This is a genomic window from Motilimonas pumila, from assembly GCF_003596335.1.
Lineage (GTDB): Bacteria > Pseudomonadota > Gammaproteobacteria > Enterobacterales > CBDFNC01 > Motilimonas > Motilimonas pumila.
On sequence record NZ_QZCH01000025.1, the window covers coordinates 1 to 57671 of the forward strand.

A 57671-nucleotide genomic window follows, 5' to 3' on the forward strand; every position below is an offset into this window, starting at 1 on the left:
ATGGACTCGTTGCGGTACAAGCGAAGTGGCATTTTGACTTTCAAGCCAACACAATAAAACATCGCAGAGTGCTTTCCCTACCCCGCTTAGGAAGGGAAGTTCGGAGCCATAGGCGGTATCAAATTTACGAGTCCCAATATCAATGGGCAATACTGGAATATCAACGGCTCACGCACAACGCTGGACTAGGGAAATTATGAGGGGATCCGTCAGATTGGCACTAACTCGGTTGCCAAAGACTATGAGTCGTTACGTGTCCATTTAGGTGAAGAAAGCATCAGTTTATTAGGCTACTCATACGGTACGCGTTTAGCTGCCGTTTACGCCAGTTTTTACCCTGAGCGAGTGAGAGCAATGGTTCTGGATTCTCCAATGCCACCTACTCTGGGAAGCGTTGCTCAGATTAATCTTTCTGAAGCGCCATCTTACGAGGATATCGGTGCATTTAGGCTAGGCTCGCCTCAGCGCTTACAGTCGCTACAGAATATAATTCAACAAATTGGTACAACTGGCAGCTATCTCGCAGCTGATGGCTTTGAGGTTAGTCAAGATGAGCTTACTAAAATACTTGATATTCTATTAAGATTAAGTCCTTCTATAGAATGGGAAATGACACAAGCAGGGCTGAATGAATTACTGGATTCTGATGAAGCTCATACTTTTAAAGTTGAGCTTGCGAAATTCCGAGAGTCACCTTTAACGTCCTTGGAAGACCTTAGGTTCCAACTAATGTTGCAAGCTGTAAACTGTGTTGATGAATCCCAACCTATTGATTTCAATGAGGTTGAGGCGCTTTATCCAGAGTTTTTAGAGGCCACTCCGACTTTTGCTAACTTGGTTTTCCCTCATTCACACTTGTGTAGCCAGTGGACGGGTGAGCGAGATCCTGTGCCGGCTATTGAAAATATGGAGCAAAAATTATCAGGGCAATCAGTTTTACTGGTTGCGGGTAAGCTCGATCCGAGAACGGCTTATTCTTGGGGACAAGACATGCAAGCCAGTTTCGGTGAAAGAGCAGCCTTGGTTACGGTAACTGAAGTTATTGATCATGGTTTCTCATTCAGTGGTTACTCTTGCGTGGACGATGTTGCTGTGTCATACCTTATTGACCCGACGTTAGACGTTTCTGACAAAGTATGCCAAGGCAATATTCAAGGTAGAAAATACAACCCGAATGCTGAGGTGCACCCGGTGAAACGTTTAAACGACGTACAGCCCCATTATATTAATAATAGGGGACAGTAAGCTTCTCTTTGGTTAAAGCAAGCCCTATTTTTAGGGCTTTTTATTGACTTTGAGGATTGTAAGATGGGCTTTAGTGCAAAAATTATGCGCTATTTCTCCTGATATTGAGATAAAGCCTGTTTGGTTTTTTGATGTAAGTTAAATGCAAATAAAGCTAACCAGCTTAGAGAAAAAGCCATCATGCTGTCAGTGGTGATTGGGCGTTCCGTAATCACTAACCAAATAATGGTTTCTACAATGATTAATATGGTTGCAAAAGTAATTGCCTGCAACAGTGTTTTCATGGAACCCCCTAAAAGAACTTTCATGTTAATGAGAAGGCGTATTGTGCAAAAAGTATGCTGAATAGGGGCTTAATCATTGGCGGTTATTCTATTTTTCTTGTTAGCGTCATCATTCCCAGCTCGTTTATTGCAAGCCTATCCACATTTGATTAGCATGCGAGGCAACTTCTGTTTTTGAGAGCCATATTATGCAAGTGTTAGTCATAGGTTACGTCTGGCCAGAGCCTAATTCATCTGCTGCCGGCAGTCATATGATGTCATTATTGCGTTTGTTTAAAGCGCAGCAATGGTCTGTCACTTTTGCCAGTCCGGCTCAGACTACCGAGCATATGCAGGATCTCAATGCAGAAGGCATTGAAGTGGTCAACATTGCGCTAAATTGCAGTTCATTCGATGACTTTATTGCCGAGTTACAACCTGAGCTGGTGATGTTTGATCGCTTTATGATGGAAGAGCAGTTTGCTTGGCGTGTGGAAAAAGTTTGCCCCGATGCGATGCGGTTACTCGACACCGAAGACCTGCAGTGCTTGCGCCAAGGACGACATCAAGCGCTCAAACAGCAGCGCCCGTTTGAGCCATTACAAGATTTAAGTTCTGACATCGCCAAACGAGAGATTGCGGCGATTTATCGTAGCGATTTGTCTCTGATTATCTCCGATTATGAAATGCAACTATTGCAACGTCATTTCGCCATGCCAGCGACGCTATTGCATCATTTACCCTTTATGCTTGATGCTTCAAGTCTGCAAGGAAATTCTTTAAGTTTCGATGAGCGCCAACACTTTGTCACCATTGGCAACTTTCGTCATGCCCCTAACTGGGACTGTGTATTATGGTTAAGCCAATTATGGCCGGCCATTAGAAAGCAGTTACCTCACGCTGAAATGCACATTTATGGCTCCTATCCTCCGCCCAAAGCTACCGCATTAAGTAACCCTAAAACGGGCTTTTTGGTAAAAGGGTGGGCGGATGATGCTCAGCAAGTGTTGGCGAGTGCCAAAATTTGCTTAGCCCCGCTGCGTTTTGGTGCAGGTATTAAAGGGAAGTTGATTGATGCAATGCAAACGCAAACGCCGAGTATTACCACCTCTATTGGCAGTGAAGGCATGATGGCACAAGATAACTGGCCAGGACTTATCGCTGCAAATGAACACGAAATAGTGACAGCGGCAGTGGCGCTGTACCAAGATGCGGACTTATGGCAAAAAAAACAGCTGCGATGTCACGAGCTTATCAAACAAGCCTATCACGGTGAGTGGCTTGGCGCTGCTTTGATAGAGCGTATTAAGCGCTTAAGATCACAGCTAGCAACGCATCGTCAGCAAAACTTCACTGGCGCCATGCTAAGGCATCATAGTATGAAGAGCACTCAATATATGTCGCAATGGATAGAGTTAAAGAATAAATAGTTCTAATCAGTGACCCAGCTCCACTATCGCTACAAATTATGAATAACTTGATTTGAATTACTGAGCATTTACGGCGAATCTTAATCAAGGACATTGAGTTAGAGGTGAAAAGTGGTTTTACCAGATGACAAGAAGTTAATTGTGATTTGCCGGGTTGAGCCTGGTTGTCTGGGGCCGCAAGGCGTGGACTACATTGAAGACTTTTGTTTATACGCAGAGCAGTCTCTGCTGAGTGTCGACTCGGCATATATTCGCTGGCGTATCATTCCTCGTTACGACAAATCTTTACCAGAAACACAATATATGGTGGCTGATCGTAAATTGTCTCCAGAGCAAGGACATAAATACATGAGCATGTTTGACAAAAATCTAGAAGATTTTGAAGAGCATTTACATGAAAAACTCAGTGAGTTGATTGACCAACATTTAGGGCGCTGATGTGCGCCCTGTTTATCTCAACAATATACTTTGTTAGTGGTTGCAGCGTTGACAGCCGCAACCCCCTCTCTTTTAACTGTCCGTGTTGGCTTTTTGCATGCTATTTTCACTTTTAGCCAGCGCCGAGTTGGCGTTTGGCTGACAGAAAAATAACACGCGTTTGCGATTGCTGGCACGAGCTTGGCAGTCTAATCCATCTGACTCTGTTAACGCTTGCTGCTGATGCTTGCGGATCACGACAAATGCTTGCTCGTCAATGGCGTCGATATCGGTGATTTTTTGCGCTTTTCCAGAGGAATAAAATTGCCCTGAAAAGGGTTTTTTACCAAAATACAGCAGTTCACTTTGGCCTGCTTCGGTTTGTGCCGTCCAGCTCGCCATCAAATCTTTGTCGGCGGTTTTACCCGAAAAACCAAGGCCAATATACAGAGCCGCTACCAATGCGATGACGGGAGTAATAAGCCCCACTTTAAGCCAATGGCTTGAGTATGGGTTTTGTTCAAAGGTTTGCTCTGCAGATTTATCTTCGCTTTTCATGCAGTACAGGCACAATAAGATAGCCATAGCCGGTAAGCCAGGTACAACGTAAGCGGGAAGTATATTTCCGGCGAAAGTAAACAAAACCATAGGCGAGACTAACCAACACCATAGAAAAGATTGCTGATTGGGGTAGAGGTTGGCGTTGCGTGCAGACAAGCGACCGTGTTTACAGGCCTGCCAAATTAGTATCGGGGACCATGGTAACGCGGTGGCAAGCCAAAACAGCCAAATCATGCCTTTAGGTTGATCATGAGCGCTGCCGTATAGGTCGCCTTCCCAGCCGGGCACTAAAAACCGTTGGAAATGCTCGCCAATGATAAAGTATTGCAAAAAGCCTGGCGTTGCGATTTCAGCGGCAATGTACCAAGGCAGTGTCAAAGCAAAGAACAGCAGTGAACCTTTTATCCAAGGCAACTTACGCCACACGTGTTGCCACAGTTTATTAAACGTTAGCCAAGGCACTAAGCTCAGGCCAACCAATACTAAAATGAGTGGGCCTTTGGCTAACATGCCAAGGGCGAGGGCGGCAAAAAAGCCGTAACCATAGATTTTATGCTGGTTGTCATCATTTTGCTGCCAGTTAAACCAAAAGCATATCAAAGCTAAGGTCATGGATAAGGTTAAAGCCATGTCTGTCATAACAGCGCCAGCGGTGACGAGATAGCCACAGGTAGTCATTAAAATCGCCAATGCCATCCAAGCGGCTTTACGTGAGTTCAATAAGCTTTTGGCAAGGTAGAAAACGGGAACCAAGGTCAGCACGCCAATTAATAAGTGCGGAAAACGTGCGGCAAACTCATTGATACCAAAAACGCTAAACCCTACCGCGCTTAACCAAGCAAACAGCGGCGGCTTGCCCCAAAAAGGCACGTTATAATCAAACATGGGTGTCACCCAGTTGCCTGTTTCTACCATGATGCGCGCCATTTCACCGTACCTAGCTTCTGTGGTGTCCATTAAAGGGAACATGGCTAAAGAGGCCAAGCGAACAAAAATCGCTATACCTATCAACAACAAAACCCAATGCCAGCGGGTAAATAATGGTGTATGTTTCATCATAGAGTCCTGTTTTATGGCGTTGCCTATCTCATGGGTCAACAGCGAAAAATTGGTTGTTGTCACGCTCAGCGGCGCAGCAGTTTATGGGCTTTGATGCTTGTGAGTGTGCTGCGCAACAGAGTCATTACTTTCGCTGCTTAGGATAAGTAGCCCGGTGTAGAAAAACTGTATTCGACATTTTTTCTACATTTTTTTCGGCAAAATGCAGAGACAGATTAAGGAGTTCGAATGAAGCTGTTGTTGGTTGAAGATCACCATGATATTGCCGGTGTGTTATTTGATTATTTTGAATTGAAAGGTTACACCCTAGAGCATGCCATTAATGGTGAGCTTGGCTTTAAGCTGGCTCAGCAACAGCATTATGATTTAATTATCTTGGATATTTCATTACCAGGAGTCAGTGGGTTGCAAGTGTGTAAACAGTTAAGAGAAGACGGTAATGATACCCCTATTTTAATGTTAACCGCCCGTGAAACCCGTGACGATACCTTGGCGGGTTTTAAAGTCGGGGCCGATGACTATTTGATAAAACCGTTTGATTTAGACATTCTGGACGCGCGCATCGACGCCATTCTACGGCGGCGAAAACCGACCACTAAAGCGTGGCAATTTTCTGAGTTAAGCTTAATGCAAGCCGAGCGTATGGCCGTTCGCCAACAACAAAAGATCCCGCTTAACCCTACCGCGTTTACGATTTTAAAGTTACTCATGACACACGCTCCTGACGTTGTGACTCGCGAGCAGATGATTGATACCTTATGGCCCGATGATGTACCTGAAGGCGATTTACTGCGCAGTCATATTTATCAATTACGTTGCGTCATTGATAGACCGTTTCGCCATGAAATGATCAAAACAGTGCCTAAAATAGGTTTTAAGTTACAAGCGGTTCCGACCGAAAATACAGAGTCGTGATAATGGTTTTACCTACCCAGCAGCAGCTTTTCACCAAATATTTTTCTGGCATCGCCTTGGTTTTGGTGGTGCTGCAGTACAGTTTGTTTCATTTAACCCTCTTGGTTAGTGAAGAATTTGCGTCTTATCAGCGGATAGAGTTGCTTAAAGAAGACGCGATAAAAGGTTATCAGGCTGGGGTCAGGGGCATTCAAAAGTTGTCGCCTATTGCGTACGCCTACCAAAATTCAGCCAATGTTCCACCATTAGTGCCTAGACCCTTGCCGCAAGAGAAGGGGGAGATCCTGTCTTTGTTCAGTGATTACCACGGCGAAGACGGTTTTGAAGAATCAAAAACCGAGTTTGTTTACAGTTATGACGAGTTTTTACTCAATGGTGAGATTCAAAGCCTGTATATTGTGCTATTTCAAGGTGAAGTCGAAGCCGATGATGTCCTGATTATATTGGTGGAGCTAGGTTTTTTGCTGATTTCAATTGGCTCGCTGTTTTTAGCGTATTTATTGATAGCCAAAGTGTCCAATAAGCTTGCTGCGCCAATCACGGCGACGGCAGATTATTTTGAGCAGCACCAAGGTGAGCCTAATCAACAGAGTTTAGCGAGCTTGCAAGCAAAATCTCGGGAAGTGCAGAGCTTGATAGACAGTTTGGCAGTCTACCAGCAAAAAGTGGCGCAACTGGTTGAGCGTGAACGCCGTTTTACCCGCTACGCTAGCCATGAATTACGCACCCCTCTGATGGTGATGAAGGGCGCAAATAGCTTACTCAAACAAAGCCAGCAAGCTGACTTTGTATTGCGTCAGCAACAGCGAATAGAAGGTGCTTGCGATGATATGCAAAACTTCATTGAAGCTTTGTTGTCGCTGCAAAAGATTAGCCAAGAGAAGCCGGTACAGCGAGCTGTGGCTAAGGTGGAGATCCAAGATATAGTGGCAAGTCACCTATCACTGCTGCAGCCTGGGGTGCATTATCAGGTGGAGGTAGCCGAAGAAACCCAAACCTTTGCCAGTGAAACATTATTGCAACTTTTACTGGGCAATTTAGTGAAAAATGCCTTTAGTCATACTCAAGCTGGTAGCGTTAACGTCACTTTGGATAATCATGCTTTGATCGTCACCGATACCGGCACAGGCCTTGGCCAATCGCAAATGTCCCAAGACAGCCATGGGCTTGGGTTATTGATTGTAAAAGACATTTGCCGCTTGTTTCATTGGCAATTTCAGTTGCAAGATAATCTGCCACATGGTTGCCGTGCGCACGTGAGTTTTGAGCCAAGCGCGGCTTTAGGCGCGCCTCCACAAGGGCTTTAGGTTTTTAATTCGGCCCTGTTCGGTCGCTTTCCAAGGGTGCTTGCGTTATCTTTTTTGCGCTTTTAAATAACAAGCGCTTGTTGTTCATAACCTTAATGCGAGTATTAGGTTATGGTGAGTAACACTCGAATATTAACAATCACCTAAGGGGGCGGATTTGCAACAGGTCTATTTATTTGATTGGGGCGATACCTTAATGGTCGACTTTGCCGACCAGCAAGGGAAAATGTGTCATTGGCAATCAGTGCAAGCCGTGGATGGCGCTAAACCATTATTGGCCCGAATATCTCAACACCACAGCGTTTATATTGCGACAAACGCCGTGGATTCAGATGTTGCAGATATTCAGCAAGCGTTTGAACGAGCGCAGTTAGCGGAATATATAGACGGCTATTTCTGTCATGCCAATGTCGGTATTGGCAAGGGCAGCGCCGAATTTTTTCACCGCATTGCAGCTAGCTTGAAGTTAAGTACTGAGTCCATGGTCATGGTGGGGGATAGCATTGAAAATGACATTGTGCCCGCCCTGGACGCTGGTCTTGATGCTATTTGGTTTAACCCCAAGGGCAAGCCTGACTTTAGTCAGAGCGTCGGCGAAAAAGTGCAACAGGTAAGCGCTTTGTGTCAAATTGCTCCCCGTATTTAATCAGTCCTCGCCCGTCCATTATTAATCCGTTCTGACCAATAAGCCGTGACGGTAACTGCCGTTTAAACCAGTGTGATGCATTTAAGGTAAGCGCACCAATATACGAGGCTCATAGCGGAAATATTGATTTAATTTTAATGAATTTACAGATAGTGACTATATTGGAGTAAAGCTCAATAACAGTTTTTACTAAGGCTTTTATTGCGCAGGTTAAGCTGTTTGTTAATACACATTAAAAGGAAATACGATGAAACAGAGCTGGTTGGTGCAAATTACACTTGGCATTTGCTTATTATTCACAGGCATTGTCAACGCGCAAAGCGAAGACCCTCTTCCGTCGTGGAATGAAGGCAAGGCAAAGCAATCCATCATTAAATTTGTTACTGCAGTCACGACACCCGACTCCGCCGATTTTGTTGCGATCCCGGAGCGAATAGCCACCTTTGATAATGACGGTACACTGTGGGCCGAAAAACCGATGTATTTTCAGTTATTTTTTGCCATCGACAGAATCAAGCAATTGGCTCCACAACATCCTGAATGGAAAGAACAAGAGCCGTACGCGTCGATTCTTAAGGGAGATATGAAAGCGGCCTTGGCAGGGGGTGAAAAGGCCATTCTTGACCTGATTATGGCCACACATGCAGGCATGACAACCGAGGAGTTTTCGCAGCAAGTGACGGCCTGGTTAGCCCATGCTAAACACCCTAAAACACAATTAAAATTCACCGATATGGTTTACCAGCCGATGTTAGAGTTATTGGCTTACCTGCGTGCGAATGACTTTAAAACCTATATTGTGTCGGGTGGCGGCATCGCGTTTATGCGGCCTTGGACTGAGCAAGTTTATGGCATACCCCCAGAACAAGTCGTAGGCAGCAGTATTAAAACACAGTTTGAAATGCGCGGTGATACGCCGGTGATTGTGGGCTTACCAGAGCTTAACTTTTTAGACGATAAAGAAGGCAAGCCCGTTGCTATTAACCAATATATTGGGCGGCGTCCAATCGCATCGTTTGGTAACTCTGACGGCGATTTACAAATGTTACAGTGGACCACTGCGGGTAAAGGCCCCAGGTTTGCGCTCTATGTGCATCATACTGATGCTGCGCGTGAGTGGGCCTATGACAGAGACTCAAGCGTTGGGCGTTTAGACAAAGGACTCGATGAAGCCAAGCAAAAAGGCTGGACCTTGGTGGACATGAAACAAGACTGGCGAGTGATTTACCCAAGCCAAATGGCGCAATAAAACGTCATAGGTAAAGTCTTTCATTAGCTCATTAGCTCATTAGCTCATTAGCTCGTTAGCGCTCGGCGGTTTTGGCTTTTTTGATGTCTTAATGATGTGTCACTATTTGGTAACTTTATTTGGCCTACATGGCATATTCTGGCTCTAACAACAAGGTATCTTATGACCTAACTTGATAAGGATGAGCTATGAATAAACTGAAAGAGCTACTACTTTGCAGCGTGATCACTTTAGCCGTAGTGGTGACATTCCACAGCGTGTGGGATTGGGTCACCATTGCCCATTACCAAGCAGCTCTGGGCATGTCTGTGATATTGAGTGTGATCCTGAAAGGGGCGATCAGCTTTGAAAAAGTAGCCGCGGCTTACCTTTTAAAGCAGCAAACCTTACCCAAGCTGAAACGCGGCATTGCTTCTTACATAATTTTGGTGGGGTCGAAGTTTTTAGCCATGGCTGTCATTGGTGCTACTTTCCAACAGGCTATTATGTTTACAGGTGCACTGAACGGCTTGATCGCATTTTTTGCTGTGATCTTTGCTGTGCTAGGCATTGAGTCCCTGGTACCTAAGTGGCAAACCTCAGACCTTGATGAAGGAACTACGAGAGACGCTGTAGTCCTAAAGTAATGTGCTGCACCCGCTACTTCAGCGTTTACGAAAGCCGTGACATGACTTTTCATGTCGCGGCTTTTTTACGCCTGAATGCTTTCGACCTGCCTTAGTAGATGTTAAAAATAATATTATCAATAAAAAATATAAACAGATTCCATTTTTATCGTCATTATAAAAATAACTGAGGACGACTAGGCTCTAAAGCATTTGTGGTTAGCAAGCCTGTGCCAGCCAGATATTCAACCTCGGAGGACATAATGGAATACAAAAACTTTCAGACATTTTCTGTCGAAATTAAAGCCGCCATTGCTTGGGTGACGTTTGATTTCGGCGCTGTTAACGTGCAGGGGCAAGAAATGCTGGCAGATTTAAGCAGTTTAGCATTACGCTTGGAGCGCGATAGAAGTGTAAAAGTAGTGGTTTTTCAATCTGCTAACCCTGATATTTGGGTGTGCCACTACGACACTAATTTACTGCGGGATATGTCAGAAGATGCCGTTTCGAGAGAAGAAGTCAAACTGCTCGACTTACAAGCCATTTGCGAAAGGATCAGCAAGTTACCGCAAGCGACTATTGCAAAGCTGGAAGGTTTTGCAAGAGGTGGTGGTCATGAGTTGGCTTTAGCTTGTGATATGCGCTTTGCGGCGCGAGGTAAGTTCAAGTTTATGCAAATGGAAGTTGGCATGGGTATTTTACCCTGTGGCGGCGGTGCGTCGCGTATGGCGAGGCAGGTAGGCTTAGGCAGAGCCCTTGAAATTATTTTAAGTGCGCGCGATTTTGATGCTGACGAGGCTGAAGCGTGGGGCACCATTAACAAAGCGTTTGAGCCCGATGAAATCGGGCCTTATGTGGAGACCCTGGCGAATCGGATTGCGCAATTTCCAGCAGAGTCGATCAATGCTTGTAAACAAATGGTGTATGAATCAATCGACAAACCGATTGATGAAGCGCTAAAAGCTGAGGCCTATTGGTTGTACCAAGCAACCAGTAAAACACCAGCGATCAAACGCTTCACGTGGGCTGACGAACAAGGAGCGCAGTTTGACTTAGATAACCAGCGTAACTGGAATACCATGGTGATGCAGGTGCAAGATATTCAACATGATTAACGCTCAGGCTGGGGGTGGCTAATGGTTATTAGGGCTGCTCGATGTTATTTAGCCGTTGCCGCTGCGTGAAACTGACACGCAGCGGCGTTCTGTGTTGCATGGCCATATCGCTCACGTTTGATGGCCTAGAAACACCTTAAGGCTCTTTTTGCACATCGGCTAATTAAGGCTCTTTTTGCACATCGGCTAATTCAGGCTCTTTTTGCACATCGGCTAATTCAGGCTCTTTTTGCACATCGGCTAATTAAGGCTCTTTTTGCACATCGGCTAATTCAGGCTCTTTTTGCACATCGGCTAATTCAGGCTCTTTTTGCACATCGGCTAATTAAGGCTCTTTTTGCACATCGGCTAATTCAGGCTCTTTTTGCACATCGGCTAATTCAGGCTCTTTTTGCACATCGGCTAATTAAGGCTCTTTTTGCACATCGGCTAATTCAGGCTCTTTTTGCACATCGGCTAATTCAGGCTCTTTTTGCACATCGGCTAATTCAGGCTCTTTTTGCACATCAGCTAATTGTTGCTCTAATTGCTTACCCACGTATTCTGGAGAGTGCGTATGGCGCGCCAGCAGCTGATACATTGCGGGTATCACGTAAAGGGTAACCAAGGTGGCTAATGCCATGCCGGCGAATATCACTGTACCCACGGCAATACGACTTTCTGCGCCCGCGCCAGTGCTTAACAGCAGTGGAATAGCGCCAATCAAGGTTGTGAAAGCTGTCATCATGATAGGCCTTAAACGTCTGCGCGCCGCTTGGATGATAGCTTGTTCAAAGGCGATGCCTTGGTCGCGCAGTTGGTTTGCAAACTCGACAATTAAAATGCCGTTTTTAGTCACCATGCCTATCAACATGATCATGCCAATTTGACTGTACACATTTAAACTGCCTTGACTTAACCAAAGGCCAAGTAAGCCACCAACGATCCCCATTGGCACGGTAAACATCACCACCAATGGATTAATGAAGCTTTCAAATTGCGCTGCCAACACCAAGTAAGCCACCACTAACGCGAGGGCAAACACTATGTATATGTCGCTTTGGTTTTCTTTGAAATCTTTTGACTCGCCGCTGTAGTCTATGCTGATGTCAGAAGGCAGCATAGGCTGGGCGGTTTCAGCAAGGTAATCCAGCGCTGTACCTAAGGTCACCCCGGGGGCAAGGCTAGCCGATAAGGTTATCGACTTTTGCTTTTGCAGATGACTTAACCGCCGAGGGGAGGCAACTTCCTCTACCTGAGTGACGGTGTCTAAGGTGATCAGCTGTCCCGATTTAGTTCGCAGATAAATCTGGTTAAGATCGCTGGCGTTGTTAAAGCTATTTTCATTACCCCGCAAATACACATCATACTCTTCACCGCGTTCAATAAAGGTGGTTTCAGTTTGCCCGCCTAGCATTACTTCTAAAGTTTCTGAAATTTCAGCGACGCTAATGCCGAGTTGCGCAGCGCGTGGGCGATCAATATGCACGACTAACTCAGGAGTAGTGGCTGCATAATCAAGGTCAACGCCGGTTAATAAACCACTGTTTTCGGCAACCAGCTTTAATTGTTCGGCATGCTGGTATAGCTCTTCGTAATCGCTGCCGCGCAATACAAATTGCACTGGGTCGTTTGAGCCTCCTCGAAAGCCTGGCAACATGGGCCAAATTTTCACATCCGGAATGCCTTGCAAGGTGTTGCGGATCAAGGCTAGCGCTTGCTGTGCTGAGGTATCACGCTCAGCCCAATCCTCCAACTGCATAATCACGAAGCCGGTATTGTCGCCTGCACGGCCGCCAAAAGCTGGCGCCTGAATGCTAACAGAGCGAATCACGCCTTGGCCTACTAAGGGCAATAACTTGGCTTCTACTTGCTCCACGTTTTTAATCATGCGGTTGTAACTGGTGCCTTCTGCGCCTTTGATAAAAGCAAATATTACGCCGCGATCTTCTTGCGGTGCTAATTGATTTGGCACGCTCTGAACCAGAGCATAGCTCCCCGCTAAGCACGACACTATGATCACGGGGGAGAGCCAAGCGCGGCGAACAAAAATGCTCAAGCTGGCTTGGTAAAGACTTTCAAACTTCGCAAATGCGGCGTCTACTTTAGTGCTTAACGCAGACTTTTTACTGTGCTGGCGAAACAGCTTACTGGCCAAAACAGGTGATAAGGTCAGGGCGACCAGAGAAGAAAAGGCCACTGACACCGCCAGTAGTACCGCAAATTCAGTGAATAATCGGCCCACCATGCCATCCATAAAGGTGATAGGTAAAAAGACCATCACCAGTACTAAAGTGGTAGCGATAACGGCAAATCCTACTTCGCGACAACCTTGATAGGCGGCAACCAGCGGCGTTTTGCCTTGCTCTAAATGGTGAAAGATATTTTCAATCACAACGATGGTGTCATCGACCACTAAGCCAATGGCCAATATCAGCGCCATCAAGGTTAATAAATTAATGGAAAAACCGAAAAAATAAGCGGCGATAAAGGCCGATATTAACGATACAGGAACCGTGATAGCCGGTATTAATGTGGCGCGAGCTTGACCGATAAAAATATAGAGCACCAAAATGACCAAAATGCCGGTGATCATGAGGGTCTGGTAGACTTCGCTGATGGAGCGTTCAATAAATACGGTTGCGTCGTAATCGACGTAAAGTGACGTTCCCGCAGGCAAAACGTGCTGCAATTTGGCTACTTCCGCTCGCACGGCTTTAGCAACCGTCAATGGGTTCGCGTCTGACTGCGGCACTATGCCTAGGCTTAAGTTTTGAACGCCATCGCTTTTAAAGGTTGAGTCTTCATTTTGCGCACCGACCCACACTTTGGCCACGTCTTTGAGGTAGGTCGGCGGGCCTTGTGGGTGATGTTTAATGGCTAAGTAGTCAAAGTCTTGAGCGGTTAAATATAACCGACTGGTACGCACTGGCATGGTGGTGACATCATTTCGAACTTCGCCACCTGGGGTTTCCATGTTCTCTTGTTTTAACGTAGCGATAATGTCTGAGGTGGTAACGCCGTGGCCAGCCATCAATACCGGATCAAGTTGTACGTACATGACTTTATACAAGGCACCAGAAATGCCAATGTCACTGACGCCAGAAATAAAGCTGAACCTGTCTTCAAGTACCCGTTGAGCGTAGTCAGTTAATTGGGTTCGATCCATTTCAGACGAGGTCAGGTTGATGTAAATTGACGGTTCGCCGCTGCCGTTATCTTTGGATACCACAGGATCATCGGCTTCATCAGGTAAACTGCGTGATGCCCGTGCGACTGCGTCACGCACATCGCTCACGCCTTCGGTAATGTTCCAGTCCATCAAAAAGGTGATGGTTATCTGCGACATGCCATTGCGGCTGACGGAGCTGATATTATCAATACCGCTGATACCATTAAGTTGATCTTCTAATGCTTTAGTGACCTGGCTTTCCATAATCGAAGCCGACGCGCCACTATAACTGGTACTGATAGTGACCACAGGGTTTTCGATCTCTGGCATTTCACGCACGGCAAGCTTGGTAAACGAAACTATGCCAAAGATGACCAGCAATAAGCTGATAACAATGCCAAAAACCGGGCGCTTGATAGCGATATCTGACAATAACATTTAGCTTGCCTTCACCTGTAGTTCATTGACGCTAAGACCGTCACGCATGTTCACCAAACCTTGCACCACTATCTTATCGCCGACCATCACACCTTGTTCTATCACCACGCTGTTATCAATTCGCTGGCCTAAAGTAACTTGCACCCGCTCGGCAATGCCTTGTGGGGTGATGCGGTAAACAAATCTGTGGGTGCCAGAGTATTCTAGCGCTTGCACCGGAATAATGGCTTGCGACTGCTGCGGAAATTGCATTAACGCGGTTAATAACATGCCTGGCTTTAAACGTTGCTCTGGGTTGTTAAATTCTACTTGCACGCGAATATTTAGGGTATCTGGGTCCACTCGAGAGTCAACGGCCGTGACTTTGCCTTCAAAGGTTTGGCTGGGCCAAGCTTTGGCTTGGGCTTTGATCGCCATGCCTTGGCTAATGCTCGATAAGTACCGCTCGGGTACATATAGATCCAGCTGCATGGTGGCTAAATTATCGAGGTGTAATACCGGCGTGCCTACGGCCACCATCTCGCCTAGGTTTAAATCAATAATACCAAGGGTGCCCGCAAACGGTGCTTTTAACTGATGGTCTTGCACCGCCGCCTTGGCAGCAGTTAGGCGTGCTTTAGCCACATTAACACTGGCGCGCTGCGCATCAAGCTCGGTTTGAGTGACAGCGCCGCGGCTGATAATTCGGCTAAATTCGTTGAGTTTGCGTTGTTCTTCTTCTAACACCGCTTGCGCTTCAATTAAGGCAGCTTGCGCTTGACTGTCATCCAATTGCACCAACACTTGGTTTTGATTCACTTGCGTATTGGTGAGCACCATAAGCTTGGCTATCGGCGCTAACTCTTTAAACGATAAACTGGCAGATTGCGCCGCCGTTAGCGTGCCAATAAGTTGTAAGCTAGGTGCGATATGATGGCGCTCAACGGCACCTGTAATCACGTCCACTTTTTTATCGACTTTAGCACTCGGTTTAGCTGCGCGAGCTTGAGTCAATCCCATATATAAGGTGCCAGCGACTGCCAACACTAATACTAAGCCCCAAGAAAGCTTGGTCTTTGTCATGATTGCTACCTAAATAAGCTATATTCAGCGCACTATAACGGATTTACAGTATAGTGCTGTTTATCTGCGTAAATAATGGTAAATGTTAGTGAATAATTTGGCTATTAGGGCTTATGCCTAGATAAAGTGATTAGATATGTTTGAGTTATTGTTGGGGTTGTTGGTTTTGGCAAGCTGTTGAGCAATGGCTGCTCCTACAGTGCGCTGACGAGTAGAGCTCTCGTGTATTAATGTCTCCTCGGTGTTAAAGGTTGTTCATATATCAGGCATTTGAAACCGCTTATGTTGCTGCCGTAACTTGAAGCCCTGCGATGGCTTAACGCATCATCAACATTGCTGATGCAGGGCAAGCTAGCGCTTTATAGTAAGTCTTGTTCAGTGATGGGATGAAAGCTACTAGCCGCATCTATTAATGAGTTAGCGGTCAGGCTAGGGACGCCAAAAACCTCTGTTTCTACCCCGTATTTGCTGTTGATCTTGTTTAGCAACATATCAAAGTCGCCATCACCTGACAGTAATATCACTTTATCCACGTTTGGCGCTGCTTCTAACACATCGATGGTAATGCCCACGTCCCAGTCGCCCTTAGCTGAGCCATCACTGCGCTGAATGTAAGGTTTCAATTTTACATCAAAGCCAATATGGCGCAGCGCGCTTTGAAACTTATGTTGTCCGTCATCTGCTCGAGCAATGGCGTATGCGTTAGCGCCAACAATGTCTCCTTGCTGCGATAAAGCTTGCCAAAAACCTCGGTAGTTAAATGAACGTCCGTAGGCGTCACGGGTGGTGTAATAGATATTTTGTACATCAACAAATACGGCGATCTTGGGCACGCCAGCGAGTTCGGACACAGTCATTTCCTTTTGGTTTAAGTAGTCAGCCTACCTGAGGCTAACATGAAAGTTAATCACAGTAAGGAGAAAATTAGCGGGTAACGCAACTTCGAAAAGGGTATCAATAAAATTGAATCTAAAGATAAAAACATTCAAATATTATTACCGGTCAAAATCCCCTAATTTAAATGCACAAGTTAACCGCAATCTTGCAATCAATTAGGAGACATTATGTTAACAACCCTTTCCTTTAACCCGCCAATTGGCTCTTTTGCGCAAGCCGTGGTAATGCGGCTACAGGAGGCGTTATGAAAGCGCATCCTCGTTCAGTGAGCGAGCCCATTCGCAGCCTTCACCAAAGCGCGACTAAGCCTCCGTCTTTGGTTAGCCAAGCGGCTGAATATGGCGCGGCTAAAATCGTCAAAGCGCCGCGGCACTCATTTGCACTGGCGGTGTTTGCTGGGGCGTTTATTGCTTTAGCGTTTGTATTTTACATTACCGTAACGACCGGTGCAGGCAGCCTTTCTTGGGGAGTGACGCGTTTAATCGGCGGCATTGCTTTTAGTTTAGGTTTGATATTAGTGGTTATTGCCGGTGGTGAGCTTTTTACCAGTACCGTGCTTAGCGCCATTGCCTGGGCGAATGGCAAAGTATCCGGTAAGGCATTATTACGCTGCTGGCTAAGGGTCTATAGCGGCAACTTTCTTGGCGCCAGCATCATCTTGTTATTGGTCTATGGCGCAGGCATGGCCAATTTGGCCCACGGCGATTGGGGGTTAAACGCTTTAGCGATTGCCCAGCATAAGCTAGAGCACACTTGGATGCAGGCATTTACCTTAGGTGTACTTTGTAACTTGCTGGTATGTCTCGGTATTTGGATGACTCTCAGTTGTAAAGATAGCCTCAGTAAAGCGCTTATGTTGATTTTACCTGTAGCCATGTTTGTCAGTAGTGGCTTTGAACACAGCATCGCTAACTTATTCATGGTGCCCCTTGGCATCACGATTCAGACGTTTGCCCCAGATGCTTGGTGGCAATCGGTAGGGGTTGATCCTGCATTATTTGCCGAGTTAACAGTTAGCAACTTTATTTTTCACAATTTAATACCTGTCACTTTAGGCAACATTGTTGGCGGGGCATGTTTAGTGGGGCTAGGTTACCGTTTAACCGAATCGGATCAGACCCACTCACATGGCAACAATGGCCAGCTTTACCCGGCAGCCAATAGCTTTAATGCATTATCTGAAGAAGGCAGTGAGTCAGTCGCTACCTTCCACGCAGCACCAGTTTTAAACAATGAAAATCAATACTTAACTACGTCAACAGCATTGACACAAGGAACCGATACCATGATGAAATCAACGATTGCTACTCTTACTGTAGAAAATGTAATGAACACTCAACTGATGACATTAGCGCCAGCAATGAATGTTTATCAAGCATTAGAGTTACTGAGCGACAACCAGATGCGTTCGGCTGCCGTAGTTGATGACGCTGACCGTTTACTTGGCTTTATTTCTGAGCAAGACTGTTTACGTGGTTTATGGTCAGAAGAGTACAGCGCGAACCTTACTTTGACCGTGGCCGATTTAATGCAAAGTGACATGCTAACTCTGGCACCTGAAGATGATTTAGGCCAAGTGATAGAGCTAATGTCGGTCGATAAAGACACTTTATTCCCAGTGAACAGCTCTGGCATGTACATGGGGCAGGGTTATCAAAGCTATGAGCAAAGATTACGCGTAGCAAAAGCCGTGAAACCTAGCGTTTACCCTGTCATCAAGCAAGGTCGTTTGTGTGGCTTGTTGCGCCGCGAAGATGTGACGCGTCACTTAGTGCAAATGTTTAGACCTGAGCCAATTACGGAAGTGATTGATAACCCAGTAATGGATAAGTCACAGGCGACACCTAGCGCAGCGTAACACTGTTAAAACGTTGTAGACACAACCCGCTCATGAGCGGGTTGTGTTTTGTTATCGCCACAATATTGCTGCTTTTTTGATACCTTTTTCACTTACTTAAACTGCCTCAGCTATACTCGTTTTGCACATGACTTTGGTTTTCAGCTTAACTTTTTAAAGTGCAATTACATGGTGGCAAACGCTTGCTGAATTTCACGCTCACGACGTCGCACTAGGCGTTTAGCCGCAGAGAGCACGCAGCTTCGCAGCGGGTTTTCACCCGAGTCATAACGCCAGATAAATGCAAGAGTGCGGCGTAAGTCCAGTTGCGGCGTATGCAAGGCAACAATATCGCCGTCCTTAATGGCTTGCTCGGCATCAAGATAAGGAATACAGCTTAGGTAGTGGCTGTTTTTTACCAAAGTTTTGAGTACTTTAACTTGTTCGTATTCTTTCCACACATTGAGGTTGTCGATTAAGCCATGTACCGCGCCATCAAAAATTTGGCGAATACCCGAGCCTTGTTCCCGTAGCACCCATTTGGCTTGTTCTAGCTGAGCGAGATGCACGGTTTCATGGCGAGCGAAAGGATGGTGCGCGGCGGCAATCACCACCAAGTGGTCGTCAAGCCAAGTCTCTTGATGAATTCGACTGTCGTCGTTACGGCTTTCTATAATGCCCAAATCAAAGTCATAATTTAGCAAGCCATCGATCACGTGTTCAGTATTGTCCACCATGAGTTCAATGCGAAGCTCTGGAAAATCAGTATCAACTCTACTGATAAGGTCTGGGATTAAATGTTCGGCCGCGGTTTGGCTTGCGCCGACACGTAAACTTCCGCTGATAAGTTGTTGATCATGAAGACCTAATTCAATTTGCTTGGCGTCTTGTAAGAGTTGCTTTGCTTTAGGTCTGAGCCATGCTCCCCAATGACTTAAAACCAATCTATTACCCTGGCGAATAAACAAAGGGCGGTCTAATAGTGACTCCAATTGTGACAGCGACATGCTCACAGCAGATTGCGTTAAAGCTAGCTTCTTAGCGGCTGCGCTCACGCTTTCCAAATCTGCAACGGCGTCAAAAACAGCCATTTGTTTAAGGGAATATCTCATCATTTTTGACTTTCCTTGTAAAAGCTTACGCTTCTATCAATATAAGGCTTTATAGAAATTTAGTATCAATTTTGTTGATGCAAGGTCTGAGGCAATTTTATTCTTAGTTTCTCCACAGCTCAATCAGACTTGAATCCCCAGGCTTGATTAAAATCAAGGTTAGGTAAAAAAAGGCTGATTAAGGCTTTAGCGAGCAGCTAGGCCAAGATAACTGCAAAGCTGGGTCTAGTGTGGGTCTTTTGGGGACGTATCAGTTACAATGGCGCTTTCATTCTTTTTAAATAGGTTTTTCTGTGGCAACAAAGGCACAACTTCATCCTCGCAACCGCCATCAAGGCTTTTATGACTTCACAGCCTTGTGTCAAGCCAGTTCTGACTTAATTCCGTTTGTACAGAAAAACCCCAAAGGTCAAGACACTATCAACTTTAGTGATAGTCACGCTGTGATTGCCTTAAACCAGGCGTTGCTGGCTCATTACTATCAACTTCAGCATTGGCTTATTCCTCCGGGGTACTTGTGCCCGCCGATCCCTGGGCGAGCAGATTACATTCACCATGGGGCAGATTTATTGGCTGCCAGTTTTCAAGGTAAGGTGCCACAAGGTAAAAATGTGCAGGCGATGGATATCGGTACAGGAGCCAGCTGTATTTATCCGATTTTGGGTCACTGTGAATACGGTTGGAAGTTTATCGCCAGCGATATTGATCCACAGTCCATCAAAACAGCCAAATTTATTGTTGCAGCCAATACGCAGCTAAAATCCAACGTAAAATTACAACTGCAAGGTACGCCTGAAAATACCTTTCAAGGCGTTATTAAAAAGCAGCACCGGTTTGATATCACCTTTTGTAACCCGCCATTTCACGCCTCACTTGAAGAGGCGCTGGCGGGCAATGCCAGGAAGCGGAAAAATTTGGCAAATCATCGCAACGCTAAAGGAAAGCAAGTGCAGCCTAAAACAAAGGAAGCGCCGCAGCAGGCGTTAAACTTTGGTGGCCAAAAGGCTGAGTTGTGGTGTAAAGGTGGCGAGCTTGCCTTTGTGAATAAGATGGCCGAGCAAAGTGCGCAGTTCGCGCAGCAGGTACTTTGGTTTACCAGTTTGATTTCAAAATCGGAGAATGTGAAACCGCTTCAACACACTTTGCAAAAGTTGGGAGCAAAAGACATTAAAGTCGTTGCAATGGGCCAGGGCCAAAAAATCAGTCGCATGTTGGCTTGGAGCTTTCACAGCGTTCAGCAACAACAAGACTGGGCAAGATCACGTTGGTAATAAAAAAACTAGATTAACCCTCTGTAAGTGCTGCATTGTGCAGTAGATCGCTTTCCTGCGCTTTATTTTACCGCGCCCTGCAGTATAGTTTTCCATTCACGCTATTAATCGCTTGTGGCGCCTGCGTCACAAGCCAGTTTTTCTTCGCACGATGAGGTAAGAATGGAAGCTTTGACTAATTTTGTCAGCATGATAAATGGATTTGTCTGGGGGCCCCCCATGTTGATATTGATTTTAGGCGTCGGGATCTTTTTATCCTTAGGCTTAAAATTGATGCCGATATTAAAGTTGAATACCGGCTTTAAGTTGCTGTTTGCTGGCCGCTATTCCAATAAAGCAGATAGATCTAATGGCGAAATAACTCCTTACAATGCCTTGATGACATCGCTTTCTGCCACCATAGGCACGGGCAATATTGCAGGTGTCGCCACCGCCATATTTTTAGGTGGTCCTGGCGCGTTATTTTGGATGTGGTGTACCGCTTTAGTCGGCATGGCAACCAAGTTCTCGGAGGCCGTGCTGGCGGTGAATTACCGCGAGGTTGACGAGCGAGGGAACCACGTTGGCGGCCCAATGTACTACATCAAAAATGGCTTAGGTAAAAAGTGGACTTGGCTGGGCACTGCCTTTGCTATTTTTGGCGCATTTGCCGGATTTGGTATTGGTAATACGGTGCAAGCTAACTCTATTGCCGACGCTCTGCACACGAACTTTGGTTTACCGAGTTGGATCACCGCATTAGTTTTGATGGCGTTAGTCGGCTTGGTGCTGATGGGCGGCATAAAACGGATTTCTGAAGTGGCGGGTGGCTTGGTGCCTTTTATGACCATTTCTTACTTTGTGGCGGGTATCGCGGTGTTAGCGGTAAATATTGCCGAAATCCCAGCTGCATTTGCCTTGATTATTGAAAGTGCATTTACGCCTGTGGCTGCCCAAGGCGGCTTTGCCGGTGCAGCAGTGTGGGCGGCGATTCGTTTTGGCGTGGCGCGCGGCGTATTCTCAAATGAAGCAGGCTTGGGCAGTGCCCCAATAGCCCATGCATCTGCGCAAACCAACAGCCCAGTGAAGCAAGGCTTAGTGGCCATGTTGGGGACGTTTATCGACACCATTATTGTGTGTTCAATCACGGGGTTGGCAATCATAGTGACTGGTGCCTGGACCTCTGGCGAGAACGGCGCTTCATTGACCTCATTAGCCTTTGGTGAGACGATTCTATTTGGTAATTATATTGTCGCCATTGCGCTTGCTGTATTTGCTTTTACCACCATTTTGGGCTGGAGCGTCTACAGTGAAAAATGCGTGCAGTACTTATTTGGCGTCAAAGCAGTAAAACCGTTTCGTATCTTTTGGACCATAGTGGTGCCTATTGGCGCAATCAGTTCCCTTGACTTTGTTTGGCTGTTAGCCGATACCTTGAATGCATTAATGGCAATCCCTAACCTCATTGCTTTGATATTACTGAGCCCAGTAGTATTCAGGCTGACCAAGCAATATTTCGAAGGTAAAAGTCAAGACGGTTAACTGACATACCCCCGCAAAGTGAAAGCCCTTTACTTGTTCAAGTAAGGGGCTTTTTTGATTCATCTTTTCTTACGTCTATAGCATCAATGATTTACTTTTTGGCGGGTAAACACCGTTTAGGAAATAGCCTCCCCCCGTTTTCAATCACTAAAAGCTATCAATAATATAGAATCAATTGCCTTTATCTAAGTTGTCTCGTGGTCGATAATCTTTCCTATCAATGGCTCCCTTAACTTAATAGGCATGCTCATGACTAAGACTCTGACATTTGCGGTTATCCACTTTACTATTGCAACCTCCGTCGCGTTTGCGTTAACGGGAGATATCTTATTGGGCAGCTTGATTGCGATGATCGAGCCATCGGTGAATACGGTGGTGTTCTATTTTCATGAAAAAATATGGCAATTATTGCCTTCATTACAGCAAAGGCGACAGGCGATAGGGATCAAAACGGTGAGCTTTGCGCTGATTCACTTCACGGTTGCATTCAGTGTCACTTACCTGTTAACCGGAGATGTGCTTATTGGCGGCTTAATGGCTGCAATTGAGCCTGCTATGAACTCAATCGCATATTTTTTCCATGAAAAACTATGGTTAAATAAAAGCCAATGTCACTGGAACGAATGTATAATATGAGGCTGATTAACTCTAAGCTTCGTGGTGCATTTAGCTTTTTAAACGGTTTGGCATACAAGGTTATGTATTTGATTATGCTTATTAAGAATAGCTAGCTTACATTTGCCTCAGGCAAACCTCATCACTCATGGTAGCTGTAAATTCTTCCATAAACTTAAGCGTTAAGTGGTCCATTTCTTCAAATTCTGTTTCACCATATATGCTTGCTAGCGCTTTTTCTGCCGCGGAATCTCTTATTGGTTTAAAGCTCGCTACCGAATTTGGGTTGACGCGAGATAAACAAACTTCCATTTGAGCGTGAAATTTCGCTAATTCGACTTGCTGCGGAGTGAGAATTTCACTTGAGTTAGCAAAACCAGATGCTAGCGATATGAGAGTGCTGATCCAAATTTTATTCATAATTAGTCCAAGCTTATAGGTTTGAGAAAATGCCTTTTTAAGGCCGCCTATTTAAGCATGGTGAAGTTGAATAAAATCTGAACAGAAGTGCTAAATAACGTTTTTAGTATCGCATGGAGCGTCTCAGTCGGTACTAAAATGAAAGGCTTGTCAGCGATCAGAGAGTAGGTCAAAGATGCGTGATAAAAAATTTGAATCGCATCTAAAATACTTCTTTATAGGTAGAAACTTATATATCACCATACTCGCAAGGCGTTTAGAGTGATTCTCAATCCAGTGATTTTCTCACCCAGCTAGAGGTACGATATGAGTGCCTGCAGTAAACTTAATGGGCAGCGACTGCCTAACGCAAGCAATGGACGCAATTAAAAGCCATGGATTTAAAAAAGGCCTTATCGTTACAGACAACGTGCTCGTGCAAATGGGCATGGTTAAGCAAGTGACCGACCTATTATCGCAGCGAGATATTGCCACTTTTGTGTTCTATGGCACCCAGCCCAACCCTACGATTGGCAATGTCAACGCGGGTTTAGCCATGTTGCAGCAAAACCAATGTGATTTCGTTATTTCTTTAGGCGGCGGCTCGCCTCATGATTGCGCCAAAGGTATTGCGTTAGTAGCGACAAATGGCGGTGAAATCGCCGATTATGAAGGGGTTGATGTATCGGCGAAGCCGCAGCTTCCATTGGTTGCCATTAATACAACGGCTGGTACCGCTTCTGAAATGACCCGGTTCTGTATTATTACGGATGAAGCGCGTCACATTAAAATGGCCATTGTCGACAAAAATACCACGCCTATTATGTCAGTCAATGATCCTAAATTAATGTTGGCCAAACCGGCTTCATTGACTGCTGCCACTGGGATGGATGCACTTACTCATGCCATAGAGGCTTATGTATCAACTGCCGCAACCCCAGTGACAGACGCTGTGGCGATTAAAGCCATTGAGTTAGTTCAAAGCAACCTTCGCGCAGCCGTAAGCAATGGTGAAGATTTGCATGCTAGAGAGCAAATGGCGTATGCCCAATTTATGGCAGGCATGGCTTTTAACAACGCTTCTTTGGGCTATGTGCACGCGATGGCGCACCAATTAGGCGGCTTTTACGACCTGCCTCATGGCGTATGTAACGCCATTTTATTGCCTCATGTTCAAGCTTTTAATGCCAAAGTATGCCCAGAGCGTTTAACTGATGTGGCAAAAGCAATGGGAGTCGAGGTGTCAGGTTTAACCCCTGAGCAAGGCGCCCAAGCCGCATTGACTGCCATCAAGCAACTTTCTGCAGATGTTCACATTCCTGCGGGGCTGAGTGAACTTGGCGCAAGTTCGCAAGATTTTGACACCCTTGCGGAAAACGCGCTTAAAGATGCATGTGGCTTTACCAACCCAGTACAAGCTAGCCACGATGAAATTAAAACCATCTTTGCAGCGGCCATGTAGGGTTGCACGAAACTGCCGGTAAACGCTAAATATATCGCTAACACGGCAAAGGCCACGGACTGTGAGTTGGTGGCCTTTTTTTATGCTTTTCAGCCGAGGTTAAAGCCGCTTACCGTTTCTCTCAAGTTAGCTGAGTTTACGCTATTTGATGTAACTCAATGCCTGTTGAAGTTGTTCTCAGCCCCTAAGCGATTTGATTTGACTGGCGCAAGCCCGAGGTACAATATCGTCATCGACGGGCAGAGAGTATAGGTAGCTACTGCAAAGTGCAGTTCGCCTCGCTATATTTAAGTGAACATTGGTTTACCTGGTTTAAGGAAATTACATCATGAGGTCACACCCTAAAGCATTACAGGGCACGGCTTGTTCTTGGCCCTTTAATGCACTTAAAAGAGAGATCCCAGCGACCATGGCTGGGGTTCTCTTAATGGGTCATGGCGGGCCAGAAATGTTGCAATATCAAACCGACATTAAGGTACCACAGCCAAGAGAACATGAAGTCTTGGTTCGCGTTTTTGCCGCAGGCGTCAACAACACAGATATTAATACCCGTATTGGTTGGTATTCCAAAAATGACAGCAGCGATGACGCCAGTTGGGGTGGAACAAGCCTGCCGTTCCCTTTGGTGCAAGGCGCTGATGTATGCGGTGAAGTTGTGGCAGTGGGCTGCAAGGTTGACGTTAACCGGTTAGGGCAGCGGGTTTTGATTGAGCCTTGTATCACCGAAGTTAATGGTGAAACCATGCAACCACCTTGGTACTTTGGTTCAGAGTGTAATGGTGGTTTTGCTGAATATACCGTGGTAGCGGCTAAACACGCTCACCGGGTTGAGTCGTCGTTCAGCGATGCAGAGTTAGCAACTTTTCCTTGCTCGTATTCAACGGCCGAAAACATGCTGACTCGGGCCAATGTGCGCCATGGTGAAAAGGTGTTAATCACCGGGGCTTCCGGTGGCGTTGGCTCCGGCGCTATCCAATTAGCCAAAGCTCGAGGGGCGCAAGTTATCGCCGTAACAAGCCCGGCCAAACAAGCGCAGTTACTACAACTTGGCGCAGACCAAGTGCTAAATCGTCACTCAGATTTAGTCGCAGCGCTAGGTGAAAACAGCGTTGATGTGGTCATTGATCTGGTTGCTGGCAAGGGTTGGCCTCAGCTATTACAGGTGTTGCGCCCTCACGGTCGCTATGCCGTTTCGGGGGCTATTGGTGGCCCAATGGTGAGCCTTGATGTGCGCACGCTGTATTTAAAAGACCTCAGTTTTTTTGGATGTACTGTGCTTGCGCCAGGAGTGTTTGCAAACCTTATTACTTTGATTGAACAGGGCAAAGTGAAACCTTTGCTGGCGAGTACTTTTACCCTTAAAGATATTCATCAGGCGCAGCAAGTTTTTCAGCAAAAAGAATACATAGGTAAAATGGTACTGCAGATTAATTCACCGTCGTAACATACTTGGCTCAGGCAGTCGTCGCTGCCTGAGCTTTGGTCTAGTGTGTGGCTATCTATTAAAAATGGCTGTGCTAGCAGGGGGCGGTTAGTGCAGTAATGACATTACAGATACATCTCTACCAAGGCTTTGGGCTCAAGCTCTTCACCTTCAAGGTCGTTAGTCCAATTAATGCCAATTAATACACCTTCGTTGGCAAGACTCACTAACCAGTCTTCTACAAATTCACTCAAACTGAGTTCGTTAGGCACAAAATCGGCCCACTCGTCCTGACAGACCGCACGGGCGTCATCTTGTTGTGACCAAAATGGCATAACTTCTGCGTTTTCAAACTCTGAAGAGTCGAGTGACAACCAATGGCCTTGGGCATTGCAAAGCCCCCATACGGTTTCACTTTTTTGGCTGTCAGAAATAAATAATTGGCTATTTTTTTTTATATCTGAAGTCAGTTTCGTCATGATGCTTCCTTTGTCTTGTGCCTTGCGTAAATATTATGAGCGCTACCCAAGCATAATGCAGGAATATGACGAAGTAAGGAAATTAAACAAAAAATAGTTTGCTAAATGATGTTTTTATCACTTTAAGAGGAAGTTATCGGTTTTCTTGCAGCGAAAGACAATGGAATAGGCGCGCTTGATTAATTTTTGTTTAAAAAGTGATGCCGAGATTGCTTTTGTGCTGTGTGTCGACGCCATCAGATTGTGGTTTTGTTATATTAAGGTCAATAAGTTGTTAATGCTTTTGGCTTAATCCGCCAGTGCGATGCAAGGATGCGACGCAGCAGTATTAGCACATTACATTCAAGGACGATATGAACAGTTTTACTTTTTTGAAACTGTGTGTAGGGTGTTTTTTTCTGGCGTTGAATTGCCAGGCGAGCCAGCTGCATTTTTCACACGTTTCATTACCTCAAGGTTTGTCTCAGGTCTCGGTGAATGACATCTCCCAAGACGCGCAAGGCTTTATGTGGTTTGCCACTCAAGAAGGGTTAAACCGTTTTGATGGTCAGCAGTTTCGCTATTTTAAACCCAATACTGAGCAATCACTGTCATTATCCAGCCCCTTTATTTGGCGAATAGGCCATCAGCGGGAAACGTTTTCGTTGGTGACGGCGAATGGTATAGACCACTTCTCTCTGCCACAAATGAAAGTGATTCAATCGCAAAAAGAAAATGTGATTGATAACGCAAGTCATTACGTCATGTATAAAGACTTGTTGGTTGCCGACGGTACTGATTGGCTAGCTGGTCAGGCCGGTGTCGTGAAACTCGACAGCGCCGGCAAGGTCACCGTATTCCCTTTGTCTCATTCTGCCCAAGGCGCTCAGTTAACTGGTTTGGCATTGGCCCGAGATGCTCAGCAAGGGCTCTGGGTGAGCACCCAGCAAGGGGTGTTCTATAAAGCCAAAGCCAGTCGACATTTTCATCCAATTTTAGCTGAACCGGTGGGCCGTCAACATGTTACCGCACTTGCTCAACAAGGCGGACACATTTGGTTGGCTACCGCGCAGTCTTTATACGTTTTCGGCAGCAACCAGTCTTTGAAACAACATTTTTTGTTGGCCGATTTAGGCGTTCAAGCGCCCATACAGACGGTGTTGCAAGATAGCTTTGGTGATGTCTGGTTGGGTACCAGTAAGGGGTTATATCGTTTAGATACGACCACCGCTAAAGCGCAACGCATTTACCTGGATGAACGCCAACGACCGGTGATCGTGTCGGCACTGTTTGAGGATAAGCAAGCCAATTTATGGATAGGTACACAAACTCAAGGCGCATATAAACTGGCTGCTTCTGCTCGCTATTTGCGTTTAGTCAGTGATCAACAAGGCTTAACCGACAACATTGTCATGGCAGTAGTGCCCCAGCAAGGCAGCCAAGCTTTGCTTTTTACTGGCAGCGGCGGCATGAATCGTCTCTCGAGCGATGGTCGAGTCACCCTAGCGATGCCTTTGCAAAATAGCGTCGGCAATAATCTTGGTATCATCATAGATGCCATAGAGTACCAGCAGCATATTTGGCTGGCGGGCGACTTTGGGATTGCGCGAGTTAAACTCGATGGCACTGACTTAACAGCCTTTCCCGTGTCCCTTAGAAATGGCGAGCAGGAAAAGTTTGTCAGTCAAATATTTAATAATGACCAAGGTTTATGGGCTTTTGGTCTCAGCGCAGGCTTGCTCAAGTTTGATGAAGGTAGCCAGAGTTTTAAGCCCCATAGAGTGAATAAAAGCCGCCAAGATAAGGTTTTTTTAGGGCACGTTATTCGCGCCATCGTGCATCAAGATGACATCTACTTAGCCACTCGCGACCATCAATTATTGCAATTAAATACCTTATCATGGCAGGTGAATACGTTACCTTTGCAAGATAGCCAAGGTCAGGCGTTGCCGTTGGAAGGTGTGTATGACTTATTGTTAGACCGCGAAGTTGCGCAGCTCTGGATTGCGGCACGCTCAGGTTTGTACCGATACGACTTAGTCGCGCATCAAATACAAAAAATTGAGCAACAAAAGGGGGCGCCTGAGCATATCTTTTATCAAGTAAAACAAGATAATGCCGGCTTTATTTGGACGGCTTCTGGGCCACATCTTTTGCGGATTGATCCACGCGATCTCAGTATCAGCCGATTTGACGCCGCGCAAGGCATGGCGATGCAAGAATTTAATGCTCAAGCGTCGGCATTATTGGCCAATGGCCAGCTTGTTATGGGCGGCATAGATGGCGCGTTGGTTTTCCACCCTGAGCAGCTGGCTTCGACCCAGCTGCAAGGGCAAGCGAGCATTACAGAAATAGAGGTGAAGCAAGCTTCCAGTGCCCACCAAGGCGAATACGAATGGCAACGTCGCTCCGTGGCGCTGACTGATAACCGCAGCGCTGAGGACTTACGTTTGGCGAGTGACGCCGGTATTCGGCTGCACTTCTCAGATTTTAGTTTTGCAGGCAACAGCGCTTATCGATATCAGCTTTTACCTCAAGACAATAACTGGAACTACCTCAAGTTGGGCCAGCAAGAAGTAACCTTTCAACGCTTAGCGCCGGGGCGACACGAGTTTATCTTGCAAAGTCAACGAGTGGGTAGCAGCTGGCAACATGCTGCTGGTTTTCAATTTTATATCACGCCGAAGTTTTATCAAACCTGGTGGTTTAAGTTAACTGGCGTCATGGCTTTGGTATTGCTACTGCTGTTGGCAGTGATGTATCGCACCGCAAGATTAAGTCAGCGTAACCGTATGTTGGCGGCGATGGTCGAACAACGAACCGAAGAGGTTCAAGGCATGTTAGCGCAGCGGACGCGACTTTTTAGCAATGTTTCTCATGAGTTTAGAACACCGTTAAGTTTGATTTTGGCGCCGCTGACAGACGCGCTCAACGAGCAAAGCAATCATTTGCCCAGCGAGCAAATTATGATGATGAAGCGCAATGCTACCCGGTTACTGGCCATGACGGATAAATTACTGCGGTTAACCCAGTTAAAACCCGTCAGTGAACGTCATTCATGCAGCGTGGATGAAGTCATTAAATTGGCGCAGTTACAATACCAAGATTTGGCCGAGCACAATGATTGCGGGCTTGTGCTCTCGGGACCGAAAGGTTTGTGGGTAGCGTGTGGCAGCGAAGACTTACAATTGATTTTGTTTAATTTATTAAGCAACGCCATTAAGTACAGTTCAGGTGGCGGGGCCGTTAAGGTGACTTGGCTTTCTCAGGCCGGTACTTTTCGTTGTAAAGTTGAAGACCAAGGCGACGGTTTAACTGATGAGCAAATGCGTCTTATTTTTGAGCCTTTCTTTCGAGCCGCAGGCAGCCATAGCGCAACAGGCAGCGGCCTGGGTTTAACCTTGGTTAAAGAAACCTTGCAAGTGCTCAGCGGCGAGATCACGGTGACTTCTGCGTTAGGTGAGGGCACTTGTTTTGCAATAAGCTTGCCACTGACGCAAGCTTGCGAAGAGCAAGCCGGTCGCCCACTATGCCAAGCCTTGAGCCAAGAAAGTGAGCCATTACCTGAGACCAATAAGCAAGCGCCCACTTGCGACATAGATACGGCGCCAATTCTGCTGGTTGTTGAAGATAACCCTGAGCTGGCGCAATACTTGGCTCAAAGTTTAAGTGACAGTTTTAAGTGTATTTTGGCTTATGACGGCTTGACTGCGTTGCAATTGGCCAATGAACAAGTGCCAGATGTGATCCTATCAGATTGGTACGTGCCTGAACTCAATGGCTTACAATTGTGTCAACAGCTCAAAGAGAGCCCGCAAACGTGTCACATTCCTGTCGTATTACTAACGGCGAATGCTTGCGAAAAGGCCCGTAATCAAGCGCTGCAACACCAAGTTACAGATGTCATCTTCAAACCTTTTGATCTCCCTGTTTTAAAGCTCAAACTGCAAAACTTGGCAGAGTTAATGCGCTCTTATGCCAGTCTTCAAGGACAGCAACACACTGGCCGAGCGGCACATTTAGCCGGCTCTGGCACTCCGCTATTGGACAAAGACATACAGCTACTGGATAAACTCGCCAATTTGCTTGAGGCTCGCAGTGCCGACAGTGAGTTTAACGTCGGCGACTTAGCTGATGCTTTGTATATGAGTAACAAGCAGCTACAGCGAAAGGTGAAAGCGCTGACCGGGTTAACTCCCAATGAGATGCTGCGTGAGCAACGTTTAACCTTGGCTCAACAGCATTTAATGGACGGTGCAAGCATGGCCCAAGTTGCGCAATTATCCGGTTTTAATTCACAAAGCTATTTCACTACCTTATACAAAAACCGCTATGGTGTGACACCTAAAAAAGCGCAAAGTCAGTTACTTAAAACGCAAGCTTCACAGCAAAATTCGGCGTGAATGGTAACTTATTCATTCTTAAGTAATTGAAATCATTTGCTTTGATTGTTTTTTTAGCAAGGGCGAAAAATTACCTCACTCGCTAAAATGTCGTGAAATCAATAAGGATTGTCGGTCAGTTGAAAGCATAAATATGTCGCATTTTATATGCTGAGACGGCAATCAAGGAAGGTGTTTGATTGACTCAATCAAAGTAAAGGAGAACGACATGTTAAAGATGAAAACTAGCGCGCTTGCTGTTGCCGCTGCGTTGTTATCACTTAATGTTTCAGCCGCGGATCAAGTTGAGCTGAAATTAGAAGATTTGAATGCGCAAGGCATGGTCAGCTCATTAGACGCGCTCAGTCTTGGCGTATTGAATGAACCGCAAGGTTTTGCGATGCAAGCTCAGCATCGCTCAAATCAAGGCGAAACTCACCAAGTGATGCAACAAAGTTATCAAGGCGTACCGATTTTTGGCGGCGAAGTTGTGGCATTAAAAGATAATGCTAGTGGCGATTATACTTACGTAGCTGGTACCGTATTAACCAATATTGCTGAAGATATTCCCTCAGTGAAGCCTCAGCTTTCTCCTGAGCAAGCCAGCGCTAAAGCCATTGCTTGGATCAGTCAACAGCACAAAGTAAGCCTTGAGCAAGTGCAGCAAGAACAAGACGTGCAGCTTTACGTTTATCTTGCAGAAAGTGGCAAAGCCCACCTGGTTTATGTATTTCACGGTTTTGTGAATCAAAAAGGCCCGGCAGCACCAGTGGTTTTTGTTGAAGCAAATACGGGCGCAGTGATTAATCACTATAATAATATTCCCCACGCTTATGCCAGTGGCGAGGGAGGCAACGAACGTCGTGGCATTATCTATTATGGCCAAGGGGACGTTCCTGCACTCGATATCAATAAGTCAGGCTCACGCTGTAGTTTAGAAAATGATGACGTACGCGTGGTTGATTTGCAAAACCGGACTGACGACACCACGACCTCGCCGGCGCTCAGTTATACTTGTGCCAGCAGCGACAATTACTTCGACGAGCCAGACGTCAATGGTGCTTATGGTCCAGCCTCTGAAGCATTATTTAACGGTACCAGCCACGTTGAGATGTTTCGCAAATGGTACAACACCGAAGCATTACCTTATAAACTAGTCATGCGCGTGCATTATGGCCAAAATGAACAGAATGCTTATTGGTACCGTGGCAAAATGAGCTTTGGAGACGGCGGCAGCAGCTTGCATCCACTGACCAGTGTCACCGTGGTAGGTCATGAAGTGGCGCACGGTTTTACCGAGAACTACTCTGGTTTAATTTACCAAAACCAATCTGGCGGCTTAAATGAGTCATTTTCAGATATGGCAGGGGTAACGCTAAAACAATACATTTACGGCAAAACTGACTTTGTGCTTGGTAACGAAATTTATAAAGGTGCAGGCTTTTTGCGCAGCATGTCTAACCCTCCTGCGGATGGCCGTTCGATAGATCATGCCAGTGATTATTATGCTGGTATGGACGTTCACTTTTCTTCTGGTGTATTTAATAAGGTATTTTATAATTTAGCCTCGACCCAAGGTTGGGATGCGAGGTATGCATTTGAAGTTTTTTTACGAGCGAATCAACGCCGCCTTTGGCCTAGCAGCGCTAGCTTTCAGCAAGCTGCTGACGGCGCTTGTCGTGCCACTGCTGATTTAGGTTGGGACGGTAATGACGTCGCTGCAGCGCTCAATGGTGTCGGCCTCAGTTCAAGTTATTGTGTGGCGGGTAAAAAACCAATTGATGGTGTTACGCCGACGATTGCCCCAACGGTCACTCCAACCGTAACCCCAACCGTCACTCCAACGGTCACTCCAACCGTTACCCCGACGGTGACGCCAACCACGCCACCTACTGCGCCGCCAACGGTCGAACCTACGCCCCCCCCGAGCTCTGATGCTTGGAATGCAAGTTTGGTTTACGTATCGGGAGATCGCGTGACCCATAAAGGCAAGGTTTATCTGTCACAATGGTGGAACCAAGGCCAAGAGCCGGGAACTCAGCAATGGGGTCCATGGAAGCTGGTTGCAGGGGAAACGCCAACCCCGACACCAACGGTTGCGCCAACGATAGAGCCGACCATACTTCCAACCGTGCTGCCTACCGAAACGCCAACGATAGTGCCAAGCGTGCAACCTACTGTGGCACCAACGGTAACGCCATCCACTCCGCCAGCGGGATGTTCAGGCGTAGCAGACTGGTCAGCGACTCAGTCTTATACTTTAGGTGACAGCGTGGCTTATCAAGGTAATCAATATGAAGCCATTTGGTGGAACAGTAATGTAACACCTACCAGCGCGTCAGCTTGGAATATATGGCAAGCCACAGGCAGCTGTCAGTAATTTATGCTCGATAGTTGAAGGTTCAAATATTACCTCAAGGGAGCTTTAGCTCCCTTTTTATTATCAGTCATAAAGCCTTCTCATTAACCACCATCACGAGACTGCTTCAGGGTTTGACCCTGTGGCCATCATGCAAGTAGACTGGCCTCATTGATGTTAGAAAATAAGTGATTATGACGTTAACTCCAGCCGCCGTGTTAATTCATGGAATGGGCCGAACGGCCCGCAGCATGTCTTCATTACAGCGTTTGCTTAAACGGCAAGGGTATCAAGTGCATAGCGTGAGCTACCCGTCTGCGCAATCACCCATGGCAAACTTATGCCAAGACTATATCGCCCCGGTGCTAACCCCATTGGCCAGCCAAGGTGAGCCAATTTTTATTGTTACCCATTCGTTAGGCGGCATTTTATTACGGCATTATTTACAACATCATGCATTACCCAAAGGCTCTCGAGCTGTGATGTTAGCCCCGCCCAATCATGGCAGTGAAGTCGCCGATAAACTCAAGCTTTTTCGACCTTATCGTTGGTTTACCGGGCCTGTGGGTCAGCAACTTGGCACAGGCCCCGGTTCACCACTGCAGCATTTCAAAGCCATCGACATTGAGCTTGGAATTATTGCAGGCACGCGCAGCAGTGATCCTTGGTTTAATCACTTATTCACTGGCCCTCACGATGGTAAAGTGAGCGTGAAGAGCTGCCGATTGCCTGAAATGAAAGATTTTGCTGAAGTAAAAGCTGGGCATACTTTCATAATGAATCACTCTATAGTGCAGCGAAATATTATAAGCTTCTTTAATAAAGGGGTGTTTAATTCTGTCTTGCGGTGACTTTACTGCTTTTTGATCAAGGAATTGCAACAAATAATAGCTATACTCAAACAAACTAAAATGTGAGAGATAGCCATGACCCCAGCGCTTGAAGCCTGGCTCAGGAAAATGCCCAAAGTGGAGCTACACCTTCACTTAGAAGGCAGCCTTGAACCTGAATTGATGTTTAAGTTAGCGCAAAAAAATGCCATTGACTTGCCTTTTAACAATGTTGAGCAAGTCAAACAGGCGTATCAATTCAGTCAACTGCAAGACTTCCTCGATATTTATTACCAAGGCGCCAACGTATTGGTGACTGAGCAGGATTTTTTTGACTTAACTTGGGCTTATTTACTGCAATGTAAAGCGCAAAACGTCCGTCATGTCGAACCTTTTTTTGATCCTCAGACGCACCTTGCGAGGGGGATCAATTTTGCCACTGTAATTAATGGCATTCATGCCGCGCTGCTACAAGGCCAGCAAGAGTTGGGGATCAGCAGTGAGCTAATAATGTGCTTCCTACGTCATTTGTCTGAGCAAGACGCAATGGCAACCTTAGCCTTGGCCGAGCCGTATTTAGACAAAATCATCGGCGTGGGATTAGACAGTTCAGAAATGGGTCACCCACCCGAGAAATTTAGCCGAGTATTTGCCAAGGCTCGGCAGTTAGGTTTACTCACCGTGGCGCATGCTGGTGAAGAAGGGCCTGCCAGTTACATTCATACCTGTCTTGACGACTTACAAGTGAGCAGGGTTGATCATGGTGTTAGGGCGAGTGAAGACCCTGATTTAATGGAGCGTCTAATTACCAGCCGTATGCCTTTAACTGTGTGTCCATTATCAAATACCAAATTGAAAGTTTTCAGCGACATGTCGCAGCACAACATCCTACAAATGTTAGAGCAAGGCGTGTGCGTAACGGTTAACTCTGACGACCCGGCTTATTTTGGCGGCTATATGAATGAAAACTTCTTTGCTTTAGCCAACGGTCTGGAGATGACCGCTGACCATGCCATGATGCTGGCTGCGAATGCCATTGAAGCCTGCTTTGCCAGTGGTAAACGCAAAAGCCAATTACTGCTTGGGCTGCTCAAACATGGCGCGGCCATGCCTTAATTCTCCCCTAAAAAAGGAGTGTTTAATTGGTCATTTGGCTCGGGAATATTGCCACCCTAGCTTTGGTTCATGGCCTAAGAGGAAAGCTAGGTCATTGACTCATAAGGTAACTCTGGATGTGTCTGCTAGACTTAAGTCATTCGCAGTGCCATCAACATGCATAAATAAGAACTAAGAAGGTTTTATGAATAAGGTTTCAGCGCCGTTTAAGCTGCCACTCAAAATTAATCCACCGGTGTTTTACAGCTCCACAGTGTTAATTTTCCTCATTGTCCTCTTTGCTGTGGCGATGCCGGAGCAGTCGAATAAATTTTTCAGTGATATGCAGGGCACCATTGTCACCAACGTCAGTTGGTTTTATGTTGCTGCGGTAGCCTTGATACTGCTCACTGTGGCCTATTTAGGCATTTCACGAATGGGCGATATCAAGCTGGGGCCGGATCATTCGGAGCCGGATTTTAGTCATGGCTCTTGGTTTGCGATGTTATTTTCTGCCGGAATGGGCATCGGCTTGATGTTTTTTGGCGTTGCCGAGCCTGTTATGCATTATTTATCCCCTCCCACCGGAGACCCTGGATCGGTCGAAGCCGCTCGAGAAGCAATGAAGCTGACCTTCTTCCATTGGGGTCTGCACGCATGGGGCATTTACGCCATGGTTGCGTTGATTTTGGCGTACTTTGGCTATCGTCATGGCTTGCCGCTGACGCTTCGTTCAGCTTTATATCCGCTGATTGGCGACAAGATATACGGCCCTATCGGTCATGCCGTGGATGTCTTCGCCATTTTAGGTACGGTATTTGGCGTAGCGACATCTCTCGGTTACGGGGTATTGCAAGTCAACTCCGGCTTGCATTATTTGTTCGACGTTCCTGTTAATCAAACCGTACAAGTGATTTTGATTGTTGTTATTTCTGGCCTTGCGGCTATCTCGGTAGCGACGGGGTTGGATAAAGGCATTCGTATTTTATCCGAGATAAACTTATTTCTCGCCATTGCCTTAGTGGGCATGGTGTTGTTACTTGGGCCAACGGTATTGCTATTGCAAATGTACTTGCAAAATACGGGTGGTTACCTGTCTGACATCGTTAATAAAACGTTTAACTTATTTGCTTATGAGCCGACCGACTGGCTTGGCGGTTGGACCTTGTTATACTGGGGCTGGTGGTTATCTTGGTCTCCTTTTGTGGGCATGTTCATCGCCCGTATTTCTCGCGGCCGTACCATTCGAGAGTTTGTTATCGGCGTGCTGTTTGTGCCTACCGGTTTCACCTTCTTATGGATGACGGTGTTTGGTAATACCTCTATTGATATGATCATGGCTGGCACCGGCGATGGCCTTGCCCAAATCGTCGATAACGACGTGTCCTTGGCCTTGTTTAAGTTCTTAGAGCATTTTCCATTTTCATCATTCTTGAGCCTGATTGCCATTATTATGGTGGTGGTGTTCTTCGTGACCTCCTCTGATTCTGGCTCCATGGTGGTTGACATGCTCGCCTCGGGCGGCACCGACAAGACACCGGTATGGCAACGAGTGTACTGGGCGTCTTTGGAAGGCGTAGTCGCAATAGCGTTATTGCTTGCCGGTGGCTTAGGTGCGCTGCAAACCGCGACCATTGCCAGCGCCCTGCCATTTTGTATTGTGTTAATGGTGGCAGCGTATGGTTTGTTAAAAGCCCTCAACATTGACGCCGCTAAACGCTACAGTTTAGAACAAGTGATTCACCCGCCGCGTTTAGACGTGTCGAAACAAGGCTGGGAGCGGCGTTTAAAAAACTTGGTGCATTTTCCAAGGCGTAAAAATGTCAGCCAGTTTATCGCTGAAGTGGTTATGCCTGGCATGCAGTCGGTTTCAGAGGAGTTAATTAAACACGGGGTAGACGCTCGATACTCGGTAGAAAAAAACGACATCAACGCGCGATTTGAAGTGTACCTAGGGGATGAACAAGACTTTATTTATCGAGTGCGCCCTAAGGCTTATTTACAACCAAGCTTTTCGCTACAAGAAGAAGATGACGATGAGCGGCAATATTACCGTGCGGAAGTTTTTTTGACCGAAGGCGGGCAAGATTATGACATTATGGGTTGGAGCAAAGAGCAAGTCATCAGTGATATCGTTGACCAATATGAGAAGCACTTACACTTTTTACACCAAGTCAGATAACCGCTTGCTTGTTTAGGTTGGCAGCTGTTAATGAAATAGCAAGGCGCTTGTTGACCACAAGCGCTTTTTTTTGCAACTAAGCTGCTTTAGGCTTCATCTGCGGTGCTAGTTGGCGCCGCACTTGTTGACTGAGCAGTGCCATAGCTCAACAACGTAAGCAATATAACGGCGATAAAGAGAGGTAACACCCACACCAAAAATGGGTACAAATCCCAATGGTAGCGTTGTAATTCTGCTAAGTATTTAAAGCCAGTAAAACGATTTAAATCACACTGCATAGCCCCTGCGAAAGCGCCAATTAAACTGACCAAGCAAGAGTAACCAGCAATCGCGCCAAAGACACTGCCTTTCAAGTACTGCCAGCGTTCACCACCTAACTGCAAAATAACCGGCAGGCCAATGGCAAACAGCGGCACCAATGGCAATAAGTAGCGCGGACCATATTGACAGGTGCCTAGAGTCTCAATATTGAGCAGGTAAGCCATGTGCAATAAAGTGGCAAGTAAAATAAACACCTTCACTCGCGTTAAGTTGCGGGGTAAAAACCAGACGCCAATAAAACCTAACGTTATTATTGGGCTGTATTTCCAGATGCTTAAGCCACCATTGCCCCAATAGGCGTTAAGGTGATGGCTAAATTGTTGCCAGCTAAAGTTGAAAAAGGTGTCGGCGTAATTACCTGCCACATTAGCTTGCGTCAGGGGATTGCCAAAATAATGGTAATTATAAAGCGCGAGAGGCAGCAGCCCTAATATAAAGCCAACGCCATTACTGGCGATTGTACGCAGGTTTAACGACGCAAAGATGTAGCAGCCAAATGCCACGACCAAAAGCGCGGGTAGCATGGAGGTAAAGACAATTAGGCCAGCAAACATCCCGCTCAGAATACCCCAATATACGTTATTGCCTTGATACACTAAGTGGTTTTTTTCTGCTGCCGCGAGGGCAAACAGTAATAAGCTTGTGGCCAGAATATCGTGGTGAGAAATCCCCGCAAAGACAAGCCAATGGCTGGCAAGTCCTGCGCTAAGCACGGCGGATAAAGCATAAATTTGCTTAAAGCCCCAAAGCAGCATGAGCCGGTAAAGGCAGGTCAGCGCCAATGCCGCAAGCAGAGACGTGGATAGCCAAGTGACCCAAGAAGCGGCTTGATCATAGTTATTCTCATAGCTGATACCGAGGTTTTTTAAGACCCAATACGGCACCGCAGCGATGGCAAATTGACCCGGTTGTTTTGCCGGTAAAATACCTTTTTCGGCATAAAAAGTATCGCCACGAGGAGTTAAAATATCCAGTGGGCTGTGACCTAGGGTATAAGTCTGGTAACTAACAATGGCATCGACGCCCATCTGCTGAAGCGTAAAAGCGCGTTGGTCATTGAGGTTGATAGTGATACCGGTGGCTAACCAAAGGATCAAGAAAACCCATAGGCTGTGAAGTCGGCTTAGTCCGTTAAGCATGATACATATCCTTTTAAACAGCTAACCTCCTGTCAGCTGGTGACGGGCATGCTAACTGAAAAGTATATTCAGGTTAAGGCATTAGGTTTTTTTTGGTGATAATGGTAACTAAAAAAGTATCGCCGGTTGACTTTTATTTTATATTGTTAATGCTTTTGATTGGTATCAATATGGCGGTTTGCTTAATTTGCGAGACTGATATCTTTGCTTATTATCAGGGAAGGGCCATGGCGAAGTTTATTTGGCACGTTAGTTTAAATACCGGTATCGATGTTATTGACGAGCAGCATCGGCGCATCATGCTTCATATCAATGATCTTCATCAAGCGGTGGAAACGGCCGATCAAAGTGCCATTGGCAATGTATTAGACGAATTAGTGGACTACACCTTGTCACACTTTGCATTTGAAGAAGGGCTAATGGCACAAGCCAATTACCCTATGTTAGAGCCACACAAGCAAGTGCACCAGCAATTTATAAATAAGGTCGAGAATTTTAAGCTGCGATTTTTGCAAGGGGAAGACGTTAGCCAGGAGTTGTTGACGATGTTACACCGTTGGCTCATCAACCATATTCAAAATGAAGACGCTGACTATGTTAAAAGCGTCAATGACAATATTGTGCAACAAGGTCAAGGCTTAGCGGCAAAAAACACGTCTTGGTTAAAGCGTTTATTTGCTTAAACATGGGGAGTTAGGTCATGTTTTATACCGCGAGTACGGTTTGAGGCAAGCGTTCAGTGGCTATCTGTTGCAGTAAAAATGTCTCACGCTCGACCGATAAACCTTTTTTATTACTGCTTGCTATAGTGGCCTGGTTGTGGGCAATGGCTTGGTGTATATCGACCCATACTGCACTCATGCCATTATTGACTTCGTAGTCTTCTAATTTTGCTGCTCCAAGGGTGTCATCAATCTCGCAGGTATAGCAGTAAGACAACATATGCAGAGTATCGTGATCGGGTTTGTACCAAGGTCGATACTCTTCATACATACCGAAGGCTTGAATGTTACGAATACCTGTTGCGCCGGTTTCTTCCATTAGCTCTCGGCATAAGCCTTGTTGCGGGCTTTCTGATGAGTCTAATCCGCCCCCAGGTAAAGTGTAATCTTGATATCTCTGGGTATACATCAAAAGGATTTTTTGACCTTTCAAAACGATGGCTCGAGCAGCTATGCGCTTAAGTATTTTGCCGTGTTCAGCGGCAACATCAGGGTGGACGGTAGAGCGTAACAAGCGCATGAAAGGTTCCATCAAATATCAAAACGCGCATTATACAAAAGCCTATGGGAATTGCCGCTTATTTCTGGGGGGGTAAGGTATTTGCGTGCTAAATAAGCAAGTGAGTAAATCCCATATGTTTTAAAAAGTAGGGTAAAAAATTTCTCATGCCTTATGCTTACCTATGGTTAATAAAGTATGATGGAAAGCTAATGAATGGAATCGATATCTTAGGCAAGCATAAGGATTAAGCCATGCCCAACAGCATCAAAATGATCGTCAGCTTAGTGTTGGCTTGCACGTCACTGAATACTCAAGCCAGTGAGTTAGAGCAGTATTTCAATACCCAGCAAGTCCGCAGTGATATTCAGTCTACTTACGGCGAGCAAGCGATAAACCGAATCGACGAGTTAATCGACACCCTCAATAACTCTAAAGAGTTATCAGACAAAGCAAAACTGGCGCAAGTGAATGATTTCTTCAATAGTCTCATTTTCACTTCTGATCAAAAGTTGTGGGGCAAAGAGGATTACTGGGCTTCTCCGGTAGAGTTTGTAGGAGCAAAAGGCGGTGACTGCGAAGATTATGCTATTGCTAAGTACTACAGCTTGATGGAGCTAGGGTTTGCAGAAAAGCAATTGCGCTTGGTGTACGTGAAAGCGGTGGAGTTTGACCAGTTTCATATGGTATTAGCCTTTTACCCAAGCCGACGCGCAAACCCACTTATTTTGGATAATATCAAAACTGATATTATTGCCGCCTCTCGTCGTAAAGACCTCTTGCCTGTTTACAGTTTCAATGCTCAGCATTTGTGGCTGATGGGCAAAGCAAAAAGCGGTGAGCCAGTGGGAGACGCGGAACGTTTGGCAGAGTGGAAAAGCGTGCGAACTCGATTTGCCAGCAGTGAATTAAAATCGCCGCGCCGCGCGTTGTAGTTAACGAAATCGTCAAGGTTTTTATAACGCAATAAACTAACATCTAATTTTTTATGTTTATTTATCTTTTTTATATTTATTATTGAGTATGCGATCAAGTAGCTAGGAATTTTTTCCGGTTAATACTATATTTCAAAGTCGTTTTGGCTAGTGCACCGAACTTTATTGGATATATTTTTTCTAACACTTAGTCGGTCCATGAAGCTGTTGTGTTTTGTTGATTTTATAAAGGAAAAAGAATGAAAGGCCAAATTCTTGAGTTTGATGAGTCGAGTCGTAGTGGAACTATCTCTGGTGAAGACGGCAGTCGATATACTCTAGCGGTAGACGATTGGAAAGGAAATGCACTACCAAAGACGGGACAAAAAGTGGATTTCAATGCTGAAGGGGATAAAGCTCAAGCAGTATATTTAGACACAGTATCTGGCAGCACTTCATCGAAGAAAATAGCCGCAGCATTATTTGCATTTTTCCTTGGCGCATTTGGCGCCCATAAGTTTTATTTAGGTTACACCAAGCAAGGTGTGATTATGTTATTAACTTTTATTTTCGGTTTTATTCTATTAGGCATTCCTTCTATGGTTATTGGCGTGATTGCTTTTATAGAATTCATTTTGTACCTAGTGAAATCAGATGAAGAGTTTGAGCAAACTTACGTGCAGGGAGAAAAAGGTTGGTTTTAACTTGAATTAACCTTTGAGTGGCCTTGAACCATAGCCAAGCTCATTTGCTTGGCTTTTTTGTGCTTGTTTACTGTGTGTGGTTGCAATTAATTAGGGTGGAAAGTGAATAGTTTATTTAGGCGCACATTTTATCGTTGCATGTTTTTCACGCCGTGGCTATTGACGGCAAGCGCGATGGCGAACGATCAGAGTCGAGTCGACAGTCCGCCATCCTTTACGCAAGTGCTTCCACAAGTAAAAACCTTGCAAGGGCAAGTGCAAGGGCAAATTAGTTTAGCGGTGATGGCTAGCGACGGGGCTTGGCTTTGGCATTATCAAGGACAGACAAGTGTCGCACTAATGAGCACCTTTAAGCCTTTTGCGTGCGCTAAGCTATTGAATGACTTTGAGCAAGGCCGAGTATCCAAGGAGCATAAGGTGATGGTAGAGGCTGATACGTTACAAGCGTATTCGCCCGTCGCTAAAGACTGGCTTAATCAAGCTGTCAGTTACCAACAAGCTTGCGAAGCTACCTTGCGCACCAGTGACAATACTGCCGCTAATATTGTGCTTGAGGGCATTGGGGGCCCTCAAGGCTTGACGGGTTTTTTCCGTGATATTGGCGATAACCGCAGTCGTTTAGATGATATTGAGCCCAAGCTTAATCAGGTTGCGCTTGGGGAAACCAATAATACCAGCCATGCCATCGCCCTGGTGCAAAGTCTACAGCGGCTTACTTTTGGGCGTGTTCTGACCACCGGCTCTCAAGAACAATTATTAACATGGATGAAAGCGAACCAAGTCAGTGATAACTTACTTCGCGCCAGTTTACCGGAAGGCTGGCGTATTGCAGACCGCTCAGGTGCTGGTAAGCAAGGTGATCGCGGCATCATTGCGGTGGTGTGGCCGGATAATACGGGTGGCTACAGTCAACCTGTGATTATGGCTATTTACATTCAACACGCCAAGGCGGATATGGCGCAGTTAGACCAAGCGATTGCGGCAATAGGGGCATCATTGTTTAACGTGATGTTAAATTAATGCCAAGTCAAAGCGACATGCGCTTTTTGCAGCAGCTTACGCTGCTGCTTTAATTACCTACTGCATTCCCGACTCATTATTATTCAGCTTTCTTTTGGGTTTGGCTTTTAAGCTTGGTCGATTTGAGGTTATTTGGCTCGGGTATCAAAGGTATTACCGCAGGGTGAAGGGGGATCACAAGGGCATTTCCTGTCATATGAGCAGGAGTGCGAAAGATGTTAGCGTACGCCGTAATGTTTTTACCAAAGCTGCGCTCTTGTTGAAAGACCGCTTTAACCACAGCTTCAACGTAGGCAGTAGGTACATCTGCTCGGGTGATTAAGTTTGCCGAAAACGCTAAGCTTTCAGTGGCTTTTTTATTTCCTCGGTACAATCTACCAGGAATTTTGCCTGACATAATGTAGGGGGGCAATTTGCCATTCTCATCAGCTACCACTTCTGGGTTGATGGGGACGAAGGAAATGTCACAGCGTTTACTGGTCTGGTTCACCAGGCGATTGGGGTGTCCCATGATGGCTGCATAAGCATCAATTTCGCCAAGACATAGGCTTTCCAAAGCGTCCCAATTACTCTCTTGTAATAATTTAGGAGGGGTAGTCCAATTTTTAACTGATCCAATCAGGCGACGCAATGACTGGTTTGTACCTGACTCTTGGTGATCGATATTCAAGGCTGTGCCACTTAAATCAATCGCTTGCTCTATGCCAGTCCCTGCCGCCGTAACGATAGTTAAAGGCTCAGCATGGGTGGCAATAACCCCTTTAAGGCGACTTGGGTATTGTTTGTGAGCTAAATAGAGTATGTCTGATTGAACAATAGCAAAATCGACTTCACCTGCTAACAGCAGTGCCAGGTTTTCTGCTGAACCGTCGGTAGGGATCGCGCCGCAGCGCAGCCCATGTAGGCTTTTATTTGCGCTAGTTAGGCGACAAATTTCACTGGCAACTTGAAAGTAGATGGCTTTATCAGAGCCTGATGCGATGGTAATGACTTCGCGCATAGGCGCAGGAGAGTCGGCGGCAACGCTATGGCTTTTTGCCGTAGTGACTTCTGCGGCAGTGTCTTCAGCCGCAGTGGGGCTCAGGCTAACAAAACCGAGTATTAAAGCGATAAACGGGGCAGAAAAAGAACAGATGTTTTTCATTATTTTTCCTTTTTAGCTGCGTAAATAACAAGTTTCACTTGCAACGCCCAAGCTGTCAGCATTAATAACAGGTACATAAGAAAGCGATCGGTAAGCACTTGCCACATCGCCTTATAAAGATGGTGTTGATGGCTTGATACTTTAAGATCTCCAAGAATGTTCCAGCCGTCAGTCATTTCCATGGTGCGATGCATTTCTGGGGGCGGAAATAATTGTCCTAACCATTCAGGGTAAGCAATATGTGGCTCAGCAAAAGCGCGCTCGAAAACTAATTCGCCGTCTAAATCATAAAGGCTGACGCTTTGCAGCACGCTACCATCAAACATGGCGTTAATAATTGTTTCGGCCATGACGACATCGCCGCCCAATAAGGTGTTTTGCAAAATTAAGCCAAGGGCGGTCAGCGATGATTCCATATTCTGCTGAAATTGCAGTGTAAGTTGATCAGCAAGGCTGGCACCTTGCAGATAAAATAGCCCAGCAAACAAGGCTATATTTATGATGGCCAGCACGAGGCTGACTCCCAGCAATCTAAGCATTTCATTTTCCTTGATTGAATCGGCTTAAAAAGTATGGTGTAAAAACCAATTTAATCATGCCTATGTATTAACAATTTCGCTAGTTGTCTTAGGTTTACTGCGTGAGAAGTGTGGGCTTGTCACGACTATGGTCATGATTTCACCCACTGAAGGTGCAGAATGCTTGTCGCTAGAGGAGGCTATTTTTTGTTCATCATGTCCCGTAAATTGGCAAACGGGTTACTTGTTGCTGCCTCGTGTTTAAGGTCTTCACCGGCTTGTACCGTCGAGCCATACTCCCGTGCTTCGGTATATTTTGCGTGTTCGTTATCATGACAATACAAGCATAACAGTTCCCAGTTGGAACCATCTTCTGGGTTGTTATTATGGTCATGATCAATGTGGTGAACGGTCAGTTCACGCAGGTTAGAAAAGCTAAATTCACGGGCGCAGCGGCCGCAAATCCAGGGAAATAATTTCAGCGCTTTGTCACGATAGCCTTGCTCTAATGAAGCGTAATTAGCGGGGATATATGCCATGGTATTAAATCCTTGAGGTTTTCTGCAAGTATACCATTGCCTTTCATTGGGGTTGAATCATCTTAACGATTACGGGTTATGTTATTTACTTAACAGCATCTTACAGCTGACTAAGGTAGGTTATGCCTTTCGACAGGAAATGGATAACCATGATTAAATTTATATTAATGACCGCAGTAGCCTTGCTGTTATATGTCACGGTATTTAAAGCAGATAGCATGCCTAGGTTACCACTGGATTTATATCAAGCCAGTAGCGGAGAAACACGCAAGGGGTTAAATGCTGGGCAATGCCTGAGTGACCAATGCGTGGTGATATTTGTGGCGCCTTGGTGTCCTACGTGCCATAAGCTGACGCCTATGATGAATGAACTTGCCGCTCAGTTAAAAGCAGAAGGCATTGATACCCAAGTGGTGATTGGAAAAGACGATATGGCTGAAGTTAAGCAATACGCAGGGCGATTTGATTTTGCGGTCTTCACCGATCCTGAAGGGCAATCATTTAAGCAAGTTGGCTTAAAAGGCGTGCCGGCGTTTTATGCTGTGAATCGAAGTGGTGATATTAAAGCTTCGATTGAGGGTGGATACCCAGAAGTGGCGCGACTGAGAAAAGCGCTGAAAATATAAAAAATACGCTCATGGATTAAGATGAGCGTATCAATAGCTTTTTGTGTCATCTATGGCTAAGGACTAACTGAGCCTTTTTCTTTCCATGCATTTTTCGGTGATGATGACGTTTTCAATGGCGCCGTATTTAGATTTGGCACCGGCCTTGTACGTTTCAATCATATCTTCAATGTCTAACAAGTTTTCTGACTCTAGTACTTCAATCATGATGTCTCTGGCAAGACCGGTTGATTGCAGTGAAGTGATAGAGACGGTTTTTAAGTGTTGGCTTAAATGCTTAACATGAGGAGAGGTAAGCTTTTCTCTTTGAGCTTTAGAAAGCTCGTAATACTCCTTGTTTACGTTAACAAATAAGAGCACAACGTAGATCCGTTTCTCGGGTTTTTCTGCTGGGTCCATAATATCCACCTTTATTGCACAATTTGGTTGGCAAGCGGTCAGTGTATGGAAACAAATAAGCGCGCAGTTTGGCAAAACCCTCCGGGTGGACGTTACTCGGAGGATCTATAAAGTATAGTATTATATATCGATTTACTTTGATTTATTTGTTTTTAATGCTTGCCCTAAACGTTCAACCCAAAAGTCAATGGCGTCTTTGGCGTCGTCGAGGGAGTCAATCATGGTGCCCAGATCTTTATTGCCTGCTTGGCGGTCGATGGCGGCAATAATGGGCTTACCAGATTGTGCATCGGTGAGCATGAGCTCAATGGTTGCGCTACCGACATTGGTATGTTCACCCGTTACCACCTTGGAGATGGTGGACATACCTAAGCCGACTGGCATGATACTGCTGGTAATAGCCAAAATCGGGTTAGGGGTTTTGACATTAGTGAGGGCGATGCTTAAAAGTAATGTTTTTGGCTGCACCTTGTCTACCAAGGTAAAGTGTTGTTGCGCTTTTTGAGTAATTTTTGTCGTTAGATAAGTGGTTAATTCTTCTAAGTCTTGTTCGGAGATATTGTCATACTGGGTTTTGTCATCCAGTACCAACCAGGTGCGATCTAACATAATGTTGTCGTACTGCAATAAGGTCTCAATCAACTGCTCTTGGCTACGAATGCCTTCCCTTGCCCAAACAAAGTCCACCCCACCTTTAGGGCCTGGGCGAAAATCGTCGTACTTGGCAAACATGCCTTGCTCATTTTTTGTGGCTACAGTACTGCAGGCAGATACGGCTAAAACCGCCACTGCAATTATTAGATTTTTAAGTTTCATGGTGCACTCATCGATGATGGAAAATTGAGCATAATAAAGATCTCAACCTCAACCTTGGCTGAACCACAGAGCAATATAGGGATAATTAATATAAGTTATTAAAAAAAATAATGATTTTTATGAAATATTTGCAGTATTTTGCTCCCTTACATTTAAATATCAGTGGATAATTAGATATTGTTATAAATCAAACATATACTAATTGTTCAGTTTAGTTTTAGAGCGACTCGTCTGTTTTTATCTTAAGGGGCTAAGATGCGGCACATATTCAAAATGGGTTTGTTACTGGGTAGCGCAGTGCTGCTGAGTGCATGTGGAGAAAAGAATCAGCAAACGGCGCAACCTCAGCAGCAACCCAGCGTGCCAGTGGGAGTGCTTGAAGTGGTGGCAAAACCGCAAAATATTAAAGTAGTATTACCAGGCCGCAGTAAAGCATATTTAGTGGCAGAGGTAAGACCGCAGGTAAGTGGCATTATTACTTCTCGTGGCTTTATAGAAGGCAGTGACGTAAAGCGCGGTGAGTCACTTTACCAAATTGATTCGGCTACCTACAAAGCCGCGTTAATCAGCGCTGAAGCCGACTTAACCAAAGCCAATGCGATTCTTGAGTCTGCGCAGGCAAAAGCAGCCCGTTATGAAGCTTTGGTCAAGCAGAACTCGATCAGTAAACAGGACTTTGATGAAGCGAAAGCGGCTTACAAAGAAGCCAAAGCAGACGTGACGGTGGCTAAAGCAGCCATTAATACTGCAACCATCAATTTACAATACACCGAAGTGCAAGCGCCAATTTCTGGTCGCATTGGTAAATCAAAAGTCACGGCGGGTGCCTTAGTTACGGCAAATCAAGCTGACTCATTAGCCACTATTCAACAATTAGACCCTATTAATATCGACATTGTGCAATCAAGCACCCAGTTGCTGCGGTTAAAGAGTAAACTAAAAGCCGGCAAACTGACGCGTTCTGATGATGCCAAGGTTGAGCTGGTACTTGAAGATGGTACCCAATACGAACAAATAGGTACCTTGAAGTTTTCAGAAGTGAGTGTGGATGAAAATACTGGTTCGGTGACCTTGCGTGCGGAGTTTCCAAACCCAGATAATGTGTTACTTCCGGGCATGTATGTGCGCGCTATCTTAAACACTGGCCGCGACCCTCAAGCGATTTTAGTGCCACAAAAAGCCATTACTCGTAACAGTAAAGGCGAAGCCATGGCGATGGTAGTAGGCGCTGAAAGCACCGCTGAAGTGCGCATTGTGACTACGGCGGAGGTGATTGATAACCAGTGGCGCATCTTGGATGGTCTAAAACCGGGTGAGCAATTAATTGTTGAAGGTCTACAAAAAATCCGCCCAGGAAGCCCAGTCACGGTAACACCCATTAATGCTGACGGTGAAGCGCCAGCAGCAGACGCTAAATAAGGTAAAGATATGGCTCGCTTTTTTATAGATCGCCCTATTTTTGCTTGGGTGATTGCAATCATAGTTATGCTCGCCGGGGTATTGGCTATCATCGGTTTACCGGTGTCTCAATACCCTAGTATCGCGCCGCCGACCGTGGTCATAAGTGCGGTATACCCTGGCGCCAGTGCCAAGACCATGGAAGATACGGTGACTCAAGTCATTGAGCAGCGTATGACGGGCTTAGACCACTTACGCTATATCTCCTCAACCAGTGACGGCTTTGGTAATGCTGAAATTACCTTAACCTTTAACTCAGAAGCCGACCCGGATATTGCCCAAGTACAGGTGCAAAATAAACTGTCCTTGGCGATGCCTTTATTGCCTCAAGAAGTGCAATCTCAAGGTGTACAGGTCAACAAATCCAGTTCCGGTTTTTTGATGGTGATAGGTTTTGTATCGTCAGATGGCACCTTGGATAAAAACGATATTTCTGACTATGTTGCCTCTAATATTCAAGATCCTATGAGCCGAGTAGCTGGCGTAGGTGAGTTGCAACTATTTGGTGCTCAATACGCCATGCGAATTTGGCTTGATCCACTAAAACTGACTCAATACAACCTGAATAGCCAAGACATTATTGCCGCTGTGCGTGAACAAAACGCGCAAATCTCGGCGGGACAATTGGGTGGCTCTCCTTCGGTACCTGGACAAGAGTTGAATGCCACGGTGTCGGCACAAAGCCGTTTAAAAACACCGGAAGAGTTTCGTAATATTATCTTAAAGTCAGACACCTCGGGTGCCAACGTGTACTTATCTGACGTTGCTCGGGTAGAGCTGGGCGCTGAAAGCTACGCGGTACAATCGTTTTACAACGGTAAACCGGCAGCAGGCTTAGCGATTAAGCTGGCGACAGGTGCCAACGCGCTTGATACGGCAGATGCAGTGACCGCTAAAATTGCGGAAATGAAACCTTACTTCCCACAAGGGTTAGAGGTGGTTTACCCCTATGATACTACGCCGTTTGTTGAGCAGTCTATCGAGGGCGTGGTACACACATTATTCGAAGCCGTGGTTTTGGTGTTCGTGATTATGTACCTGTTCTTGCAGAACTTCCGTGCTACCTTGATCCCAACCATCGCTGTGCCTGTGGTATTGCTAGGTACATTTGCTATTTTGTCGTTTACCGGTTTCTCTATTAACACCTTGACTATGTTTGCCATGGTATTGGCCATCGGCTTGCTGGTTGACGACGCCATCGTGGTAGTAGAAAACGTTGAACGTGTTATGCAAGAAGAGGGCCTCGGGCCGGTCGAAGCCACCCGTAAATCCATGGACCAAATCACCGGCGCGTTGGTGGGCATCGGCATGACCTTGTCTGCGGTATTTGTGCCTATGGCATTTATGACGGGCTCTACCGGTGTTATTTATCGCCAATTCTCTATTACTATCGTATCGGCGATGGCATTGTCAGTATTAGTGGCAATGATCTTGACACCCGCCCTTTGTGCCACCATGTTAAAGCCGCTCAAACCTGGCCATAGTCACGGTGAAACGGGCTTTTTCGGTTGGTTTAACCGCAGCTTTGACAAAATGACCAATGGCTATGAAGGCACGGTGGCCGGTATTATCAAACGTGGCTTTAGAGTCATGGTGATTTATTTGGTATTAGTGGCAGGGGTCGCATGGCTATTTTTGCGTATGCCTACTGCGTTCTTACCCGATGAAGACCAAGGGGTGCTCTTTACCCAGATCATTTTGCCGACAAACTCTTCCCAAGAAAGCACCATAGACGTGATCAAAAAGATTGATGACTTCTACTTAAAGGATGAAGGCAAGGCGGTAGAGTCTGTATTTAGCGTTGCTGGCTTCAGTTTTGCTGGTAGTGGTCAAAACATGGGGCTTTCATTTGTTAGCTTAAAAGACTGGTCTGAGCGTGGCGAAGAAGGTTTAGACGTGCAGTCTGTTGCTGCGCGCGCCATGGGCCGCTTTATGCAGATTAAAGAAGCCTTGGTCTTTGCCTTTGTGCCGCCAGCGGTAATAGAACTGGGTACCGCCAATGGTTTTGACCTCTATCTGCAAGATAAAAATGGCCAAGGTCATGAGAAGCTCATTGAAGCGCGAAATCAATTATTGGGTATGGCTTCGCAAAACCCGAACCTAGTAGGGGTAAGGCCAAACGGTCAAGAAGACGCGCCAATGTTTAAAATTAATATTGACCACGGCAAACTCAGGGCGCTTGGGGTAGACATTGATGATGTCAATAATATCCTCGGCGCAGCTTGGGGTAGTGCCTACGTCAATGACTTTATCGACCGTGGCCGGGTGAAAAAAGTATATATTCAAGGTGAGCCGCAATATCGCATGCAGCCTGAAGATATCGACGCTTGGTACGTACGAAACCATGAAGGTGAAATGGTGCCGTTCTCGGCATTTGCTAATGGCGTGTGGGAGTTTGGTTCGCCCCGTCTTGAGCGCTTTAATGGTTTGTCGGCGGTGAACATTCAAGGTGCCACGGCGCCGGGCTTTAGTACCGGTGACGCCATGGTGATCATGGAAGATTTAGCCAAACAATTACCGCCTGGATTTGGTATTGAGTGGAATGGCCTTTCGTACGAAGAACGTTTGTCCGGTAACCAAGCCCCAGCCCTTTACGCGCTATCTATCTTGGTGGTATTTCTAGTATTAGCCGCCCTTTATGAAAGCTGGTCGGTGCCGTTCTCGGTGGTATTGGTGGTTCCTTTGGGTATTATAGGGGCATTACTGGCGATGCAAGGTCGCGGTTTACCAAATGACGTATTTTTCCAAGTAGGTCTGTTAACCACAGTGGGCCTAGCCACCAAAAACGCCATCTTGATTGTGGAATTTGCCAAAGAATTCTACGAGAAAGGAGCCGGTTTAGTGGAAGCAACGCTGCATGCAGTGCGAGTGCGTTTACGTCCTATCTTAATGACCTCATTGGCATTTGGCCTAGGCGTTGTGCCTCTTGCTATCAGCTCTGGCGTAGGCTCTGGTAGCCAAAATGCCATAGGTACTGCGGTACTAGGCGGCATGATGAGCTCGACCTTCTTAGGCATTTTCTTTGTGCCTCTGTTCTTTGTTATTGTTGAGCGTATTTTCAGCAAGCGCGAACGAAATGGCGGCAGCGATGCTGCGATTGCGGCAGAGAAAGCCAAACAAGAAAACGGCGAGAGTTAATCAAGCCAAACTAAATTCATCTTTGATGAGACAAACGCCGATACCTTTGTATCGGCGTTTTTTTTCGACCTAATGGCGGTTATTAACACAGCCTATTGTGACCAACTTATGCCTTGGTTAGACTAAAGTCATTCTTTCTTCTTTCGTATTATCATGAAAATTCAAGCTGTTATCTGGATGTTTGGCACCCTGTTTTCTTTTTGTGCTATGGCTGTTGCTGCGCGTGAGTTAAGCGGTGACATTCATACGCTGCAAATGTTATTGGTAAGAAGCCTGATTGGACTGTCGGTGATAGGTGGCATCATCGTATGTCGTCGGCAGTTCACCTTGCTGAAAACGCAGCGTATCGGGCTCCATGCCACTCGTAATGTTTTTCACTTTTCCGGCCAGTATGGTTGGTTTGTTGGCATTGGTTTATTGCCATTGGCAGAGGTCTTTGCTTTGGAATTTACCGTGCCCGTATGGACCGCTCTGATCGCGGCGATTTTTTTGGCTGAGCCCCTGACTAAAGTAAAAACGTTTGCCATTGTGCTCTCCCTTATAGGCGTGGCTATTATCTTGCAGCCGGGGCGAGAGATGATCGACAGCGCTTCATTTATCGTTCTTGCTGCGGCCTTGTGTTATGCCATTGCTTATACCAACAGCAAGGCATTATCTGTGACAGAGCAGCCGCTCACCATTTTGTTTTATATGTGTTTATTGCAGCTTCCCCTTGCTTTGGTGCTTGGTGCATCGGTTTGGGCGTGGCCGACGTTTGAACAGTGGCTATGGTTAATGTTGATAGCCTTTACTGCGTTGACTGCCCACTATTGCTTGACCAAAGCGATGCAACTTGAAGAAGTCAGTAAAGTGGTGACCATGGACTTTATGCGTTTGCCTTTGGTCGCGCTGCTTGGTGTATTACTTTATCAAGAGCCGTTTGAAATCAGTTTAATCATTGGTGCTTTATTAATCCTAGTGGCGAATATTACCAATATGAAAGCGGCACCTAAGCCAAGGTGATGGTATTAGCAGCTGCTCGTTCTTGTTATTAATCTACATCTGTTTAAGTGTTGTTGAATGGGATGTTAAGTGGCTTGAGAATGATTGCAGCCCAAGTAAGAGAGTAACTTGGGCGCATTATTTTTTCTGATTTTTAAGCTGCCATGGGCTTATGCGTATAGTGCTTACGCTCAAGCAGGAAGTCTTCTAAATGTGTGTATGAGTCAAAATTTCGGTGTGAAGGGTAGGCCATGTTACCTTCTTTAATGATGTTTCGGGCCATATCTGAGACATGCTCTTCTTTGATCATATCGAATTTAGAATTAATGTCTAACGTTCGGTTCAATTCAAATACAGCATCAACCACAGCTTGTGCTTTTTCAGTTTGAGTTGCTCCTGGTAAACCTACAGCATCTGCAATAATGGCGAGGCGGTGTGTCGCTTTTGGTAAAGCAAACTGGAGTACGTGTGGTAGGGCAATCGCACAACCTAAACCATGTGGAACTTTATAAAACGCACCAAGCTGATGAGAGATACCATGAGCCCAGCCAAGTAAAGTCTTAGAGAATGCTTTACCAGCATCAAATGAAGCTAAAGCCATTTCAATTCTTGCTTCATCATCTTCAGTACCGTTTTTATAAGCCCGAGGTAGAAACTTGAATATACGTTGTATGCTTTTTAAGTTCATTTCGTCTGTTTGTTTTGTCGCATAGGTACTCATGAATGATTCCATCGCGTGTGTCAGTGCATCCATGCCTGTCGCCGCTGTGATATGAGGAGGTAGTGCCATTGTGAGTCTTGAGTCGAAAACCGCTAAGTCAGGAACGATACCGTAACTGACCAATGCATTTTTTTGGTTAGTTTTTTCGTCTGTTACAACCGTTACTGTTGTTGCTTCAGAGCCAGTGCCGGCAGTGGTCGGAATGGCTACAAAGTATGCGCCTTTACGACGTAACTGAAGCATGCTCATTAAGCCGTGAGTGATCTTACGAGGATCTAAATTGTGTTTAGCACAACCGTTAATCATCTTAGTGCCGTCAATTGAACTGCCGCCACCGATTGCGATAGCACAGTCGTAGTTGTGTTCGTAACACGCCGCGATGCCTTTTTCCACGATGGCATACGAAGGATCAGGCTGGATCTCATTGAAAACCTTGTAATCAATATTTCTTTTCTTGAGCGCATCAATAAGCAATTGGAATGATGGAAGGGTGTAAAAAAAGCTGTCTGTAAAGATAACAGGGCGTTGGATCCCTTTGCTCCTTAAATGTTCAGCAAGTGCATCAAGTGATTTATCACCATTTAACACATTTGGCACAGGAACAGGCATGCGTGGGAAAGCTGTGCTTGCAAGTGCGTGGTATGTGTTCACAAAAAATCGTTCAGTTTTATATAGCATCGAAGTTACCTACTGTAAGTTAAAATTTGGAGTAAAGTTTCCAATCCTTTGAGCAAGTTCCGTCATCCTTTTTATTGCGTATATTTAACCCACAACAAACAAACCGGTTGGTCTAGTGTTTTGTTCGTACTTTTAAATTGCTCTGTTCGTGTCGGTCACTATATTTAACAAACCCTAACTTCATAGGTAAGAACCAAGTTCTATAATTGATTGAAATTAAAGCGGTTATTTTGTTAATGCTAGAGGCAGATTTGTAGCACTCACATTTCTCGGAAAAATTAATATGATAAATAAATAGACCGGTCGGTTTGTTTTGTGTATTATGCTCTCAACACCTCGAAATGTATGACGGAATTAGGTAGAGAAGGAAACTCTTCAATGATTGGGAGCGACGATGACAACGATCTCTGCACCACAGTTTAATGGCAAAGCGCACAGTAAAATTCAAGCATTAGCAAAGCCCATCGGCGCAGTGTGCAATATCGATTGCACCTATTGCTACTATTTGGGTAAGCAAGGTTTGTTAGACTACTCATCACGCTCATCCGTTTCTATGGATAAAGGCGCACTAGAACGTTATATCAAACAGTGTATTGAAGCTCAGAACACTGCCGAAATAATTTTCTCATGGCATGGTGGGGAACCGACGTTGTTAGGGGTTGAGTACTTTGAATACGTTGTCGAGTTACAGGCAAAGTATTGCCCGGAAGCCTCTACCATCACGAATGACATCCAAACGAATGGCGCACTCCTCAATGAGCGCTGGTGTAAATTTTTTAAGAAACATGATTTTGTGGTGGGAGTGAGTATTGATGGGCCAGGACACATCCATAACCATTATCGTAAAAATCGAGCAGGAAGAGGCTCATTCGAAAAAACGATGCGTGGTATCGAGCGACTAAAAAAACCCAGGGTTCAGTTTGCAACGCTGACTTGTGTCAACGATGTGAGCAGTCAAAAGCCACTAGAAGTTTATCGTTTTCTGCGTGATGTGGTGCAGCCGTTTCAAATTCAGTTCATTCCCGTTGTTGATAAACTATCAGCGTCAACAAACAGCCAATGGCACAGCTATGGTGATCTGGCGATTATTCCTGTCAAAAGGCTGGTCGAACCTTGGAGCGTATCCGCAAAAGAGTGGGGACATTTTTTATCAACCATTTTTGATGAGTGGCTTAAACATGATTTTGGCCGCGTGTTCATTCCTTATTTCGATAATTTTTTCGGAGTTTGGATGGGGCATCAAAGCAGCATGTGTACTCTGAGCGAGATTTGCGGAAAAGGATTAGCTGTTGAGCCAAATGGTGACGTGTACTCTTGTGATCATTATGTCTTTGATGAGTTTTTACTCGGAAATATCGAGCAGAGATCATTGGGTTCACTTGCGCTCTCCTTTAAACAGCAGAAATTTGGTTTTGCAAAAAGTAAGTCATTGCCAACACAATGCGATGAATGCGATTACCGTTTTGCATGCCACGGAGAATGTCCGAAGAACCGTATACTGACAACCAACAGTGGTGAAGTTGGCCTTAATTATTTGTGTTCAGGTTGGCTTGATTTCTTTACCCATATTGATCCCATAATTACCGAGATACTGAAACGTAATGGCAAGCCAGTGAGAGGGGGAAAGCATGACATTAGCATTTGAAAGCTATTTGGCTATTGGTTTGTCGATGGCATTCCTGAGCCTTTGGAAGACGTATTCTGGTCCAGCGATTGCGGCCCTTCTATCTTATTCTTACCCTGAAATGCTGGTGTTCAATCTTATTCCTGCGATGATTGCCGCGTTTGCTGGTTGGAAAATTGCTCCAGTGTATTCAACTCTATTCAAGAAACGAAACGAAGTTGTGTTTAAACCTAAGCTAAGAAAATTCATGAAAAAATGGAATCAGTATGGTCAATTGTCGATGGCAATCTTGGCACCAGTACTGGTTGGAATCCCAAGTTATACATTTGTCTCTAAGCGATTGAATCAAAGCAGGTTGAGAACATTTGGATTGCTTGTACTTTCTATTTTGGGGTGGAGCACTCTAGCTTACTGCGGTTTTACGTTCTTAGATCTTGGCCAGTATGTAGAGTTCGAAACTATCATTCCAACGTCTGTTATTGAAGCCATTAAACAGCAATAGTAATTGTGATACCAAATTAAAAACTAAAAAGCTCATCATTTGATGAGCTTTTTATTATGCGCGTTTTACAAAATGGTTGGATAGTTTTACTTGTTAGTGCGTCAACTTGAGTGTCTCTTTCATCGCGTTATCCAGTAACGAACGCTCTTTCTGCATTGCGGCTAATAGAGTACTTCCTAGCCATAAGCCATAAAGTGTTCTTGCCGTGTTATAGCCATCAACCATATGGAAACTTCCGTTCTCTACACCTTCGTTAAAAAAGTGACCCATGCGAGCAATGATCTTCTCTGCACCCTCGTTAAGTACTTGCTGCATTTGGTTTGAAGTGCCGGACACTTCACCAGACAGTTTTACGACCAAACATTTAATTTGAAAATCTGAAGTCAGTTTCTCTGAGCACCAATAGTCAAAGTATGCCTCAACGCGATCTGGGTATGAGAGTGAGGTGTTCATTAAGAAACTATCTAAGGTTTCTAGGTGATCTTCAAAGTAGTTCGTCAATAGCACAGAGCCGAAGTCTTCTTTCGATTTGAAATGGTGATAAAACGAACCTTTTGTCGCTTCAGCACTATTAATAATTTTCATTAACCCAAGGCCGGCAAAGCCTTGTTCACTGATAAGGTCAAAACCTACATCTAAAAGCTTCTGCTTTAAGTCTTTCATAAGTCTGCTCAAAATTAAAAATAATGGGGTAATTATACCCTGACTATACCGACCGTCCAGTCTAATTATTGAAAATAGATTGATTAGACCGGTCGGTATGCTATATTGTGTGTACAAGTTCGAGGCAACATTTAGTATTAAAGATAAAAAAACGGTGGATTTAATATGAACAGAACAATCATTATTGCTGGAGCAAGTGGTTTAGTTGGACGAGAAACTTTGAGTGCTTTATTGGACAATGAAAGCTTCGGAACCGTCTACGCCTTGTCTCGACGAGAGCTTAACAAAGAACACTATAAGTTGAAGCAGATAATCGACAGTAACCTAAATGTTCCAGCGATTGCTCTTGATACTGTTTTTCCTGATGTTGGCGTTATTGCTTTAGGCACCACGATTAAAAAAGCAGGCACTAAAGAGAAGCTGCGTGCTATTGATGTAGATCTAGTCGTTTCTACAGCAAAAAAAATGAAAGACATCGGTGTTAAACACCTTATCGTCGTGTCGTGTCTTGGTGCGGACTGTAATGCTCGTTCGCACTATCTTCGATGCAAAGGAGAGATGGAAATCAAAGTTGAACTACTCAATTTTGAGAAAACGACATTCTTACACCCCGGACCACTAGCTGGCAATCGTCAGGAAAATAGACCGGATGAAACATTACTTCAAGGCGTCCTTCAAGTATGTAGACCATTGATGTTGGGGAGCTTGAAAAAATACCTACCGATTCATGCCACAAATATCGCGAAAAGCATTGTTGTGCACTCGACATTCCCGACGCCGAGTAAGGTGGAGAGGCTAGATTCTATAGATATGATGAAGCTTGTTTCTTAGTCCCACTATCCGCGAATCGATATTCGCCCATATTTAACCTGAATTTAGGAAGCGATACTAATGATATACAAGGTGTCATTTTTATTGATAGCTTTGATGTCGGTAAAACAAACATTTGCAGAAGAGCTAACAACTGCTCCTTTGTATAAGCAATACGACTCGTGGTCATATGATCATTATCGTGTGATAACAAACAATACTAGAACCTTATGGTTTGTCGATTATTACGCTATTAGTCATCGACAAAATGCACAAGGTGACAATGCTCTAATATTAACGTTCATACCCGACAAACTCACGCAACAGAAAGTAAGAACAGCAACCATTGAGGCGTTAGAAGGCTCGAACCTAGGGATAAATATTCATGATCCTAGTATTCAAAAATTAGCGAATAGCTTGTCAGTATCA

The 57671-nt window shown here is 45.5% G+C and carries 49 protein-coding genes and 1 pseudogene (1 of these 50 running past the window's edge); 33 read left to right on the forward strand and 17 right to left on the reverse strand.

The window, feature by feature from the left end:
- The first annotated feature begins 213 nt into the window (after positions 1 to 213).
- On the forward strand, positions 214 to 1245 hold the full coding sequence (locus D1Z90_RS16110) for an alpha/beta fold hydrolase (protein ID WP_269777047.1): 1032 nt from the start codon (positions 214 to 216) through the stop codon (positions 1243 to 1245).
- Between the two features lie 89 nt (positions 1246 to 1334).
- Here D1Z90_RS16110 and D1Z90_RS16115 read toward each other — a convergent pair whose 3' ends face one another.
- A complete protein-coding gene (locus D1Z90_RS16115) occupies positions 1335 to 1529 on the reverse strand; it encodes a hypothetical protein (RefSeq protein WP_119911825.1) in 195 nt (64 codons plus the stop codon).
- Between the two features lie 185 nt (positions 1530 to 1714).
- Here D1Z90_RS16115 and D1Z90_RS16120 point away from each other — a divergent pair, with 185 nt between their 5' ends.
- Entirely contained in the window at positions 1715 to 2938 is a 1224-nt protein-coding gene (locus D1Z90_RS16120; protein ID WP_119911827.1) for a glycosyltransferase, read from the forward strand.
- A gap of 111 nt (positions 2939 to 3049) precedes the next feature.
- Positions 3050 to 3376 (forward strand): hypothetical protein, encoded by a 327-nt coding sequence (locus tag D1Z90_RS16125; protein WP_119911828.1) that lies wholly within the window; start codon positions 3050 to 3052, stop codon positions 3374 to 3376.
- 72 nt (positions 3377 to 3448) lie between these two features.
- On the opposite strand, the gene D1Z90_RS16130 is transcribed toward D1Z90_RS16125, so the two are convergent.
- A complete protein-coding gene (locus D1Z90_RS16130; RefSeq protein ID WP_119911830.1) occupies positions 3449 to 4975 on the reverse strand; it encodes an ArnT family glycosyltransferase in 1527 nt (508 codons plus the stop codon).
- 228 nt (positions 4976 to 5203) lie between these two features.
- Between D1Z90_RS16130 and D1Z90_RS16135 the strand changes: the two genes are divergently transcribed.
- From D1Z90_RS16135 to D1Z90_RS16160, 6 genes are all read left to right on the forward strand, one after another.
- Positions 5204 to 5890: a response regulator transcription factor gene (locus D1Z90_RS16135; protein ID WP_119911832.1), complete on the forward strand. Its 687-nt coding sequence runs from the start codon at positions 5204 to 5206 to the stop codon at positions 5888 to 5890.
- 2 nt (positions 5891 to 5892) lie between these two features.
- On the forward strand, positions 5893 to 7197 hold the full coding sequence (locus D1Z90_RS16140) for a sensor histidine kinase (protein ID WP_119911833.1): 1305 nt from the start codon (positions 5893 to 5895) through the stop codon (positions 7195 to 7197).
- 157 nt (positions 7198 to 7354) lie between these two features.
- The gene (locus D1Z90_RS16145; protein WP_198419234.1) at positions 7355 to 7843 is read left to right on the forward strand and encodes an HAD family hydrolase; all 489 of its coding nucleotides are present in this window, start codon (positions 7355 to 7357) and stop codon (positions 7841 to 7843) included.
- Between the two features lie 247 nt (positions 7844 to 8090).
- Entirely contained in the window at positions 8091 to 9092 is a 1002-nt protein-coding gene (locus D1Z90_RS16150) for an HAD family hydrolase (protein WP_119911835.1), read from the forward strand.
- Between the two features lie 188 nt (positions 9093 to 9280).
- Positions 9281 to 9718, forward strand: coding sequence for a hypothetical protein (locus tag D1Z90_RS16155; RefSeq protein ID WP_119911836.1), 438 nt, complete (start codon positions 9281 to 9283; stop codon positions 9716 to 9718).
- Positions 9719 to 9960: 242 nt separating this feature from the next.
- Positions 9961 to 10812, forward strand: coding sequence for an enoyl-CoA hydratase/isomerase family protein (locus D1Z90_RS16160; protein WP_119911838.1), 852 nt, complete (start codon positions 9961 to 9963; stop codon positions 10810 to 10812).
- A gap of 406 nt (positions 10813 to 11218) precedes the next feature.
- Here D1Z90_RS16160 and D1Z90_RS16165 read toward each other — a convergent pair whose 3' ends face one another.
- From D1Z90_RS16165 to D1Z90_RS16175, 3 genes are all read right to left on the reverse strand, one after another.
- Positions 11219 to 14401 carry a multidrug efflux RND transporter permease subunit gene (locus D1Z90_RS16165; protein WP_119911840.1) on the reverse strand — a complete coding sequence of 1061 codons (3183 nt, stop codon included), beginning with the start codon at positions 14399 to 14401 and terminating at the stop codon, positions 11219 to 11221.
- Positions 14402 to 15463, reverse strand: a complete 1062-nt coding sequence (locus D1Z90_RS16170; RefSeq protein ID WP_119911841.1) for an efflux RND transporter periplasmic adaptor subunit — start codon at positions 15461 to 15463, stop codon at positions 14402 to 14404.
- A gap of 359 nt (positions 15464 to 15822) precedes the next feature.
- A complete protein-coding gene (locus D1Z90_RS16175; RefSeq protein ID WP_119911878.1) occupies positions 15823 to 16296 on the reverse strand; it encodes a LabA-like NYN domain-containing protein in 474 nt (157 codons plus the stop codon).
- Between the two features lie 308 nt (positions 16297 to 16604).
- Here D1Z90_RS16175 and focA point away from each other — a divergent pair, with 308 nt between their 5' ends.
- Positions 16605 to 18218 (forward strand): formate transporter FocA, encoded by a 1614-nt coding sequence (focA, locus tag D1Z90_RS16180; RefSeq protein WP_119911842.1) that lies wholly within the window; start codon positions 16605 to 16607, stop codon positions 18216 to 18218.
- 164 nt (positions 18219 to 18382) lie between these two features.
- Here focA and D1Z90_RS16185 read toward each other — a convergent pair whose 3' ends face one another.
- Entirely contained in the window at positions 18383 to 19309 is a 927-nt protein-coding gene (locus tag D1Z90_RS16185) for a LysR substrate-binding domain-containing protein (protein ID WP_119911879.1), read from the reverse strand.
- 293 nt (positions 19310 to 19602) lie between these two features.
- On the opposite strand from D1Z90_RS16185, the gene rlmF reads away from it, so the two are divergent.
- The 4 genes and pseudogenes from rlmF (at position 19603) to D1Z90_RS16200 (ending at position 22737) form a co-directional block, all read left to right on the forward strand.
- Complete coding sequence (gene rlmF / locus D1Z90_RS16190) at positions 19603 to 20580, forward strand: 23S rRNA (adenine(1618)-N(6))-methyltransferase RlmF (RefSeq protein ID WP_158587169.1); 978 nt, start codon at positions 19603 to 19605, stop codon at positions 20578 to 20580.
- Between the two features lie 162 nt (positions 20581 to 20742).
- On the forward strand, positions 20743 to 22101 hold the full coding sequence (locus tag D1Z90_RS16195; RefSeq protein ID WP_119911844.1) for an alanine/glycine:cation symporter family protein: 1359 nt from the start codon (positions 20743 to 20745) through the stop codon (positions 22099 to 22101).
- Between the two features lie 249 nt (positions 22102 to 22350).
- Positions 22351 to 22527 (forward strand): annotated as a pseudogene (locus D1Z90_RS21750) (DUF2061 domain-containing protein); the annotation flags it as partial.
- An 18-nt stretch (positions 22528 to 22545) separates the two neighbouring features.
- Complete coding sequence (locus D1Z90_RS16200; protein ID WP_232525277.1) at positions 22546 to 22737, forward strand: DUF2061 domain-containing protein; 192 nt, start codon at positions 22546 to 22548, stop codon at positions 22735 to 22737.
- 96 nt (positions 22738 to 22833) lie between these two features.
- Here the strand turns inward: D1Z90_RS16200 and D1Z90_RS16205 are convergent, their stop codons facing one another.
- Positions 22834 to 23136: a hypothetical protein gene (locus tag D1Z90_RS16205; protein ID WP_119911846.1), complete on the reverse strand. Its 303-nt coding sequence runs from the start codon at positions 23134 to 23136 to the stop codon at positions 22834 to 22836.
- Positions 23137 to 23446: 310 nt separating this feature from the next.
- Between D1Z90_RS16205 and yiaY the strand changes: the two genes are divergently transcribed.
- Together yiaY and D1Z90_RS16215 are read left to right on the forward strand one after the other, a co-directional pair.
- Entirely contained in the window at positions 23447 to 24577 is a 1131-nt protein-coding gene (yiaY, locus tag D1Z90_RS16210; protein ID WP_269777046.1) for an L-threonine dehydrogenase, read from the forward strand.
- Between the two features lie 409 nt (positions 24578 to 24986).
- Complete coding sequence (locus D1Z90_RS16215; protein ID WP_232525278.1) at positions 24987 to 26021, forward strand: alcohol dehydrogenase family protein; 1035 nt, start codon at positions 24987 to 24989, stop codon at positions 26019 to 26021.
- A 104-nt stretch (positions 26022 to 26125) separates the two neighbouring features.
- On the opposite strand, the gene D1Z90_RS16220 is transcribed toward D1Z90_RS16215, so the two are convergent.
- Positions 26126 to 26479 (reverse strand): DUF2750 domain-containing protein, encoded by a 354-nt coding sequence (locus D1Z90_RS16220; RefSeq protein WP_119911848.1) that lies wholly within the window; start codon positions 26477 to 26479, stop codon positions 26126 to 26128.
- Positions 26480 to 26832: 353 nt separating this feature from the next.
- On the opposite strand from D1Z90_RS16220, the gene D1Z90_RS16225 reads away from it, so the two are divergent.
- From D1Z90_RS16225 to D1Z90_RS16245, 5 genes are all read left to right on the forward strand, one after another.
- Positions 26833 to 30861, forward strand: a complete 4029-nt coding sequence (locus tag D1Z90_RS16225; RefSeq protein WP_119911849.1) for a hybrid sensor histidine kinase/response regulator transcription factor — start codon at positions 26833 to 26835, stop codon at positions 30859 to 30861.
- 208 nt (positions 30862 to 31069) lie between these two features.
- The gene (locus tag D1Z90_RS16230; RefSeq protein WP_119911850.1) at positions 31070 to 33220 is read left to right on the forward strand and encodes a M4 family metallopeptidase; all 2151 of its coding nucleotides are present in this window, start codon (positions 31070 to 31072) and stop codon (positions 33218 to 33220) included.
- Between the two features lie 173 nt (positions 33221 to 33393).
- Positions 33394 to 34050 carry an esterase/lipase family protein gene (locus D1Z90_RS16235; protein WP_119911851.1) on the forward strand — a complete coding sequence of 219 codons (657 nt, stop codon included), beginning with the start codon at positions 33394 to 33396 and terminating at the stop codon, positions 34048 to 34050.
- Positions 34051 to 34125: 75 nt separating this feature from the next.
- On the forward strand, positions 34126 to 35145 hold the full coding sequence (locus tag D1Z90_RS16240) for an adenosine deaminase (RefSeq protein ID WP_119911852.1): 1020 nt from the start codon (positions 34126 to 34128) through the stop codon (positions 35143 to 35145).
- A gap of 184 nt (positions 35146 to 35329) precedes the next feature.
- Positions 35330 to 37306 carry a BCCT family transporter gene (locus tag D1Z90_RS16245; RefSeq protein WP_119911853.1) on the forward strand — a complete coding sequence of 659 codons (1977 nt, stop codon included), beginning with the start codon at positions 35330 to 35332 and terminating at the stop codon, positions 37304 to 37306.
- 86 nt (positions 37307 to 37392) lie between these two features.
- Here the strand turns inward: D1Z90_RS16245 and D1Z90_RS16250 are convergent, their stop codons facing one another.
- Positions 37393 to 38766, reverse strand: a complete 1374-nt coding sequence (locus D1Z90_RS16250) for a hypothetical protein (RefSeq protein ID WP_119911854.1) — start codon at positions 38764 to 38766, stop codon at positions 37393 to 37395.
- A 227-nt stretch (positions 38767 to 38993) separates the two neighbouring features.
- On the opposite strand from D1Z90_RS16250, the gene D1Z90_RS16255 reads away from it, so the two are divergent.
- A complete protein-coding gene (locus tag D1Z90_RS16255) occupies positions 38994 to 39449 on the forward strand; it encodes a bacteriohemerythrin (protein WP_119911881.1) in 456 nt (151 codons plus the stop codon).
- 22 nt (positions 39450 to 39471) lie between these two features.
- Here the strand turns inward: D1Z90_RS16255 and D1Z90_RS16260 are convergent, their stop codons facing one another.
- Complete coding sequence (locus tag D1Z90_RS16260; protein WP_119911855.1) at positions 39472 to 40008, reverse strand: NUDIX domain-containing protein; 537 nt, start codon at positions 40006 to 40008, stop codon at positions 39472 to 39474.
- Between the two features lie 233 nt (positions 40009 to 40241).
- Here D1Z90_RS16260 and D1Z90_RS16265 point away from each other — a divergent pair, with 233 nt between their 5' ends.
- From D1Z90_RS16265 to bla, 3 genes are all read left to right on the forward strand, one after another.
- Positions 40242 to 40922, forward strand: a complete 681-nt coding sequence (locus D1Z90_RS16265; protein WP_119911856.1) for a transglutaminase-like cysteine peptidase — start codon at positions 40242 to 40244, stop codon at positions 40920 to 40922.
- 239 nt (positions 40923 to 41161) lie between these two features.
- Positions 41162 to 41605 (forward strand): TM2 domain-containing protein, encoded by a 444-nt coding sequence (locus D1Z90_RS16270; RefSeq protein ID WP_119911857.1) that lies wholly within the window; start codon positions 41162 to 41164, stop codon positions 41603 to 41605.
- Between the two features lie 174 nt (positions 41606 to 41779).
- Entirely contained in the window at positions 41780 to 42625 is an 846-nt protein-coding gene (bla, locus tag D1Z90_RS16275; RefSeq protein ID WP_158587170.1) for a class A beta-lactamase, read from the forward strand.
- Positions 42626 to 42704: 79 nt separating this feature from the next.
- Here bla and D1Z90_RS16280 read toward each other — a convergent pair whose 3' ends face one another.
- The 3 genes from D1Z90_RS16280 to D1Z90_RS16290 form a co-directional block, all read right to left on the reverse strand.
- Positions 42705 to 43769, reverse strand: coding sequence for a TAXI family TRAP transporter solute-binding subunit (locus tag D1Z90_RS16280; protein WP_119911859.1), 1065 nt, complete (start codon positions 43767 to 43769; stop codon positions 42705 to 42707).
- Positions 43769 to 44308 carry a LapD/MoxY N-terminal periplasmic domain-containing protein gene (locus D1Z90_RS16285; protein ID WP_119911860.1) on the reverse strand — a complete coding sequence of 180 codons (540 nt, stop codon included), beginning with the start codon at positions 44306 to 44308 and terminating at the stop codon, positions 43769 to 43771. The genes D1Z90_RS16280 and D1Z90_RS16285 overlap by 1 nt, the downstream gene beginning before the upstream one ends.
- A gap of 179 nt (positions 44309 to 44487) precedes the next feature.
- Positions 44488 to 44826 carry a YajD family HNH nuclease gene (locus D1Z90_RS16290; protein WP_119911861.1) on the reverse strand — a complete coding sequence of 113 codons (339 nt, stop codon included), beginning with the start codon at positions 44824 to 44826 and terminating at the stop codon, positions 44488 to 44490.
- A 149-nt stretch (positions 44827 to 44975) separates the two neighbouring features.
- On the opposite strand from D1Z90_RS16290, the gene D1Z90_RS16295 reads away from it, so the two are divergent.
- Positions 44976 to 45452 (forward strand): TlpA family protein disulfide reductase, encoded by a 477-nt coding sequence (locus tag D1Z90_RS16295; RefSeq protein ID WP_158587171.1) that lies wholly within the window; start codon positions 44976 to 44978, stop codon positions 45450 to 45452.
- A gap of 63 nt (positions 45453 to 45515) precedes the next feature.
- Here the strand turns inward: D1Z90_RS16295 and D1Z90_RS16300 are convergent, their stop codons facing one another.
- Together D1Z90_RS16300 and D1Z90_RS16305 are read right to left on the reverse strand one after the other, a co-directional pair.
- Positions 45516 to 45851 (reverse strand): hypothetical protein, encoded by a 336-nt coding sequence (locus D1Z90_RS16300; protein ID WP_119911863.1) that lies wholly within the window; start codon positions 45849 to 45851, stop codon positions 45516 to 45518.
- Between the two features lie 132 nt (positions 45852 to 45983).
- On the reverse strand, positions 45984 to 46667 hold the full coding sequence (locus tag D1Z90_RS16305; protein ID WP_119911864.1) for a DUF3313 domain-containing protein: 684 nt from the start codon (positions 46665 to 46667) through the stop codon (positions 45984 to 45986).
- Between the two features lie 255 nt (positions 46668 to 46922).
- Between D1Z90_RS16305 and D1Z90_RS16310 the strand changes: the two genes are divergently transcribed.
- From D1Z90_RS16310 to D1Z90_RS16320, 3 genes are all read left to right on the forward strand, one after another.
- Entirely contained in the window at positions 46923 to 48086 is a 1164-nt protein-coding gene (locus D1Z90_RS16310) for an efflux RND transporter periplasmic adaptor subunit (RefSeq protein WP_119911865.1), read from the forward strand.
- Positions 48087 to 48095: 9 nt separating this feature from the next.
- On the forward strand, positions 48096 to 51263 hold the full coding sequence (locus tag D1Z90_RS16315; RefSeq protein WP_119911866.1) for an efflux RND transporter permease subunit: 3168 nt from the start codon (positions 48096 to 48098) through the stop codon (positions 51261 to 51263).
- Positions 51264 to 51416: 153 nt separating this feature from the next.
- Positions 51417 to 52265: a DMT family transporter gene (locus tag D1Z90_RS16320; protein WP_232525275.1), complete on the forward strand. Its 849-nt coding sequence runs from the start codon at positions 51417 to 51419 to the stop codon at positions 52263 to 52265.
- 133 nt (positions 52266 to 52398) lie between these two features.
- Here the strand turns inward: D1Z90_RS16320 and D1Z90_RS16325 are convergent, their stop codons facing one another.
- Entirely contained in the window at positions 52399 to 53643 is a 1245-nt protein-coding gene (locus D1Z90_RS16325; protein WP_119911868.1) for an iron-containing alcohol dehydrogenase, read from the reverse strand.
- Between the two features lie 394 nt (positions 53644 to 54037).
- Here D1Z90_RS16325 and D1Z90_RS16330 point away from each other — a divergent pair, with 394 nt between their 5' ends.
- Together D1Z90_RS16330 and D1Z90_RS16335 are read left to right on the forward strand one after the other, a co-directional pair.
- Entirely contained in the window at positions 54038 to 55288 is a 1251-nt protein-coding gene (locus D1Z90_RS16330) for an anaerobic sulfatase maturase (RefSeq protein ID WP_119911869.1), read from the forward strand.
- Positions 55272 to 55769: a hypothetical protein gene (locus tag D1Z90_RS16335; protein ID WP_119911870.1), complete on the forward strand. Its 498-nt coding sequence runs from the start codon at positions 55272 to 55274 to the stop codon at positions 55767 to 55769. The genes D1Z90_RS16330 and D1Z90_RS16335 overlap by 17 nt, the downstream gene beginning before the upstream one ends.
- Before the next feature lie 93 nt (positions 55770 to 55862).
- On the opposite strand, the gene D1Z90_RS16340 is transcribed toward D1Z90_RS16335, so the two are convergent.
- Entirely contained in the window at positions 55863 to 56432 is a 570-nt protein-coding gene (locus D1Z90_RS16340) for a TetR/AcrR family transcriptional regulator (RefSeq protein ID WP_119911871.1), read from the reverse strand.
- Between the two features lie 165 nt (positions 56433 to 56597).
- On the opposite strand from D1Z90_RS16340, the gene D1Z90_RS16345 reads away from it, so the two are divergent.
- Positions 56598 to 57263 (forward strand): Rossmann-fold NAD(P)-binding domain-containing protein, encoded by a 666-nt coding sequence (locus tag D1Z90_RS16345; protein ID WP_119911872.1) that lies wholly within the window; start codon positions 56598 to 56600, stop codon positions 57261 to 57263.
- Positions 57264 to 57323: 60 nt separating this feature from the next.
- A protein-coding gene (locus D1Z90_RS16350; protein ID WP_119911873.1) for a chalcone isomerase family protein crosses the window boundary here: on the forward strand, positions 57324 to 57671 show its 5' portion. It continues 159 nt past the right edge of the window; the window shows 348 of its 507 coding nt (coding positions 1-348); the start codon lies at positions 57324 to 57326; the stop codon falls past the right edge of the window.

Bases quoted from the DNA above. Each gene is read 5' to 3' on its own strand.
- D1Z90_RS16135 (WP_119911832.1), top strand. From the start codon at position 5,204: ATGAAGCTGTTGTTGGTTGAAGATCACCATGATATTGCCGGTGTGTTA.
- D1Z90_RS16325 (WP_119911868.1), bottom strand. From the start codon at position 53,643: ATGCTATATAAAACTGAACGATTTTTTGTGAACACATACCACGCACTT.
- D1Z90_RS16240 (WP_119911852.1), top strand. From the start codon at position 34,126: ATGACCCCAGCGCTTGAAGCCTGGCTCAGGAAAATGCCCAAAGTGGAG.
- D1Z90_RS16335 (WP_119911870.1), top strand. From the start codon at position 55,272: ATGACATTAGCATTTGAAAGCTATTTGGCTATTGGTTTGTCGATGGCA.
- D1Z90_RS16280 (WP_119911859.1), bottom strand. From the start codon at position 43,769: ATGAAAAACATCTGTTCTTTTTCTGCCCCGTTTATCGCTTTAATACTC.
- D1Z90_RS16250 (WP_119911854.1), bottom strand. From the start codon at position 38,766: ATGCTTAACGGACTAAGCCGACTTCACAGCCTATGGGTTTTCTTGATC.
- D1Z90_RS16295 (WP_158587171.1), top strand. From the start codon at position 44,976: ATGATTAAATTTATATTAATGACCGCAGTAGCCTTGCTGTTATATGTC.
- D1Z90_RS16235 (WP_119911851.1), top strand. From the start codon at position 33,394: ATGACGTTAACTCCAGCCGCCGTGTTAATTCATGGAATGGGCCGAACG.
- D1Z90_RS16165 (WP_119911840.1), bottom strand. From the start codon at position 14,401: ATGTTATTGTCAGATATCGCTATCAAGCGCCCGGTTTTTGGCATTGTT.
- D1Z90_RS16290 (WP_119911861.1), bottom strand. From the start codon at position 44,826: ATGGCATATATCCCCGCTAATTACGCTTCATTAGAGCAAGGCTATCGT.
- D1Z90_RS16155 (WP_119911836.1), top strand. From the start codon at position 9,281: ATGAATAAACTGAAAGAGCTACTACTTTGCAGCGTGATCACTTTAGCC.
- D1Z90_RS16160 (WP_119911838.1), top strand. From the start codon at position 9,961: ATGGAATACAAAAACTTTCAGACATTTTCTGTCGAAATTAAAGCCGCC.
- D1Z90_RS16300 (WP_119911863.1), bottom strand. From the start codon at position 45,851: ATGGACCCAGCAGAAAAACCCGAGAAACGGATCTACGTTGTGCTCTTA.
- D1Z90_RS16215 (WP_232525278.1), top strand. From the start codon at position 24,987: ATGGCTGGGGTTCTCTTAATGGGTCATGGCGGGCCAGAAATGTTGCAA.
- D1Z90_RS16330 (WP_119911869.1), top strand. From the start codon at position 54,038: ATGACAACGATCTCTGCACCACAGTTTAATGGCAAAGCGCACAGTAAA.
- D1Z90_RS16320 (WP_232525275.1), top strand. From the start codon at position 51,417: ATGAAAATTCAAGCTGTTATCTGGATGTTTGGCACCCTGTTTTCTTTT.
- D1Z90_RS16315 (WP_119911866.1), top strand. From the start codon at position 48,096: ATGGCTCGCTTTTTTATAGATCGCCCTATTTTTGCTTGGGTGATTGCA.
- D1Z90_RS16140 (WP_119911833.1), top strand. From the start codon at position 5,893: ATGGTTTTACCTACCCAGCAGCAGCTTTTCACCAAATATTTTTCTGGC.
- D1Z90_RS16340 (WP_119911871.1), bottom strand. From the start codon at position 56,432: ATGAAAGACTTAAAGCAGAAGCTTTTAGATGTAGGTTTTGACCTTATC.
- D1Z90_RS16220 (WP_119911848.1), bottom strand. From the start codon at position 26,479: ATGACGAAACTGACTTCAGATATAAAAAAAAATAGCCAATTATTTATT.
- D1Z90_RS16115 (WP_119911825.1), bottom strand. From the start codon at position 1,529: ATGAAAACACTGTTGCAGGCAATTACTTTTGCAACCATATTAATCATT.
- D1Z90_RS16305 (WP_119911864.1), bottom strand. From the start codon at position 46,667: ATGAAACTTAAAAATCTAATAATTGCAGTGGCGGTTTTAGCCGTATCT.
- D1Z90_RS16345 (WP_119911872.1), top strand. From the start codon at position 56,598: ATGAACAGAACAATCATTATTGCTGGAGCAAGTGGTTTAGTTGGACGA.
- D1Z90_RS16170 (WP_119911841.1), bottom strand. From the start codon at position 15,463: ATGACAAAGACCAAGCTTTCTTGGGGCTTAGTATTAGTGTTGGCAGTC.
- D1Z90_RS16310 (WP_119911865.1), top strand. From the start codon at position 46,923: ATGCGGCACATATTCAAAATGGGTTTGTTACTGGGTAGCGCAGTGCTG.
- D1Z90_RS16195 (WP_119911844.1), top strand. From the start codon at position 20,743: ATGGAAGCTTTGACTAATTTTGTCAGCATGATAAATGGATTTGTCTGG.
- D1Z90_RS16150 (WP_119911835.1), top strand. From the start codon at position 8,091: ATGAAACAGAGCTGGTTGGTGCAAATTACACTTGGCATTTGCTTATTA.
- D1Z90_RS16285 (WP_119911860.1), bottom strand. From the start codon at position 44,308: ATGCTTAGATTGCTGGGAGTCAGCCTCGTGCTGGCCATCATAAATATA.
- D1Z90_RS16255 (WP_119911881.1), top strand. From the start codon at position 38,994: ATGGCGAAGTTTATTTGGCACGTTAGTTTAAATACCGGTATCGATGTT.
- D1Z90_RS16225 (WP_119911849.1), top strand. From the start codon at position 26,833: ATGAACAGTTTTACTTTTTTGAAACTGTGTGTAGGGTGTTTTTTTCTG.
- D1Z90_RS16270 (WP_119911857.1), top strand. From the start codon at position 41,162: ATGAAAGGCCAAATTCTTGAGTTTGATGAGTCGAGTCGTAGTGGAACT.
- bla (WP_158587170.1), top strand. From the start codon at position 41,780: ATGGCGAACGATCAGAGTCGAGTCGACAGTCCGCCATCCTTTACGCAA.
- D1Z90_RS16130 (WP_119911830.1), bottom strand. From the start codon at position 4,975: ATGATGAAACATACACCATTATTTACCCGCTGGCATTGGGTTTTGTTG.
- D1Z90_RS16265 (WP_119911856.1), top strand. From the start codon at position 40,242: ATGCCCAACAGCATCAAAATGATCGTCAGCTTAGTGTTGGCTTGCACG.
- D1Z90_RS16185 (WP_119911879.1), bottom strand. From the start codon at position 19,309: ATGAGATATTCCCTTAAACAAATGGCTGTTTTTGACGCCGTTGCAGAT.
- D1Z90_RS16230 (WP_119911850.1), top strand. From the start codon at position 31,070: ATGTTAAAGATGAAAACTAGCGCGCTTGCTGTTGCCGCTGCGTTGTTA.
- D1Z90_RS16205 (WP_119911846.1), bottom strand. From the start codon at position 23,136: ATGAATAAAATTTGGATCAGCACTCTCATATCGCTAGCATCTGGTTTT.
- D1Z90_RS16260 (WP_119911855.1), bottom strand. From the start codon at position 40,008: ATGCGCTTGTTACGCTCTACCGTCCACCCTGATGTTGCCGCTGAACAC.
- focA (WP_119911842.1), top strand. From the start codon at position 16,605: ATGAAAGCGCATCCTCGTTCAGTGAGCGAGCCCATTCGCAGCCTTCAC.
- D1Z90_RS16245 (WP_119911853.1), top strand. From the start codon at position 35,330: ATGAATAAGGTTTCAGCGCCGTTTAAGCTGCCACTCAAAATTAATCCA.